Below are 54,790 nucleotides of genomic sequence, written 5' to 3' on the forward strand. Positions count from 1 at the left end.
CCTCGAAGTGCAGGTGGCAGCCAGAGGATGCGCCGGTGGTTCCGACCTGGGCGATGTTCTGTCCGGCCTGCACGGTCTGGCCGACGTTGACCAGGACGCCGCCCTCTCGAATGTGGGCGTATCCGGTCATCACATCGGATCCGTGGTCGAGGAGAACCCAGTTTCCGTACGTTCCCAGCCAGCCTGCGTAGACGACACGGCCCGCGGTGGCGGCGTAGATCGGGGTGCCGCAGCCGGCTGCGAGGTCGGTGCCATAGTGGAATGCACCTGAGCTAGCCGTCGGTCTGTTCGGGCGCGGTCCGAACCGGTCGCTGATCCAGCCGGTGACAGGTTTTGTCCACCCTTGTCCGCTGAGTTGTCCACCGTCGGCAGATGATCCTGCCCCGCCTGCTGCTGCTGCCGCTGCCGCTGCTGCGGCGGCGGCGGCGGCGGCGGCGGCCTGCTGCTGCCGCCGTATTGCTTCGCCCTTGCTGAAGTCGGCTTCGGTCGCTTTCCGGTTTTCAACCAGCACCGAGAGTTGGGCTTGGAGGGTTCCTTGCACCTGTTGCTGTTCAACCAACTGGGTTTGGGCGGCGGTCGCATCCGCGACTGCGTTCTGGAGCGCCTTCTCGGCTTCCCGGTTGAGGTCGGCAAGCGCTGCTTGGGCGACGGTCGCCTGGTCGGTCAGTGCCTTGGCCGTGTTCGCGTCGGTGCTGGCGGCGGCGAAAGCCTTGTTGGAGTTCTGGCTGAGTTTGCTCATTGTGCCGAGCTGGAAGAGCAACGCGTCTGCCCGTTCCCCGTTTACAAGCAGCTGGGTGGTGGGGTCTGCGTTGCCGAACCGTGCCAGTTGGGCAACCAGCCTGCCGACCCGCGCACGTGACACATCGGCTCGGCCTCGGGCTTCCCCCGCCTGACCGCGCAATGTGTTCGCCCGGTAGGTTGCGAAATCGAGTTTCGATTGCGCTTTCTCGTACTCCACTCCGCGTTGGACGGCGGCCTCCCGCGACCTGCGCACGCTCGTATCGAGAGTGCTCAGCAGTCCGTTGATCCGGTCGATTTCTGCCTTCTTCGACGCTTCACTCGAGCGTGCCGCTTCAACGTCTGGCCAGGAAGGATAGCTGACCGCCTGCGCCGGGCCGGCGGTGATGAGCGCACTGGTGACGACCGACGCCACCAGCAGCCCCAGCAGCGGACGCCGCCACAGCCGTCCTCGCCGAGCTGAGCCGTTCACAAGTGATCCCGCGTTCTAGTCAAGGGGTGCCTCCGACGAGTACCGTCCAAGTGATGCCGTCATCCGGTGTTGCCACGATCCCGCGGCTATCGGTGCCGAGAATCCACAGCTTGGAGGAGCCCTTCACCGTTGCCAGTGACCCGGGAAGTGACTGGAAGGTCCCCTTCGGGGTCCACGTCGCAGCGTCGTCGACGGAGGTCCAGATCTTCTTGTCCGTGTCGACGCCGACGAAGCTTCCCGCCGTGGAGTCGATCGGCGAAAGCAGAAAGAGCGCAGGGGTGCCAGGTAGGGGCGCGAACGTTGCACCGGCGTCGCGACTGATCTGCACGCCTGTCTGCGTGGTGGCAAGGACGGTGTCCGGCGCATTCTGGTTGACCGAAAGCTTGCGGAGGGCGACGGTGGCACCGTCGTGCCAGTTCCGGCCGCTGTCATCGCTAATCCGGACAATTTGGCGGGCCGCATCGTATCCGTAGACACGCACCTGGGCATCACCGGTGGTGGCGGTGGTGATGTCGTGGAAGTCGGTTTGACCGGCGAGCGAAACGGTCGACCAAGTTCGAGCGGCGTCGGTGCTTTCGATCAGTCCGAGATTGGCTGGGTCCTGGTGCGCGTTATTGGCAGGGTCCGGATGCCCCGAGGCGAACATGACCCCGGAACGGGCAACAGTGAATCCCATTGTGTCCTGGGTTCCGTCTCCGACCCGGGCGGTCTTTTCCGATGCGAAGCCATCATTGAGTTGCGCAGCATCGAGCGCCCACACACCCTGGTGGGTGGCGGCGAAGATGCGGCCTCCGGTGGAGTCCAGCCCGTGTACGTGGCCGAGGTCGTTCATCGTTGCGGTGGCCGCGCCGGCTGCGGTGCACCCACTGAGCGCCACGGCGGCGAGGGCGGCGGTGGCAGCGACGGTCCATGAGCGTGTTATCCGGTGTGTTCGCATGGTTACTTCACTCTCTGCGTGAGCCACGCGTATGGATCGACAGGGGTTCCGTTGACGGAGATGCCGAGGTGGAGGTGGGCGCCGGTGCTTGCGCCGGTGCTTCCGACGAGGCCGACTAGTTGGCGGACTTTGACCGTTTCTCCGACGCTGAGGTTCAGGGAGCCGTAGGCCATGTGCGCGTAGAGGCTGCTGACGGTCTGCCCATCGATTTGATGGTCAATGATCGCGTAGACGCCGAGGCTGCCCGCTGGGTTCCCGACCTCCCTGACGACCCCGTCTGCGATCGCCTGGATCGGCGTTGCGGCCCCGGGGTTCATGTCAATTCCCTCGTGGTAGGAGGAGCAGCCTGAGCACGGAGAGACTCGATATCCGAACCCGTCACTGATCGGTACGCCGACATCGAACGGCCATTGAATTGGCGACGCCGGATTGTTCGTGAAGGTGTTGGCGGTCGACGTGAACCCGGCGGCTTTCAGTTTCGTGACAGGCACCGGCTTTGGTGGGGGCGCGCTAACCGACACGACATCGCGCGTGACAACAGCCGACTGCGCGGACACCGTGGTCATCGTCTGCAGGTCACCGGGCCGGGCGGTCGCCACTTGCTGTGTCTCGCCGGGCACGATCGCGTAGGCCGGAAGCGCGTACGTTCCGAACAGGGTCCCCGCTAGCGATAGGGCCGCCAATGGCGCCCACCTCTTGCGAGGTGTCACTTGCCGGCGAGAGGTCGCTGAAGTTGCGGTGGGCGGTCGTCGCTCGGCATTGTGTCGGGCGCGACGGGATCCGTACTGGGCTGCCGACGAAACATTAGCGCTCGAAGTCAGAGAGGAAGTATGTGTGTGCATCGTGAATGGGGCTCCGACGGGTCAACACGCGAGGACGAGAGACGGGTCGGCTCGGTGTTTAGGACGGTCTGGAATACAGGTGAAAAGCTGCGCTTATGAGACCAGATAAGGGATCGGTTCGGTGACGGATGCGGTAGGCATCGGTCGATGGGCGGTCATCACAGGCGGCCAGAAACCAAGAGGGCGCAGATGTCTGCGAATGGTCGCTGTTCGCTGCGCGAGGCGCTGCGCGATTAGCGCCGAGGCGCTGTTGCGCTGTTGGGAGCCGGTTTAGGTACGGCTGATCGAAAGCGCGAGCAGGGAGGGGGCCTGAACCAAGGTACGGGCGGCTGAGAACAGCACAACAGGCGCGCCCCGTTGGGCTACGTCGAGCAACGCCAGCCCTCGATGGATCGCCAATAGCGAGACCGCCACCGCAATCACCACAAGGACACAGGCAGCGCCGGCAAGTGCGCAGCCGAGTTCGCAAACGCTGTCGCACTGCTGTGCCGGTGTGCTCGACAAGGCGGCCTGCTCAGACCCCACGCCCGCAAGCGGCCCCGCCACAGGGTGGACTTCAAACTGGTGGCCGCCCGAATGCGTGCCTGCCGAAGAAGCTGCCACGGAATCGTGTGCGTGGGCCGTGCTCATCGATGTCATCACGAACATACCGAGCGCCAATGCCAGCAACGACAACATTGTCACGACAACCCGGCGCGCACGCGCACGAGCCGCCCGGCTCGGGTCGTGATCGTACGTGGTCGTCATGTCGGCAGTGTCCTAGAGGTGGCGGGTATTAGCACCGCATCTTAGCGAATGGGGTTGAGGGCGAGGCAGGCAAATAGGCCTCGCCTCGCCTCGTACGGTCGGGTCTAAATCGTGAGAGTGGTTCCTTGCGCTTGGCGGAAGTCAATGTGCAGGTGATCGCACGTATCGTCGAACGGGAGGAAGTTGGTCACGCTAATGGCGCTGCGGCATCCCACCTGACCGAGGTTCGTGGTTGGTGGCATTACGGGGTCGAGCGCGCGGATGAGCTTCAACGATTCCGGGTCGCCACCGGTAAGTGGGTGACCGTTCAGGAGATAGAAGTCAACCGCGTGGCCTCCCCCGTTGGCATAGTGTGATGACGCACTACCGGCACCCTCGATTTGGCCGGTGCACTGCCTGTTGATGTCACTGACGCCAACCGTGGCGAAGTTCGCCAACGCCACCTCGATCGTTTGCAGTACCCGGTAGTCGACGCCGCAACCGGGAACGGCGCGACCCTCCGCAAGGTTTCGGATCTCCGGAATGTGGTCCGGGGCGTAGCCGGTCAAGCGGCCCTGGCCGACAGCAACCATAAGAGATTGCGCCAACCGCTGCACCGTTGGCGACACTGTCGACTCGACCGTTGAATCGAGTTTCGCGCTGTTCTCGGTAATCGAGAAGCCCTCTCGGCTCGCCGTTGACACCGCTTCCCCGCTACCAGTGAGGGTCTGTACTGCAACGCTGGCGCGGGACGGTCCGGACGAGCCATCCGCCATCGAGGCATACGCCGGCAGCGCAGTGGTACCAACAAGGCCACTCGCGGCCAGGATCACGATGGCCTTCGCCGACCATCCCCTCCGGGTTCTGCTAGCGCTGGACCGGTCGGCTTCCGATCTATGATCGGCCGCTTTGGTCTGTAGGAGTGGTGGCCTTCTCAGTTCCCGGAAGTGTTGGGCGGAAAGGGCATCAAGGGCAGCCAGCGCCTTCTCTCGGTCAGGCGGGTCTCCCCCGAATGTGTCGTTCGTTGGCGCGGGCCTCTGGAGCCCGTCAGACCTATCCCCACCCGTGAGAGCTGTCTGCGAAATGGAAGCGACACGGGCTCCAGGCCCGGATGAGCGCTCGAAAGTATGCCTCTCGCGGCGGGACGAGAACGCCTGCCCTGGACTTCCCCGGTCGGCTCCGCGCTCTCGCCGATGCGGTGGACCGCCATTGTGTGCCGGCGCGAGGTGGGGGGTCGATGATGAACCAGCAAGTGTGCTCGAGCGTGTCACACAGTGCCTTTCGCCGGGGGAGCAGATCGGAATACCCCGTAATGGTATGTGTTCGTTACCGAATTGTCACATTCCGGCGTCCGAGCTGGTGCTGGTCGTCCTGGCAGCGGGTTGCGCGGAGCTACATCGGATCGTTGATGTGGAGGTGGTTGCAGGTGTCGTCGAAGTCTTGGAAGTTGTGCAGGGAGGGCTCGTTTCCTGCGTTTCGTCGGCAGGTGCTCTGACCTAGGCCCGAACCGTATGGCATCCTCGGGTCGAGGACCCGGATCAGGGCCAAGGAGTTGCCGTCGGCGCCGGTCGCGGAGCGGCCACCCAGGCTGTAGAAGTCCACCGCATGGCCGCCACCTCCGGCGTAGTGCTGTGAATTGATTCCGGCGCCTTCGATTTGGCCTGTACAGCGACGGTTGATGTCGCTGACGCCGACGCTTGAAAAGGTGTGCAGAGCAATCACCATTACTTGGAGAATCTGGGTGTCGATCCCGCAGTTTGGCACCGAGCGGCCGTCCGCGATCCACTGGATCTCCATAATGTGGTCGGGGTAGGAACCGGATAGCTGTCCGGCAGAGACGTATCCCATTAGCTCTTGGGCGAGCGCGCGCGCATCGGTGGCTACTGGCGCGCTGGGACCCGCGGCACGAGCGGCTGCGGCGGCGGCGGCTGCTGCTGCGGCTGCGGCAGCCGCGCGCGCCGCAACTCCGGCTTGATACTGCTGTTCCGTCACCGCTGTCGCGCTCGTGAGCGACGCCAGCTGGGCCTGGAGTTCATTCTCGTGGGCAGTCTGTGCCGACAGGGCGGCGATCATCTCTCTTTGCGCCTGCACGGCCTTTGCAAGCGCTGCCTTCGCCGCGGTAGCAAGGGCAGCAAGGGCATCCTTTGCCGCGGCAGCCTGGTCGCTGGCTGCTTTGGCATTGTTGCTGTCCTGAGCCGCTTGCGAGTACAGGCCGTTGATCGTTGAAGTGAGTTTTCCCAGGCTGCTCAGTCGATATAGCAGTCCGGCTGCGTCGGTCGACTTGCTGAGCAGCAGGGTCCCGGTGAGGTTCTGGTTTCCCGTGCGGGCCAACTTTGCCATCACCGCTGCCGACTGCCGGTGTGAGGTCTCGGACTTCTCTTTCAGTCGCGCAGCCTCGGCGGCTAGCAAGTCCGACTTGTTCTGGCCGGCGGTCAGGGCGAACTGGGCCGCCTCGTTGTCCTTTTCCCGGGCGGCGGCGGCATCCTCGGCCGCTTTCGCTTGTGTTTTGAGCCCTGCAATCAGCGCGGAGATCGCAGTGACCTGGGCCTGCTTGGCAGCCTCACCGGACCGAGCGGCCTGTACGTCGCCCCACGATGGATAGTTGTCAGCGAACGCTTGAGGGACTGCGACCCCATTCCAGGCGGTGAGAACCGCCACGACCACAAGGATCACCCCCACCCGTGACCAAGAGGGCCTGCGGGTAGGCGTTGAGCCGAGAGGAGGTCGCATTTCGCTTCCGAACAGTTGGAATCTGATTTTGGGCGTCGAACGTGCTCGATCGCTGGCTCCCGACGCTAACCCCCGGCTGGCGGCAGTGGTCCAACAACACGCCGTTGGTGAGCTCGGCCGTCGAGGAGGGTCCTGCGGCAGGGAGCGTGCCCCGGAATGTGAGTTGTTACATCTTCCATTTGCTGATCTCGCGACGCGGTTGCGCGACATCCTCGGTGTGCGCCTCGTGGCGTATATCGGTGGGGTGAAGTCCGCCCGCCCGCTCGGTGACCGCCTGGGCCGATGCCTTGGGTGAGCCCTGGGAAGCCGATCGTGATCGGCTGCGGCACCCCTACCATGCGGCTGCGCTGTTGCGTGAGCGGTACGACGCGACCACCGTGCAGTCCTGGTTTAAGGGAATGAACCCCTCGCTGGGTGATCAGGCGCCGGCGCGACCGCTTCGCGAACGTGAGCCGCTGGCTGTTGCTGGCGATGTTTATCGCTGCTGCGAAGTCATTCGCATACGTCGGATGAGCGTGCCGGATCTTGAAATCACGGGCCACCCCCGGGCTGGTGTGGCGGGTTGGGTTCGAGCCAGACATGTGGGCGTGGACGCTGTGGTATACGCCACGGACTCCGGCCTTTTCGACGGGCGCTAGGATGACCTGCTCGGCCAATTCCGCACCCTCTACGCGCCCTAGGCTTTCTGTTGGCGCAGGACGAATGCAGCCATACCCGGCACTGTGAACGCGACCACGCCGTGCTCGGGAGCGTATACAAGGCCCTTGTTGATCAGGTTCGCGCGGACAGGGCCGAGACTGGCTCCAGAACGGCCCAGTCGCGCTGCGACTTCTCCCGACTGGCTGCCTTCGTCTCCGTCCTCAGCCATCGCCCGGAGATAGTCTTGCTCGCCGCGAGTAGCACGATCCCAGCGCACGCGGAAGAACCCGGTATCGAGCTGCAAATTGCCTCGGGCGACGCCCAGGAGCGCGTCCTGAGCGGAGATAACAGGTCCGGATGCCGCATTCCATGAGTCCTGGCCGAACTGCTGAAGGAAATACGGATATCGGCCAGACGCTTCAATCACAACATCGATAGCATCGTCATCCCATCGGGCGTGCTCGGAAGCCGCCGGAATCGTCAAAGCCTCCGCGGCTGAACCCTCAGTGAGCTCGCGCACGTTTACGTACCGAAATCGTTCGGCGTATGAGCGCGCCTCGGCCAGAATCCGCGGAAGGCTAGGAAGCCCTGCGAATGCGAAAGCAACAGGCCAATCGTCCTGAGCGGCCGCGTGCGCTATCACGCAGAGTGTGGTGAGTTCCTGCTGGTCGAGGTCCTGAGCCTCGTCAATCAGGATCGCCAGACCAACATTCTCTTCCTGAGCTGCGCCGGCAAGGTCAGAAATTAGCTTGCGTAGGTCCGTCTCGAGAACGCCCGTGTTGGCACCACCACCGCTGACCTCCGTGAGATCCAACCCGAACGTCCAAACTCCGTTCGTGTCATACGAAGCCTTGAAGCTGATTGCCGTCTTGAGCGCTTTTAGGAGTCGTCGACCGGCGCTCGGACGGGCAAGGTCCGCCAGCGGCGCGTAGAGCGCTTCGCCGATGAGTTCACGCACGCCTTTGTCTCCGCCTCCCTCAACCTGCGCGACGATCCATTCGCGTCGGCTCGCGTTGCGTCGGAGTTCTGAGAGCAGCACGGTCTTTCCAACGCCCCGAAGTCCATACAGAACTGTGGGCTGGATGGAACGGCCGCCTTCAGCGCGCTGTAGGTCGTTGTGCCAGTCCTGCAAAGTATCGTCGCGACCGACAAGCGCTGCAGGCTTACGTCCTGCGCCGGGTTGGTAGGGATTTCGAACTGGATCCATGACTCCAAGCCTAGCGAAGTATGTTGAAGTATAGGAAAGGCCTATACTTTGCTAGACATACCTACATTCACCTTCCGATAATGTACGTTATGTCAGATTGCGCGTCTCCTGCACGTTGGCTGCGCGGTTTTCGCGCTCCCGTACCCCTGCTTCCATACGTCCTCTTGATGCCCTGACCAGCGGGGCTGGGTCTGGCTACGTCTTATCTCGACGCCATCGCAGTGCGACCCAGAGTCCGCAGCGTCGACAGATGTATGCGGCGCCACCGTCGAGCATGTGCACGTTGCGTCGTAATCGCTCGCGGCCACAGCAGGAACAGACCACCGTCTCCTCAGCGCTCATGGTGGCCGATCGCCTGGCTCAGCTGTTCGACGGTGGGTAGGCCGGCAACGCCGTCCGGGGTGAAGTAGATCCGGCAGGCGAGATCCGGGGTGCCTCCGTCGCTGGGGAAGAGATCTTCGCCGTCAGCAGTGATGGTCGGCGATCCAGCAAACGGAACTCGGGCAGCCTCTTCGGGCGTGCTGAGCAGTCGGAACTCGACTGTCGCGGTCTTCCCGAGTTGGGCGAGCGCCTCCTTGACCCGGTCGCCCGCCGCTTCCCAGTTCGGACATTCATCGATGTGGAGAACCTCGATCTGCATACACATCTTCTCTTTCTGCCCCTGCCGGGCAACGCGACGTGTCTACTCTTCACCCATGTCTGAGAGGACGTCGAAGGGCGATTCGATATCGCCCCGCCATGCTTCGATCCCTTCCCGGATCGCCAGAACCGCCACAACCAGTGCCGCCACCGAATCGGCCCACCACCAGCTGAACAGGCTGTTGAGGACCAGACCGATGAACACAGTCCCAGAAAGGTAAATGCACAGGATGAGCTGCTTCGCGTCGGCCTGCACGCTCTTGGAGTCGAGCTCTCGTCCGGTGCGAACCTCGAACCAGGCAAGCACCGGCATAATGATCAGGCTCAGCGCGGTCAGCGCGATGCCAACGGGGCTGTGATCAACCTCCTGAACGCCCGTCAAGCTCAGTACTGAATCGATCAGGACGTACGCAGCGAGAGCGAAGAACGCGATCCCGATCGCCCGCACGGTCGCCTTCTCCCACCGCTCGGGGTCTTTCCTTGTGAACTGCCAGGTGATCGCGAGGGCCGAAAGGACCTCGATCACCGAGTCCAGCCCGAACCCGATCAAGGCGGCCGACCCGGCCACGGTGCCAGCCCACACGGCGACGATGGCCTCGATGACGTTGTAGCTGATCGTGAAGGCGACGATGAACCGCACCCGACGATGCAGACGTTCCCGCCGTTCCTGACTGAGGGTGCCGGCCGCGGTCATCGAACCGCTCCCCCACAGCAGCCGGGGACGGTGCAGGTCTCGTCCATGCATAGGGCGTTTTCGTCCACCGCCAGCGTTACATCCACCAAAGCGGTCAATGCTTTCGCCAGGTGCGGGTCTGCGAGTTCGTATCGGGTTTGACGGCCTTCGGGCTCGGCCACAATGATGCCGCAGTCGCGGAGGCAGGTGAGGTGATTCGACACGTTCGAGCGGGTCAGTTCCAGTTGCCGGGCGAGGAGGGCGGGGTAGTTTGGGCCATCCAGCAACGTCATCAGGATCCGCGATCGTGTCGGATCTGCCATTGCACGGCCTAGCCGGTTCATTACGTCGAGTCGGGAAGCAATAGTCAGCATCCGATGACTATACAGTGGGCACTGACCTAATGCATGTGTGGAGGAGCTTGCCTATGTTGCGCAGGTCCAAACCTTGAAAGACCTGCGCTGTCCGCAACAGTGACCTGCAGGGCCGGCTGGCTGCCTGGCCGCGTATCGTTGCGATTAGAGCTGAGGCGAGGGCAGCATGGTCGAGTTTGAACCGTTCTTAGGTTTAGATGTTGCCTCGACGACTGCGGTCTTCTTGACCTTCCTGAGTGTGCATGTGGCGGCGGCGCTGGTCGCGATCGTTACTGGGATTGTTGCGATGCTCGCCCATAAGGGTCCAGGACGGCATCCCCGTGTTGGGCGCTGGTATCTCGGGGCACTTCTGGTGGTCTTTGCTACTGCCTGCGTTCTCGCCGGGTTCCGCTGGCCGGCCGATCTGCCGCTCGTCCTTGCTGGCGGCATCAGCGTGGTGGGAGGGCTCTATGGGTTCATCTTCCGCCGCCTTCACCGGCCAGGCGATGTCCCGCACATTCTGGCGATGGGTGTCTCGTACATCGCCATGCTGACCGCCTTCTACGTAGACAACGGTCCGCATTTGCCGGTCTGGCAGCTGCTACCAGTCTGGACGTTCTGGGTGCTTCCCAGTGTGGTCGGCGTGCCCCTGATGGTTCGCGCGGTTCTCAGACGAAAGCGGCTGACGACCGCCGCCACCTAGGCAGACACCGCGACGGAAGTACCCGCCCCGGTGTGCGTTCCTAGGCCTTGTGCCGCCAGATAGTGCTCGGCGTCCAGGGCGGCGGAGCAGCCGGTGCCGGCGGCAGTGATGGCTTGCCGGTAGCGGCGGTCCACGAGGTCGCCGCAGGCGAACACGCCGGGCAGGTTGGTCTCGGTGGTGGGGTGCTGGACCTTCACGTAGCCGTCCGGGTCGAGATCAACCTGTCCCGCTACGAGAGCGCTGCGCGGGTCATGGCCGATAGCGATGAACAGCCCGGTCGCGTCGAGGACGCCGTCCTCGCCGGTGATGGTGTCGCGGAGGCTGAGCCGGCTGAGCTTGTCCTCTCCGTGGGCTTCGACGATCTGAGTGTTCCACCGCATCGTGATCTTCGGGTTCGCGAGTGCGCGGTCCTGCATGATCTTGGAGGCCCGAAGCTGGTCGCGGCGGTGGATGAGGGTGACCGAGTCCGCGAACCGGGTCAGGAACATCGCCTCTTCAACGGCGGAGTCTCCGCCGCCAGCGACGGCGATGTTCTGGTTGCGGAAGAACGCCCCGTCGCACACAGCGCACCAAGACACTCCGTAGCCGGAAAGTCGCTCTTCGCCGTCGACGCCGAGTTTGCGGTAGGCGGAGCCCATTGCGAGGACGACCGCGTGTGCCTGGTAGACGGTGCCACTGCCGGTGGTGATGGTCTTGACGTCACCGGTGAGGTCGAGGGCGGTGGCGTCGTCGTAGACGAGGCGGGCCCCGAACTTCTCGGCCTGCTGGCGCAGCTTGTCCATCAGGTCAGGGCCCTGGATGCCGTCGACGAAGCCGGGGAAGTTCTCGACCTCGGTGGTGTTGACCAGGGCGCCGCCGATCTCGACGGAGCTGGTCAGCACGATCGGTGCGAGACCCGCGCGGGCGAGGTAGTTGGCGGCGGTGTATCCGGCGGGGCCGGAGCCGATGACGACGACGTTCTCGATGCTCATGCGGGGGCTGCTTCCAGGCTGGTCAGGAGCGCGCGGACGTGCTCGGTGATGGTGTCGCGGATCTGCCGTACCTGGTCGATGGGCAGGTCGGCGGGGTCGGTGAGTTCCCAGTCCTGGTAGCGCTTGCCCGGGTAGATCGGGCAGGCGTCGCCGCAGCCCATCGTCACCACGACGTCGGCGGCTTGCACCACGTCGTCGGTGAGGGGCTTGGGGAACTCGCGGCTGAGGTCCAACCCGATCTCGCTCATGGCCTCGACCACGGCGGGGTTCAGTTGGTCCGCGGGGGCGGAGCCGGCGGATCGGACGTGGACGCGGCCGCCGGAGAGGTGTTCGGTGAGCACGGCGGCCATCTGGGAGCGGCCGGCGTTCTGCTCGCACACGAACAGCACCTCCGGCACGCCGACGTTGAGCGCTCCCTTGGCCTGGGCGAGCGCGGTGAGGCGTTCGGTGGCGAAGTGGATGGTGCGGGTGGCCAGGTGCGCTTTCACGCTGGCGGTACGCAGGAGTGCCGTGTAGGACTCGAGCACGTAGCGCTCCACCGTCTCGCGGTTGAAGATGCCGGTGAACTTCTCGGTTAGCTCATCTGCCAGACGCCGCAGGTACTCCTCCGGGTAGCTGAGCCCGGGGAGGCCGCGGCGATCGTCCACGTCGAGGGTCATGGTTCAGACCTTGGCGGGAAGGATCTCAGCGAGCAGGTTCTGCACTCGCTGCTTGATCTCGTCGCGGATCGGGCGAACTTCGTCGACGGGACGGCCGGCCGGGTCGGTGAGCTCCCAGTCCTCGTAGCGCTTGCCGGGGAAGATCGGGCAGGTGTCGCCGCAGCCCATCGTGATCACCACATCCGATTCCTTCACGGCGTCGGTGGTGAGGATCTTCGGGACTTCGTTGGCGATGTCGATGCCCTCTTCGGCCATGACTTGGATGGCGATGGGGTTGATCTGGTCCTTCGGCTCGGAGCCGGCGGAGAGCACGTCGACCGCTCCCCCGGACAGCTCCTTCATGAAGCCGGCGGCCATCTGGGAACGGCCGGCGTTGTGGACGCAGACGAACAGGACGGTGGGTTTCTCGGACATGGTGTTCCTCGCTTTCGTGGGTCTACGAAAAGCATAGACGCGCATCTATGGTTAAGGGAACGGGTAGGCGGGAAAGTTCAGCCTGCGTTCACATCAGAGCGTGTCGAGGAGGTCCCGAACACGGGCTTCGATGTCGTCGCGGATCTCGCGCACGCGGGCGAGCGGGAGGCCGGCCGGGTCATCGAGTTCCCAGTCGAGGTAGCGACGGCCCGGGTAGATGGGGCAGGCATCACCGCAGCCCATCGTGATCACCACATCCGCAGCACGCACCACCTCATCGGTCAGCGGCTTCGGATACTCCCCCGCCAGAGAGACACCGATCTCGTCCAGCGCCGTGACAACCGTGGGCCGCACCGCATCCGCCGGCTCTGAGCCGGCAGTGCGCACCCGCACACGATCGCCCGCCAGATGCTTAAGGATCGCAGCCGCGATTTGCGACCGACCGGCGTTCTGCACACAGACGAACAAGACTTCCGGCGTCCGCGTGGAGACGCCTTGCTCGCGCGCGAGCGCGTCAAGCCGGTCGGCCGCGAACCGGGACGTCAGCGAGGTCAGCTGCCTGGTGATGTGCGCATCGTTCGCGAGCAGCTGGTGGCTCTCCCGGACGTAGCGGTCAACTGTCTCGGGCGCGAAGACGCCGGCGAAGCGGGCGCTGAGGTCGCTGCTGATCCGGTCCAGCACGTCGTCAGCCTGCGCGGGCGCGGGCTCTCCGATGAGTTCGGAGACGCGGTCGATTTTGTCGGGCTCGATCGAGTACCAGACCTGTCGACCCTCCGGCGACCGCCGCACCAGACCGTCCTCGTGCAGCACTTTCAAGTGATGCGACACGGTTGGCTGGCGCAGCCCCAGAGCGTCTGCCAACCGGGTGACCGATGCACGGCCGTCGGCGCTGTCCAGGATGAGGGACAAGATGCGGGCGCGCGTGGGATCGCTGATTCGCTTCAGGCTCCGCAGCGTCTCGCCGCCCGATGGCACAGCACCCATAGACGCGAGTCTATGCGGCGCCGTGTCCGGTTCGGCTAAGAGCAGCACGATCCGCCGGCAGCCGCCGGACCGCTCGAGCAGACGCCAGTAGCCGGTAGCACCAGCTCGACGTTGGTTGCAGCGGCGACATCGCCCGCGATCCAGGCGGTGATCGAGCGCACCTGCTCATAGCCGGTGGCGAGCAGGAAGGTCGGGGCACGGCCGTAGGACTTCATGCCCGCAAGGAAGAAGTTCGGCTCCGGCTGCTGCAGCTCGGCGAACCCGTGCGGGGCGACCGTTCCGCAGCTGTGCAGGTTCGGGTCGATCAGCGGCGCCAGACGCTTGGGCGCCTCCACGATCTCGTCCACTTCCAGCCGGACCTCGCGCAGCATGTCCAGGTTCGGGCGGAAACCGGTCGCATTCACCACGACGTCGGTCTCGTGCTCGACCAGCTCACCGGCGCGGTGGCCGATCAGACGCACGCCGTCGCCGGCAGGCGCGAGGCGGACGATCTCGAATCGGTCGAGTTGCTCGACAATGCCAGCGGCGAGCAGCCGCTCGACTCGAGAGCCGATCGCGGCGCGGGCGGCCAGCTCATCGTCCTCGGACGTCGTAACGCGCACGGCGCTGGCGTTACGGATCAGCCACGTGATCCGCGTCCCGGGTTCCTCGCGGGCCAGTGCGGCGAGGTTCAAAAGCGTGTTCGCGGCGGAGTGCCCGGCTCCCACGACGGTGGTGTGCTTGCCGGCGAACCGGGCGCGCTCACGCCCCAGCACGTCCGGCAGCGCGTGCGTCACCCGGTCAGCGACCTCGCACAAGCCGAGCGGTTCGAGACCCGTGGAGGCCAGGCTGTTAGGGCTCAGATAGGTGCCCGAGGCATCGATCACCGCGCGAGCGGTGACTTCCTCGACCACACCTGACGCATCCCTCAGGCGAAGCAGGAACGGGGTATCGGCACGGTTGGCCGTGCGTGTGCGGTCCATGCCCTCCCGGCTCACCGCCGAGACCGTCACCCCAGTACGAATACGCGAGGCAATCGCCGGCAACTGGGACAGCGGGCGCAGGTAGCTCTCGATCAGGTCAGCGCCGGTCGGCAGCACCTTCGGATCAGGAGCCGTCCATCCGGTTGCCTCGAGCAGTCGGCGCGAGGCCGGGTCGATGGCGTGACGCCACGGGGAGAAGAACCGGATGTGCGCCCATTGGTCGACGCTGCCAGCGACGTTCTCGCCGGCTTCGTAGATGACGAAGTCGATCCCGCGCTCCACAAGATTCGCAGCGGCGGCCAGGCCGATCGGTCCGGCGCCGATGATCGCCACCGGCAGGTTGTCGAGACGGCTGCTGCGCACCACGGGGGCGGTCAGGTCGATGAGAGTCATGCTTCCTCCGGTACATCGAAGTTTGTCGATACGCAGAGCTTGATGCATCTATCGAAGTTTGTCAATATTCAGTTAGAGTGACGTTCATGACGAACGTCGAACTGCTGCCCATCAGCGTGGCAGGCTCCTGCTGCACTCCCCTGACCAAGGAGACGCTGAGCCTGCAAGACGCCGAGTCGATGGCCGTCGCCTTCAAGGCACTGTCCGACCCGACCCGGCTGCGGCTCATCTCGATCGTCGCGGCGTCCGAGGGCGAGGAAGCCTGCGTCTGCGACCTCACCGACCCGATCGGCCTCAGCCAGCCCACCGTGTCGCACCATCTGAAGATCCTGATGGACGCCGGCTACCTCACCCGGTCCAAGCGGGGCACGTGGGCGTACTACAAGCTGGTTCCCGGAGCGCTCGACCGCGTGTCGCAGCTGCTGACCACCGCGTGAGCGCCCTCCGTCGCGTCGCCGGCGAGTTCGTCGGCAGCGCCATGCTCACCGCACTGGTCGTCGGCTCCGGTATCGCTGCCCAGCAGCTCTCCCCCACGGACACCGGTCTGCAGCTGCTGGAGAACGCGATCGCCACAGCGTTTGGCCTCACCGTCCTGATCCTCGTTTTCGCTACCGTCAGCGGCGCACACTTCAACCCGATCGTCTCCGCAGTGGATGCCGCTCTGGGCTACCGGCGCTGGGATGACGTCGCCCGGTACGTCCCCGCACAAGTCGTCGGCTGCATCGCTGGGGCGATCCTCGCCAACCTGATGTTCGCGAAGGCCGCCGTCCAATGGAGCACCACCGACCGCCTCACCCCGGCCCACTTCCTGGCCGAGATTGTCGCCACAGCGGGCCTGGTGCTGGTGATCTTCGCTCTGGCCCGGACGGGACGCGCGCAGCTGGCCGCGCCCGCGGTCGGCGCCTACATCGGTGCCGCCTACTTCTTCACCAGCTCGGCTAGCTTTGCAAATCCAGCGATCACGGTGGGACGCATGTTCACAGACACCTTCGCCGGCATCGCACCGAGCTCATCGCTCGGCTACATCGCGGCCCAGCTCCTCGGCGGGGTCGTCGGGCTCGTCGCGGTCAAGGCGTTCTTCCCTGCCATCCGGGTCGCCAGCGCGGAAGGTCGGCTCACCGTCTCCCAGGACGCCTGATGACAAGTTCCGGCCCTCAGACCGATGCTGCCAGCATCGTGCGATCGGGTTGGAGCCTCGCGGCGCTCTCGATCGGACAAGTCGTCAGCTGGGGCATCCTCTACTACGCCCCCATCGTGGCCGCACCTGTCATCGCGCACGACACCGGGTGGAGCCTGCCGGCGGTGACCGGCGCTATTTCGGCGGGGCTCGTCATCTCTGCCGTATCCGGAATCGTCGTCGGTCGACTGATCGATGGGTCGAATCCGCGACTGGTCATGTCGCTTGGCGCCGTCGTGGGAACCGGCGGCCTCGTCGCTGCAGCGTTCGCACCGGGTCTGCTGTGGTTCTTTACCGCGTGGCTGGTCGTCGGAGTTGCCCAGTCGGCGGTGCTATATCAAGCTGCGTTCGCCGTCATCACTCGGCGTTACAGCGATACACGGCAACGCGCACTCACCGTCCTGACCCTCGCCGGCGGACTGGCCTCGACCGTGTTCGCCCCGATCACCGCGGCTCTGCTGGCAGTCTGGAACTGGCAGACGACGTTGCTGATCCTCGCGGGGGTGCTGCTGGTCGTCACACTGCCGTTGCACTGGTTCACCGTCGAACGCTCCTGGCCGCTGCAGCCCATCAATGAGAAGGCCGCGGAGCGCACCGTCTCCACTGTGATCCGCACCCGCCGATTCTGGTTTCTGGTAGTCGCGATGGGGCTGCTCACCGCCAGCCTCTACACCGTCACGCTCTCCCTGATCCCCCTCCTCACCGAAAAAGGAATCAGCTATGGGGCGGCCGCCATCACGCTCGGACTCGTCGGGGCCGGGCAAGTCATCGGCCGACTCCTGTTCTTCGTCACGCCACACGGTCACAGCCCGTGGGTTCCGATCGCAGTCATCGCCGCCAGCTCGGCGCTCCTCCTGGCCGCACTCGCGCTCGTTCCCGGTCCGCTGTGGTTGCTGATTGTCGTGGCGATCGCCACCGGTGCAGTACGTGGCGCACATACCCTCGTTCAGGCATCCGCGGTGGCAGACCGGTGGGGCACCCGCAATTACGGCTCGATCAACGGCGTATTTGCAGCGCCCATCACCATCCTGACGGCCCTCTCACCTGCACTGGGGCCCACCATCGCCGCCGGCCTCGGCTCGTATTCGATGATGGTGTTGGCAACGGCCGGCGTCGCACTCATCCCGCTCCTCATCGCCCGCGCAACCTAGGACCTGGACACCATGACCCTGATCACGATCCGGCCCCTTGCTCACGCTGATTGGCCAGCAGTCGAGACCATCTACCGTGAAGGCATCGCCACCGGCAACGCCACGTTCGAGGCCCAGCCTCCGAGCTGGGAGAACTTCGACGCCAGCAAGCTCGCCGTCGCTCGCCTCGTCGCCGTCGACAACAGCCCCACCGTTCTGGGGTGGGCTGCCGTCTCTCCCACATCCGCACGGCCGGTCTATCGCGGCGTCGTCGAGCACTCCGTCTATGTCGCTGGTGCGGCGCAGGGAAAAGGCGTAGGCCGCGCACTCCTCGCCTCGCTCATCGACGCGTGCGACGCTGCTGATATCTGGACAATCCAGTCGAGCATCTTTCCGGAGAACGCTGCAAGTCTCGCTCTCCATGACCGGGCGGGGTTTCGGCGCATCGGCACCCGGGAACGCATCGCCCTTATGCCCTATGGACCTTGGGCCGGCAAGTGGAGAGACACAGTGCTGATCGAACGTCGTCGCTCCTGATCAAAGTCGCTCTGCGAGGTTCGGACGATTCGAACCCTGCCCCACGCGCAGTCGTCGGGCGCGCCGCTATACCGGTGAAACAGCAAGCTGACAGGGATGCGATACACCCCGTTATCCAGTCAGGTACCGTGTGTTCCGTCAGATGCGAGTAGGCCGGGTGTTGGGCGGTACTAGTGGATGACCGCCTTAAGCACGATCATGACGACACCGAACGCTGCGGTCCCCAAGCAGCCGAAAATGCGGATCGGCCAGCTGCTGCGTCGCAAAGCGAACGCTGAGTAGCCGAGCACTCCGAGGATGACCACCCCGAGCCAGAGCGCAGCCCAGAGGGCGGCCTGGTCGGGCACGATACGAAGCGCCCCTAAGAGCAGTACGATCAACGGCGGCACGGCAGAAATGAGGAACCCGACCGAGCGGCGCAGTGACTGCCGCAACGCGGTTCCCAGTGTCGTTTTGTCCCCCTCGGCGACCCCGTGACCCGCAACGGTGCCGGCGTAGACGTGAGCCCCCCAAAAGATCACGACGGTTGCGGCGACAGTTGAGAACGTAGTCCAGGCGCTTGCCTGTTGGGTTCCCGAGGCGACGACGAGACCGCTGACGAGGACGGTGCCATAGACCGATTCCTCAGTGATGATTTCGGTACGCGAACCCATGATGCTCACCCTACGACCGTCTCAGCGCCCTGCCTGGGGGTTTCGGATCGGGAATGCGCAACAGCCGAGAGGACTAGAGCAGTCTGATGACTGCGGCGAGGATATGAATCAGTAGCTAGATCTGACGAGCAATCGGCCGCGAATCATCAATGTTTAACATGCGGAGCAGCTGCTGGAGGGTGATCGGTATCCGGGACGACCGAAGCCGGGAGCGGCCACTCCGATCGATAGCGAGCCCGAGCTCTCGAAGCTCACTGGCCAAACCCAACGATGGTGACCACGACAACGGTAGCCGCGAAAATCGAGTCGACCCCCATTGCGGCCTCCCGCTTCGAAAATAGGTCATCATTCACTGTATAGTCATCGCATGCTGACTATTGCCTCGCGCCTCGACGTGATGAACCGGTTGGGCCGGGCCATGGCGGATCCGACGCGATCCCGGATTCTGATGTCTCTGCTCAATGGCCCGAGCTACCCGGCCGTGCTTTCGCGCGAGCTGGGGCTGACCCGTTCCAATGTCTCGAACCATTTGAGCTGCTTGCGCGATTGCGGGATCGTAGTCGCCGAACCCGAAGGCAGGCAGACCCGGTACGAGATCGCAGACCCGCATTTGGCTGCGGCGCTCACGACCCTTGTGGATGTGACGCTGGCGGTGGACGAGAACGCACCGTGCATGGACGTTTTGTGTACGGTGTCGGGTTGCTGCGGAACTGGGGAGAGCGCGTGAGCGCCGTGTCGGGGTCTCAGGTGGATGCGGTCGACATCGACGATGACGAGGACCAAGGCCGGGCGTGGTGGAAGGATCGCGAGATCCTGGCCCCGGTCTTCTCCGGTATCGCATTCATCGCCGGGCTGATCTGCGAGTGGTCCGGCGCGGAACTCACAGCTCTGGTGTTGTTCTGGGCAGGCCTACTGCTCGGCGCGTCGACATTCACCCCTGGGGCGATCCGGAAGCTGTTCAAGGGCAAGCTCGGCATTGGTCTGCTGATGACGATCAGCGCGGTCGGCGCAGTGATCCTCGGTTACGTCGAGGAAGCGGCTGCGCTAGCGTTCCTGTACTCGATCGCCGAAGCACTCGAAGACAAGGCGATGGACCGCGCCCGCGGCGGCCTGCGCGCACTGTTGAAGCTCGTCCCGGAGACGGCGACGGTGCGACGCGACGGGGCCTCGGTCGAGATCGCGGCGAAGGACCTCACCGTCGGCCAGATTATGCTTGTCCGCCCCGGGGAGCGGATCGCGACCGACGGGATCGTCCGCTCGGGCCGTTCCAGCCTGGACACCTCCGCGATCACCGGCGAGTCGATCCCGGTCGAGGTCGAACCCGGAGACGCGGTCTCCGCCGGTGCGATCAACACCGCCGGGGCGCTCGAAGTTCAGGTCTCTGCGGCGGGGACAGACAACTCGCTGACCACGATCGTGGAGCTGGTCGAGCAGGCCCAGGCCGAGAAGGGCGACCGCGCGCGTCTCGCGGACCGGATCGCCCGCCCCCTGGTCCCCGGCGTGCTGATCCTCGCGGCCCTGGTCGCGCTGATCGGCTCCCTGCTCGGTCACCCGGAGCTATGGATCACCCGGGCTCTGGTCGTGCTCGTCGCCGCGTCGCCGTGTGCCCTGGCGATCTCAGTACCGCTCACGGTCGTCGCCGCGATCGGCGCGGCCAGCAAATTTGGCGTGATCATCAAATCCGGCGCAGCCTTCGAACGTTTCGGGACGATCCGGTACGTCGCCGTCGACAAGACCGGCACCCTCACCCGCAACCAGCCGGCCGTTACGGCGGTCCTCACGGCCGACGGCGTCACCGAACGCCAGGCGTTGGAGTGGGCGGCTGCGCTGGAGCAGCACAGCACCCATCCGCTCGCCGCTGCGATCACCGCAGCCGCCCCCGGTGTCCCTGCGGCCCTCGATGTGACCGAGCAGGCCGGGCACGGCATCGAAGGCACCGTCGACGGCGCACGGATCACCGTTGGCAGCCCCCGCTGGATCAACGCCGAGAGCCTCGGGAGCCAGGTCACGAGCCTAGAGGAGCAGGGTATGACCGTCGTGATCGTGCACTGTGACGGGACATCGGTCGCCGCGATCGGCGTCCGAGACGAGCTGCGCCCCGAGATACCGGAGGTCGTGCGCACCCTCGCGGCCCAGGGTGCCGGCGTGACCATGCTGACCGGCGACAACGCCCGCACCGCGCGCGCTCTCGCCGCGCAAGCCGGTATCGGCGACGTGCGCGCAGAGCTCCGCCCCGAGGACAAGGCCGCGGCGATCGGCGAGCTGTCCCAGGCAGGATCGGTCGCGATGATCGGCGACGGCATCAACGACGCCCCCGCTCTCGCCGCCGCCGATATCGGCATCGCGATGGGAGCGACCGGCTCCGACGCCGCGATCGAGTCAGCCGATGTCGCCTTCACCGGGCATGATCTGCGGCTCATCCCGCGCGCGTTCGACCACGCCCGCCGCGGACGCCGCATCATCAACCAAAACATCATCCTGTCCTTGCTGATCATCACCGCCCTGCTCCCGCTGGCGCTGTTCGGCGTCCTCGGGCTCGCCGCCGTCGTCCTGGTCCACGAGATGGCGGAGGTCATCGTGATCCTCAACGGCCTCCGTGCGGCGCGCACCCGGAAGGCAACCTCGTGACCGCTGGGCATCGGGCAGCGCACCGTGGAAGCTGTGTACGCGCTCGATGAGTTGTCTCCCGTCCGGAGGAGCAGGACGCGTCCGCATGCCTTTGGCATCGCCGTTGCCGTCGCTAGGCTGTGCCCTGATCTTCGACCAGGGGCACACGGGTACTCGTGACGGCCCAGCTGCAGCCCGGCGGCCGCGTCTCGCTGATCGGGGGCTTGCTGTCTCTGTCGTTTGTCAACAACCCCGGAGCCGCGTTCTCCATCGGCTCTGGACTATCTGGATGTTCACGATCGTCGGCGTCCTCGCCGCCGCCCGACGTCGGTCGGCAGCCTTCCCGTGGGTCACGGACCCGCGAACCGACAGGTGAACTAACAGGCGACCATTGTGCCCAGCGCTAGGAAGGTTAAATGGCGGCGAGAATGTAGATCGTCAGGAAGCCGAGGAAGAACATTGCGGCCAGTCCGACCGTCTCAGCCTGCTCGTGCGCTTCGGTGAGGAGCTCCTCGACGACAAGGTAGAGGAGCGCTGAGGCTCCGAACGCGAGGACGAACGCTAGGACTGCCCGGGTTGCCCCGCCTAGGATCGCAGCCCCTCCAATCGCACCGACCGCAGTTGTCAGTCCGAGGCCGGCCGTTATCACGACGGCCCGTATCTTGCTGAGGCCGGTTTGGGTGAGCGCAATCGTGACCGAGAGGCCGATAAAGAGGATTTCAATCGTGAGCGCGATGGTGAGGATGAGTCCTTGCCTAGCACCGAGGCTGGACCCCAGCCCGACCAGCAGTCCGTCCAGAAGCAGATCGATTCCGATCACGATCAGGAACGCCACCGGCAGAGTGGGTCCGGCGGATTGCTTGCGTTCGATTGTGCGGCTAAGGGATCCGAGGGCGAGCATAACCGCTGTTCCGACCACAAACCCGGCGATCGCCCACGGTAGGTTTCCCTCGGTCCGCAGGTCTGGCAACACTTCACCAGCTAGCGCTGAAAGAACGACACCGGCGGCGAAATGCTGGATGGCGCTAGTCAGCTTAGGACCGGGCGGCCGCACGACTGCAACGATCGAACCAACGATCGCGGCAGCGACCGGGATCGCCACTAACATGGCCGCTTGTCCGACCGCACCCACAGTGTTGACCATTGAACCTCCCCCCATTCCTACTGACCGGCTGCGGGCTTCAACCATGACAGAACCCACGGTCTTTGACACGCAGCACCGTGCCGAAATTCGTCAGGTTAGACCGGCAGCTGAACGCCCCCGATGAGGAACTGCAACTGGTAGATGATGGCCGTCCACATTCCGGTGACCATCAGCCCCCCAATGCCGATCATTGCCACACCGCCGGCCACGTTGATCGCGCGAACGTGTCGACGCAGAAACCCGACCCCGGTTGAGATCCACCCCAAACCGAGCGCCACCAATACGAAGGGAATCCCGAGCCCGAGCGCGTAGAACCCGGTCAGGACGGCCCCCCGCAGCGCCGACTCGCTGGACAAACTGAGCGAGAGCACTGCAGCGAGAGTTGGACCCATACAGGGAGTCCAACCCAAACCAAACACGACACCGAGGACCGGTGCCCCGCCAAGACCGGTGAGGGGACGAATCGGAAGTTTCCACGTTTGTTGGAAGCGACGGAACACGCCGGTGAAAATGAAGCCCATCAGGATGACCACGACACCCAGGACCCGGATGAGGAGATCCTGCCATCGGGTCAGCCAGGCCCCCAACGCGCCGAACAGGGCACCATAGGCGACGAACACGGCCGCGAATCCCAGCACGAAGAGGCTGACGCCGAGCACGGTGCGTCGGCTCCGATGGGTGCGGTCGGCGGTGGAGACGCCACCAACGTAGGCGAGGTACCCGGGAACAAGGGGCAGCACGCACGGTGATGCAAAGGAGATCAACCCGGCGAGCACGGCGACCGGAATGGCCAGAAGTAACTGACCGCTGAAAACAATCTCGGGGAAAATCACGCCCATCGGTGGGTGACTGTCTGACGGGTGTGCCGCGCCCAGCAGGTGAAGGTGGCGCTCTTATCCATGGGTCGCGATGGCGCGGTCGGCAGGCCGCTCGAGAAGAGTGGTCAGGATCCAGACGCCGATCCCGCCGACTGCAAGTACGTCGGCGAGATTGAACACCGCGAACCAGTCGACGGCGATGAAATCCACAACATGGCCGGAGAGCAAGCCGTTCTGGGCGCGGAAGATCCGGTCGATCATGTTACCCCAGCCGCCAGCCGCTACCACAGAAAGCAGAATCACTCCGAGCAGCCGGTCGTGGCGGCGGATCTTCCAGGTGACCCATCCGGTGAGTGCGACCAGGAGGACGAAGATTCCCGCGGCGAGCAGGGGTCCGGACGAGGCGCCCAAGCTGAACGCAACCCCGGGATTCAACGCTAAACGCAAGGAAAGGGTCGGCAGGAACAGCGGCACGGTTGCGCCGTAGGCCAGGGTGTCCAGCGCCCACAATTTCGACGCCTGATCGATCGAGATGGCCGCTATGAACACGATCATCGCCCATCGTGCCATCCGCCACCGGCTCGTCATCGGCGGCGAATCGTGCTTGGGCAGAGGGATCGAGGATTGCATGCTGGTCTGTGTGTTCACGGGTCAGCACACCTTCGTCAGTGTGGTGATCTCGGCGGTGAGCTGCTTCTGCAACTTCGCGATTGCGGCAGTATCCGCAGAGCCTGTAGCCGCGGACTCGACCAGCGGAATGAGTTTGTCCAGCGTGCTTACGGCGGCCTGCACGTCGCCTAGCTGGGCACCTTCGGTGACCTGGGTACTGATGCCCTGCAACACAGTCCGCGCTGCTTTCAGCTTCGCCACAGCTTGTGCCGGGTCGACGCCGCTGGTGCCCACCGCGTCCTGCACGTCGGTAGTGACCTGGTCGATGACTGGGGTGATAAGCGAGCAAGCAGCCGTGGCCGCCTGTTGCCTGACAACGTTGCCGACCGAGCACCCAGAGAGGGCGATCCCAGCGGCGAGGGACAAGGCGAGGGCTGACGTCAGACGGTGGTGTCGTGGTCTCAAAGTCATGTGAGTTTCTCCATCAGGGTTTGAAGTGAGTGCGGGGCGGTCGGGGGTCGCTATCACGGAGGACTTCGTCCACCGCTTCAATCAGAAGGTCAGTGTCGTGCCGGAGTTCTGCCACTACCGCGCCCATCCCGTCGGCACGCTCGAGCAGTTGGAGCCGCGTGTTGAGCCCGGTCAGTGGAGTACGCAACTGGTGTCTTGCGCGGCGGATGAACGCACGTTCATCCGCCCGGGTCTGGCGCGCCAGACGAATCAGCAACCGGGCGGTAATAAAACCCAATACCGCGGAAAGGTACAGCGCGATCGTTCCTGCTAGGAGGGCAGGAACGAGTACGGCAGTTGTGGCGACAAAGACCTTAGTGAAACTGTCGGACTGTGTTAGCACTACGAGCAAGCTCGCGCAGGTCGTTGCCGCAAGGACCCCGATACACCCCAGGGTGATTTGAGTGGCGACGACCGTGGCCGCAACCCAGCTGGGCGAGGACTGCGGTTTGTGGTCGCGGTGAGGACGGTTGGCCGCACGAGCAAACACCGGGCGACTCATCGGGGTGCCACGCCCGCCCGGAGGATGACGATCAATACGGATACCGCCGCGAGCAGCAGTGTTCCGATGGCCACCCACGCTCGTTGCCTCCGCCATCGAAACGTCAGATCCAGGATTGTCGCCGCTGCCAGGCAGCCGGCGGCGATGGGCACCAGCGCCTCCCCGGTCTCGAACAGCACCGGGAAGATCAGCGCGATCGCACCGACCAATTCCGCACCGCCGAGCAGGCGTGCAGGCAACGGGGTTCGTTCGCCATCCCGCAGTCGTTCGTTTGGGGCGAACAGTCTGCTGAGGCCGAGGTAGCCGTAGCAGACCGCCAGTACGAACTGGGCGCCCCACAGTGTGAATTGGGTGAGCTCGGCCCAGACGGTCCCGTTCATCGCGATCGACCCGTAACCTGTTGTTCCAGCTCGCTGATGGTGGGCCCAGCTTGTGCCGCCTCGATCAGGGCTTCTAACGTGGTCTGGCTCTCGATCCTGCCCAGGATTCGGGCGGCCACTCGACCTTGGGGGTCGAGTACGAGGGTGGTGGGGACCGAACGGGGCGAGAAATTGCCAGCAAAGTCGAGCATTACTCCCCCATCTGTGTCCATGAGTGACGGGTAGGTGACGCCGTATTTCGTGTTGAACGAGTTGATCGTCGCCGCTGTGTCGTAGAGGTTCACGCCCAGGAAGGAGACACCTTTTCCGAAGTAGGTCTGACGGACTGCTTCGAGGTCGCGGGCTTCGGCGCGACACGGCGGGCAGCCGGCGTACCAGAAGTTGAGGACGAGCACTTGCCCTCGGTACGTGTCGGCGCGGATTGCCTCACCAGTGGTCGTCTTCTCCGCCACGAAGGTGGCAGGTTTTCCGCGCGCGGTGGGCGGCCATTCGGTGATGGTGCCGTTGCCGGAAATGTAGCCGGCACCGGACTTTGCCGCTTCATCGGTTCCGCTTCCTACGGCACACCCGGCCAGGAGCGACACCATCACGCCGAGCGCCAGGCCAGCCACGACTGTACTGGCGAACCGTGCTGTACGAGTTTTCATTTTCGCAGCGCCGAGTCGATTGCGTTGATGAAGTCCTGTCCTGAGGTAAGGGCAAGTTTCTTGCCGTTGAGGAAGAACGTCGGGGTGCCAGCGACCCCAAGGTCGGTGCCGTCCTTCTGGTCCTTTTCGACCCGTTGCCGAACGGCTGGGTCAGTGATGTCGCGGTCGTACTTGGCCATGTCGAGCCCGATCCGTTTGGCGAGGGTTCGCAAATACGGGGCCTGGGAGTCCTGCTTCTCTGCCCAGGTCTTCTGACTTTGGAACAGCTCGTTGTACATCTGCTCGAATCTTCCCTGACGTGCAGCGGCTTCGGCGGTCAGCGCGGCGTTCATCGCGTTGGTGTGGCTGGGGATTGGGAAGTACCGGGTGATAAAGGTGACGCGGCCGTTGTACTGCTTGCGCAGTTGTTCCACGAATGGGTACGCCGCCCCGCAGGCTTCGCACTCGAAGTCAAGGAATTCGACGATGGTGACTTTCGCGTTTGGCGCCTCTTGCAGACGATGGCTGTCAGATCTGACCATTTGCGGTTCGCGGGCTTGTTCGGCAGCGCTTTGGGCGCGTGCGACGAAGACGACGATCAACCCGATGACGATGACCAGACCGATCACGATCAGGTTGATCCAAACACGGCGACGTTCACCGGGAATCTTCTCGGACGTCTGGCGAGTAGGCACGTCGGTTCTCCAGGTCATTTGACTCGGGCACGGAGCCACGAGAAGGGATCGAATGGTTCGTCGTTGGGCCCCCAAATTTCCAAGTGGAGATGGTTGCCGGTACTCGCCCCCGTGGTGCCGACCCGCCCAATCAGCTGTCCGACCTTGATGGGCTGCCCTGCCGTTACCGCGAGCGAACCGAACTGCATGTGCGCGTACAGGCTGGTAAATCGTTCCCCGTTCACCCGGTGGTCGACGACAACGTTCACTCCGAATCCGACATCCGACTCCTCGGCGGAGCGCACTATCCCGTCCGCGATCGCGCCGATCGGGGTCCCGCCGCCCGGTGTCATATCGAGCCCCTTGTGGTTGCTCGAACACCCCGAACACGGTGCCGATCGGGCGCCGAAGTCATCGCTAATCGGGGTGTCGCCGGGGAATGGCCATTGGATGGGCCCGGTGGAATTGGAAACACGCACGCCGGCAGGGTCAAGCTGAGCCTGTTTCCGAAGCTCGTCTTCGCTTGTGGCGGTCGCCGTGTCCCGAGCGACGGTGACTACTCCAGCGCCGGCGGACGTCAGTTCTTGTGATCCGGGTGCTCTTGTCGAGGTGAACGTCATCTGCGCCACGTCAGTGCCGAAAGCGTTTGCCGGGAACGTGGTCGCGACGAACAAGGACAGAGCGAATGCAGCCGCCGTCAGCACGCGGCCGAAGTTGGTCGCAGCGTGGCGCCGTCGGGGTGTCCGCCAAGTTCGGTTCCGCTCCGCGAGGATCGCGGTGCGGCGTGCGCCGCCGGGACGCGCGGTCTGACGGGTTCCGGCGGTGGGGGTAGAGGGAACGTAGGATGCGCGCCGGGTCAGCGCGCGCCGAGAGTGTTTGCGCATGTGAGAAAAGGGGGGGGGTCAGTCGAATCGGCTGCGCCGGAGGGCGTCCAGGTCGATCGGGAGGGTTGAGGGGAAGCGGTGTGTCTGGCAACCCGTGTCTCGCGGGTCTCCGAAGACCGGCCCCCTACGTCCGGCTGACCGACAAAGAAATCAACGATGGCCCATCCGTCGGGCGGGCCGCGAGAGCGCGCAGGAATGCAAATACTCGGGGCCCGGGTGCTGCAAAGGTGCGCAAGAGAACCGGGCCACCGATTGCCATCGCGACCGCCGCCACGAGCACAGCCAGGATGCAGCCCACGTCGAGGAGGCTGACGCCCGGCGTGCCGTCCTCGGCAGGTGTCATCAGGTCCTGTTGGGCAGTCGCGGGGGCTTGCGGATCAGCTGTGGCAGGTGTCGCGCTCACGGTGGACCCGACTCCGCTGTGCTGCGATTCGTAGGTGTGCGCGAGAAGCAGGGATACGGCGGCGGTCAACACGGTCACGAGGACGATCAGCCAGCGACGAAGGTCACGACGCGAAGCAACCGCTGTCGTGTTCACCTTCACCTCCTGGCACCGAGTAAGCGCCCCATATGACGCAGTTTCCACTGCAGGTTAGCAGGCGGTTCTGTGGTCGGCTGAGAAAGTTCTCACGATCAGCAGTCTCCCAGACACCCTCCTTACGCTCGCTCGCCAACCGAAGGAGACAGCATCATGAAATGCCCCGTTGACGGCGCAACACTGGTACTTGCCGATCGTTCCGGCATCGAAATCGACTATTGCCCCGACTGCCGCGGAGTCTGGCTCGACCGCGGCGAACTCGACAAAATCATCGACCGATCACTCGGTCAGGCGCCCGAAGCGTACGGCCCTGTTCCACTCCCACAACAGCCTTATCCCCAAGGCGGATACGACAAGCACGGGGCCGGGCACGACTCATCCGGGCACGGCTCGCGCGGTGGCCACGGTTCCCAACAGCAGTACGGCAACAGCAAGCGTCGCGGCGGCTGGCTGGGCGAACTCTTCGGCGACTAACCAATCACGGATGCGTGTGGCTGAGGTGGCTGATCGCCTGATCAATGAAAGACGCCACGTGGTCGTCGTACAGCGAATAGATCACCGACCGACCATCACGGTTGCCGTCGACCAGCTTTGCGTGACGCAAAACCCGGAGATGGTTGGACACCGTTGCCTGGCTGAGCCCGAGATCCTGAGCGAGCGCAGTCACCCCGATTGGTCCGCGCCGTAGCCGTGCGACGATCAGTAATCGGGTCGGTGAGGCGAGCCCTTGCAGAACTTCCGCGAGGGCGGCGGCGGCCGCAGCATCCAGGGCAATCTCGGTCGTCATGCTCCAATTCAACCAGACGAGCCGAGAATGCTTCTCATAACGCTTATCGATTGCCGTAAATATTCAAACATGTAAATGTGATGATGTATTGTGAGTGCGAAGCGCGCACCGGCGCGACCAGCGAACGAGGTGAAGATGAGCGGACACGACCACACGTCGTCCATTGAGGCCTTCGGGGAATCCGCGAAACGGCACCGAGTGCGCATCAGCATCGCGTTCGGAATCACCTTCACGATTCTGTTGGCAGAAGTGTTCGGCACCATCCTGACCGGTTCGCTCGCCCTGCTTGTGGACGCGGGTCACATGCTCACCGACGCTGGAGGCTTAGCGATGGCGTTGGTGGCTTCGTTCCTGAGCACGCGCCCGGCGACAGCCAAACGCACCTGGGGATACCGCCGCGCGGAAGTCCTCGCGGCCACGGCCCAGTCGGCTGTGCTGCTGGCCGTCGGCATCTTTGTCATCGTCGAGGGCGTCCGGCGGCTGCTAGAGCCGCCAGAAATTCCCTCCACCGCGTTGCTCATCTTCGGCGTCATCGGCCTTGTCGGAAACATCGCGTCCCTAATCGTGTTGTCCTCCAGCCGTGCCGAGAACTTCAACCTCCGTGCTGCCTTCCTTGAGGTCATGAACGACGCACTGGGCTCGGTTGCGGTGATCGTGGCCGCGATCCTGATCGCGACAACCGGGTGGGGTGGCGCCGATGCGGTAGCCGCCATGCTGATCGGTGTTCTCATCCTCCCCCGCGCATTCAAGCTGCTGAAGGAGACCACCAGTGTCCTGCTCGAGTCCACCCCTCCGGGGCTTGACCTGGACAAGGTGCGACAGCACATTCTCGACGTGCCCGAGGTTCAAGAAGTTCATGACCTTCACGCGTCGCAGATCGCGACGGGCCTGCCGGTCTTGACCGCTCACGTCATCGTCGACCCAGAAACGTTCGAGAACGGTCGTCTGCCGGAGCTGCTCGATAAGCTGCAGAACTGTGTAGCCGAACACTTCGACGTGAGCATCGAGCACTCAACGTTCCAGTTCGAGCCGCCGAGCCACGTCCGACACGAACACACCGCCCACAACTGATCGACCACCCGGAGTGCGCAACAACATGACTTCCCCCGCCATCCAGTCCACGCGACCCGGTACGGTAGCCCTCTGGTTCGCGGCGATGGGGTTAGCTGCCATAACCGCCACCGGGATTGTGTTGGCAACACCGAGCGCTGCTTTAGCGCATGACGCTCTCGCTTCGGCCGACCCAGCTGCGGACTCGACCAGCAGCAGCGAACTGACATCGATTGCCCTCACCTTCAACGAAGCGCCGCTCGGTGGGCTCCAATCCGGGGTGATCATCCAGGTCATCGACCCCTCAGGCACGGACGTCTCCATGGGTGACGTCCAGGTCAATGACCGAGTCCTATCCAAAGCTGTCACCCCCTCCACCAAGGGGCAATACCAGGTGGCATGGCGCACCGTCTCCGCCGACGGCCATCCCATCTCGGGACAATACGAATTCGCCTACGCCGGCCCACTCGCAGCAACGCCCACGCTCACTGCAACCCCCCTCGCGAAACTGACGGCAGAGCCCGCCCCGACACCTTCCACGGCCGCGGCAACCGGGAACAACTCCGTATCGCCGGGACCGGACTGGCCTATTGTCAGCGTTGTTGCCACGATCGCGACCGCTCTAGTTCTGACAGCGATCTTCGCGGTCCGTGTCCGCAAGAGGGCCAACCGGAACTAGTCGCCTACCCGGGCCAGCGCTGCACGTCGGCTTCATAGATCAACTGCAGACGCGAAATGTATGCCTTCGATTCGGCGTCGCGAAACTGGGATGGAGTAGCAGCCATGCCGTTCGGGGCTGCGGGATGAGACCGATCGGTTCTTCCGCATTCGCGGCAGGCTCGGCAACAGAACAACCTGCTCACCGCTGGGTCGTCGATGAGGGCACCGAGTCAATGGACACATCCTTGCTCGCCCGGACGAGCTCCACGCTCACAAGCGCGATCTGCGCAATGGCCGCGAGAATAGCGGTGACCCAGATCGTGACAGCACCCGACAACTGATCCACGATCGGATCAAGCCCCCACGCCGAGACTGTCACCCCATACCAGCCGGGCAGTACTCCCCCAGGCTGGAAGGCAACAAACACTCCCACGCAGGCCGCGGCCAGGACAAAGCCGAGGATGAGAGCAATAACTCCTGGGGCAGCATTTCGCCCCCCTCGCGAAACACTTTCGCGCAGCGACGTCGAGAACCCGAGTCCCAGCACGAGAAACACGGCGACGGTAACGCCACGACCGAGCGGATCCTCAACAGCCCACGCCAACCACGGTGTGAGATAGAGCAGAGTCAGCGCGGCGAGAAGCGCACCACCGCTGATCGCGGGGATCCGCCACCAAGCAGCGACACGAGAGCCACGGGCTGCGAGTAGCCACTCACGCAACCCACGGCTGCCGTCCGACCGATACTCCACCGTCAGTTCGACAAGACGGACCGGCCGACCCAACACGAACAGGACCGGAAGAAGAACCGTGACGGTCATCTGCATGATGGCGAACCCGGTGAAACTGAACGTCGAATACACGCCTGCCGCCCCGCACATTACGTAGACCAGGCCAAACCAGCCAGCGAGCCAGAACACCGAGCGGCGGGCCGGCCACCACTTCAATTCCCGACGTGCACGCACCACACCAAGTGCGTAAAACGCGATCCCCAAGCAGGCGGCCACGACAGCGGCCGGGTCCAGCGTCCACGTGTCAAGCAACCGGGATCCCGCCGGCACCGCCGGCAGCACGTTGCCCGTGAGCTGCTGAACGGCCGAATCGGCGATGGCCGGTGGGAGGGGAGTCGGTGTCCGGGCAAGCACAGATCCAGCCCCGGCTGCGATGCCCATCAACGCGAACTCGGAAACCAGAAGCACGAGCAGCAGAGCACGCCATGACCCTGCATTCGCCGTCGGAAGCCGACCCAGAATCCATCGCCGCTGCGCAAAGCCCGCTAAGCCCAACGCGACAATCGCGAACAGCTTCACGAGAACAAGAGCGCCGTACATGGTGCTGAAGACCTGGTCTACCCGTTCGAACCGGAGAGCCGCACTGATCACCCCCGACAGACCGACCACGACAAATGCGATCAGCGCAATCACCGAAAACCGTCCCAAGGCCCGAAGCGTGTCTTCGCGATCAGCTCTACAAAAGACGACGACCAGTACCGCCAGGCCGCCGACCCAGACACTTGCCGCACTCAGGTGCAGCCATAGAGCGCTGGTGGCTGCCGCATGGCTGCCGGATCCTGCGGCGTGGCCTTGAAGCGCCAATGGCACGAGGGTGGCAAACCCGATAACAGCTACCGCGGCGACCCCACCAGGAGAGCGTGTCGCGAAGCACAACACGGCCAGGACCCCTGCGCCAAGAATCGTTGCGAGCCATGCCTGACCATTACTGATTTCCGTGAAAAATTGAAACAAGCTCGGACCGAGCATGTGGACCGGAACCGGTCCCGTCAAAGTCAGTGAGGCCAACGTCGCGGTCCCGAAACTCGCAACGGTCCAGCCCATCGCACACCAAGACGCGACGTCCAGGCTGCGTTCCCAAGCCGCAGATCCCACCGGTAGAGCCACCAACGTAAGGACCAACCCGCCGACTGCTCCGGCGGCAGTCAAATTGACGACGGTCTTTGCCACGGGAAGCCCGTAGGTGACAAGAGGTCCCGGGTCGAACACTGTGGTGTCTTCGCCGACCGCAAGGAGCCCAAACCCAAGTGCCGCGCCGATCGCAAAGACGGCAAGCGAAGCCAATGCGGGGAACATCCGTGAGTAGGAAAGTCGTTTCACCGTCATTCTTCGGACCTGCTCTCATCGGGTACTGCGAGTTGTTGCGCCCGCCGTGCGCGTTCTTCACGCTCGGCGCGAGCGTAGGCGTCACGCTCCTTCTGGTCGGCTCGGAGGATCGCGCGCAACACCAGCCAAAAGATCAGTCCGACGAGAACCGTCGGGGTCATCGACCACAGGGCATTCACCCAGTAGTTGTCCATTCAGAAAGTCCCAACATCCGATCAGATGCGCGAAGCTCGTGTTGACTTCGTCGCGGAAACAATGGAGCAGTGCCGCTCGGGCGGCAAAGCTGGCTCGATCAGATTCGAGCTATGCCAAGTTCCGGAGCGGAGAAGGGTTCACGACGACGTAGAATGGCGCGCTGAACGGAGGGGAGCAGGTTCAAACGAACGAGCGAATGCACCCTTGTTGAGGCTTGGGCACCGACCGATGCAAGCAAGCCGACCACCGCGGACGCCCCGCCAACACACAACGCGTCGCATGCGATCGTGTGGCTGCCTGTGCCCTCGTCAGAGGCTGCAACCGCGACGCTCGAAGAGGCAGCCGCGAGGGCGGGACTATAGGACAGAGTCGGCTGATGTTGTAGGTCAAGATTGTGGCCAAAAACCAGCGCGCAGAATGCTGTCACGATGAGCACAATCGCCCGCAGCCGTGGCGCAAAGGAGGCGTTGATCATACCCGCGATCCTTCCTGCGCCGACAACGTAGACAGACTACCAATCCCGCGGGAACGCCGAGCTACGGCATATTAGGCAGGCAAGTGCGTCGGCCGCGGATCCGGACCGATACTACCTGCGGTACTACCGCATGTCGGGAAACAGGTCTTCCGGCGGAGCTGTGTAGGGCAGCGGCTCACCGCGTTTGTTCTGATCGTCGGAGGCAGCGAAGGGGCCGTTTGGGCTGAGGAGTGCAGGCATGTGGTGGTCGGCGTGGTCGCGCCACCAGACGCTCATCCCAGTTGCCGGGTCGAGGCGCAGGTGTTCCCAGGCGCGCCAGAGCGCGTCCAGACGGCTCAACGCTTCGGGATACTCCCACCACCGCGCCGCCCATTTCATTCCACCCTGAGCGCCAACAGGGCGCCGGTAAACCTTGATCAGATACTCACGCACGAACTCGTCGACCGAGCCGTAGAACAAGATCGCTTCCGGCGTTTCAGTGATCTCGTCGGCCGCCGTGCCCTGCTCGTCGAATTCGTCGTCGCGCATCTCGTCCTCGTAGCTCACGTCTAGTCCTCTCGCGACGCAGTCGCGTCGAGCCACGCCTGTGCACCAGCCGTGGCGTGGTTCGAGTTGGCGGGGTCGTGGGCTGCGATCGACGCGCGCACCGCGTTGGCTTGGTCGCCGCGCATCCAAGGAACCGTCGCGACCAGCGTCGCCGGAGCGCCGGAGGCGAACACGACGGCGCGGCCGCGCGGGAGCGCGGCTAGGTCGGCAATGTCCATCGTGCGCTCGCGACGCACCTGGGTCGACGTCGACCGGCCCCCGCGTCCCACACTTACTGAGGCGGTGCGTTTGTCGTGGTCACCGATCAGCTGCGACATTTCGCTCAGGAACTCGGTCTCGGCGACGCCGCCGCCGTAGACCTTGACGTTCGAGGCGGACCAGAGCTTGCGCATGCCGTTGCGGCCCCAGACTTCGACGCCCTGGGACCAGGACTGCAGGATGGTCATCAGGACGATGCCGCGGGAGCCGTAGTGCGAGTACAGGTCGGGCAACGCCTCCCATCGGCAGACGTTGGCCGCTTCGTCGAGCACCCCGAGCATCGGTGTGGCGAGGCGGCCGCCGGCTTGCGTGGTGGCCAGCTGCTCGGCGGCCTCGATCGTCGCGGCGGTGAGCGCTGTGACGAGAGGGCCGGCGGTGCCTTTGCCCTCCTTGGAGAGGCTGTAGAGAGTGTCGGAGCTGCGCACGAACACGTGCGGTTCGAAGTGCGGTCGCCGGTCGCCGGCGATGTTGCCGCCAGTGGGGGTGACCCAGGCGGCGATCTTCCGACTCTTCAAGCAGGAGGCCATCTGCTGCGCGGTGCCGAATACGCCGGAGCGCTGATCGGGAGCGGCGAATACGTAGCCGGCGACGGCATCGGCCACCTGGTCGTAGCCGTGGTCGCGCAGGATATCGATCGCTTTCTCGTCGCTGGGTCGGGTGGTCCAGGTGAACACCTGAGTGATCGGCAGATTGTCGAGAGCGGCCGCTAGGAGTAGCCCGGCAAGGAGATCCTGCCCGGCAGGGTCGAAGTACGCATCCGCGCGGGCATCGCCCGCGCGCGAGCCGGAAGCGAAGTGATTGGCGAGCTTCGCCGCCTGCTCCTCGTCGGTGACGTAGGAGAGCGGATTCCACCACCATGACGGCGCTTCCAAGGCGATCCCCTGAGGATCGAACGCCCACACCGTGCCCTTCTGCGCCCGCACGTCGCGGGTCGCGTCGAGCACGTCACGCTTGTTGGAGGTGACGATGACAGCGCCCGGGGCGCTGAGGATCGCAGGGATCGCGCGGGAGGTCGTCTTACCGGTCCGCGGGCCCCACACGTCGACGTGCATGTCCTCCGGGGAGCCGTAGAGCCACCTACGGCCGGCGACGGTGATGCCGATCGGCACACCGAGCCAGCCAGCGACTCCGAGCCGCTGCGCCGTGCTCTTCGCGCCCTTGGTCGAGAGCGCGGCCAGGTCGCGGCCGCGGCCCATGTGTCCGGCCGCGTGGTCCACGCGCGAACGGCGCCGCGCCCGCTTGGCGATCGCGACCATGATCAGGATCGCAAGGGCAACGACGATCGCCGCGGCAACGACGATGATCCACGTGGCAGATGGCGGCCACACGTAGGTGCCTTTCAGCGTGCCGAAGAACACCGTGAACGGGTTACGAGGCAGGCCGGGGTTTACCCCGTCGAGCTTGGAGCCGAGGGTAACGGCGACCCACAGACCGCCGACGAGGACGACGACGATGCCGACGAACACCCAGACCAGGGCACCGTCGCCGCCGGAGGCGGGCTCCTTGATGCGGTTCGTGGGGCTCATGCCGGAACCTCGGCGCGGCCGACCGTTCCGGTCCGGGAGACGGCATGCCACAGCTTGTTCGTGTCATTGATGTGCAGCTCGGCGTCCGTGAGCTCCACGGTGAGCGGGATCCCCGGGCGACCGCCGACCTTGATCAGGAACTTGCCGCGGCCGGGAGGGTCGGCCTCCTGGCCGGTGATCGGGTCCCACGCGGGTGGGTCCTGCCAGCCCTGGAGCATTTCTTGCTCGGCGCGGGACATGCTGATGGCGCTGTTCAACAGCGGCATCTCCTTGGACGGGAGGCCGCCGCAGATGACCATGCCAGAGCGCTCGACGAAGCCGGCCGCTTTCATCCGGTCCTCTTCGGTGGGAAGCGACATGAGGTCGCTCATCGTGTGGGAGATCATCGCCATGCCGACGCCGCGCTGCCGGTTCAGCCGAGTGAGCGCGTCCACCCGGTCGACCATCCCGCGGCCTGCGCGGAGCGCCCGCCACAGCTCGTCGAGGATCACGAAGTAGTGGCGGCGAGGCTCCAAGCCAGCATCCGCAAGAGCGTTCGACACGTTGACCGTGCCGAACCCAGCCGACCAGCACGCCAGCAGCACGGCGGCCTGTAGGTCCGTCTCGGAGTCGTCGATGGTGGAGACGTCGTAGACGACGGGTCGGTCGCGACGCATCGGCGTGGAGGTCTGCTTGGAGAACAGCTCGCCCAACCGGCCTCCGGTGGTGAGGCCGATGAGGGATGCTTCCAGATTCTCGGTGATCGCGTCGTACCGGGCGCGGTCGCCGCGATCCAACGCGACGGCGCGCAGCTCCGGCGGCGCCTCACGGATCAGATCGAGGAGATCCTTCAGTACCGGCACGCCCTCATGCTGCTCGTCGAGCAGCTTCAACGCCCGATCGACGATCGTCTCTTCCCGATCGGTCGGAGGCGATTTCCGCATGATCGTCAGCAGCGCTGACACCATCGTGAGGCGGCGGCCGTGCGCATCCTGCAGCACTTCCGCGGCCAGTTCGTCGTCGCGCTTAGCCCGCTCGGCCCGGGTCGTGACGGAGCCGACAAGCGCGGCGATCCGCTCACGGATCAGCTGCGCCCGGTCGGGATCCTCCGGCACCTCGAGCGAACGCAACTGCGCCAGCTCGGCTTCTTCCGCCGCGGCTGCCTCCCGTTCGGCCTGGCCGGCGTCGCGGAGCAGTTGCGCCGCCTCCTTCGCCTCGCCCGGGTCGAGGATGTTCAAGAAGCCGCGGCCGCGGCCGAGGCGGATTACCTGGCCGCCGAGGGCTTCGATCAGATCTACGTAGTCCGGCTTCAAGTCGCCCAGTACAAGCGGCTGGACGCCGTATCCGGCGAGGCCGGTCGCCATCCGGCGAACGATGGTCGACTTCCCCAAGCCCGGCTTGCCGAGCACGAACGCGGACGGGTTGGAGATCAGGTTTGCGCGCTGGAACCACGAAATCGGGTCGCAGCAAACCGTCCCCCGATTGACCAGGTGCCGGCCAAGCGGCACACCGATCATCGGCGCACCGGTACCGACACCGAACGGCCAGAGCCCGCACACCTGAACGGTGGTGCCGCGCCACTCGGGAGCGGCGGAGAGCACCATCATCTCGCCGCGGCCGCGTCCCGGGTAGCCACGCGCCGGAACGCGCCGCGGCGTTGCCGGAGACGGTGCTGCAGCTTGGGCAGCGGCCTGCTCGATGCGGTTGCTCGAGCGGGAGAGCTTCTTGAACCAGCTGGTCATCAGAGTGCCCCTCTCAGCTCGGCCGGCAGTTTCAAGTGTTTGGGAACAACGATCCCCAGCGGGAGGGCCGCAGCAAACGCGGAGTCCTGAGCGCCTGTCACAACCCGCAGACGAAGACGGGCCGTTGCTGACAGGTTCTCAATCGCCGCTTTCGCGTCAGCGGCTCGGGTCGGGTCGGTCACGGTGGCGGTGACGACCATGCCGAAGTTCACCAGGCCAGCGCCGTTCGCTTCCTCTTCCGCGGTGGCCATCGCGGCGCGGGTTCCCACCACGTCGCGGGCGGTGGGCCGGTCGCTGGAGGTCATGTTGAAGCTGGCCGCTCGAAGGTCTGACTGGACGATCGCCGCAGCCCTGGCGACGTCGATCGGCCGGTACAGCCAGGTCACGCGCTTGCGCGCGATATCCCGGTGCGGGGCCAGGAATCGGGTAAGGATGTTGGCCTGGACAATCCCGCGGGGAGCCTCCGTCATCTGCCAGGTCACCGACAGCGCCGAGTCGTGCCGGTAGCTGTCCCAGTTCGCCTGAGCTCCGGAAGGGCCGACGTCGGACCAGCGCAGCTCGAACGGTTCGCCCGACTGATGCGCATCGTCGATCAGCTCGGCAATCTCCGGGTCGTAGGCGATCCGGATGACCTCACACAACTGCTGCGCGCCCAGAGGGCGGGCCGCACCAGCACCGGTCGCTGAGAGCGCCTGAGTCAGGCCGGGAAGGCGTGCCGCGAGTTCACGGCCCATCTCGTCGGCGTCACGCCGTCGACCATTCGTGCGGGTGGCCGCAGCGAACGTGATCGACACGTACGCCCGAACCGTGGCAGATCCGGACGGGTAGCTGGCGACGACCTCGCGGAGCATCGCCTGAGCGAACGCGGGTGCCTCCGGGTCGATGTTCAGATTGACCTCACCACGCAGACGCCGCCCGGTGTCGGGGGCGGTCTCGATGGTGACGGCGGCCGCGACGATGCCGGCCTCATCGCCCAGGTTCGCCAGCCAGTGCCCCCAGTCGGCTACCCAGCTGTCGATCTGTTCCTGATCGACCAGCGCGGCACCATCGGGTTCCGTGCCGATCACGACGGTGTAGTCACCGGCAGAGGGCACATAGATCATCGCGAACGGTCGCCCGTAGGAGTCGGTGTACTCGCTGAGCCGGGACTGCGCCGCCAGGCCCGGCAGCTGAGCGGTGCCCCAGTCGGTCCGCCCGAGAGGGCCCGAACGGTACAGGTTGGAGCCGGACGAGCGGGCGCGCGTCCAGTTCAGGCGGTTCGTGGTGCGCGTGAGCGCGCTCTGACCGTGCTTGTCCTTCACCGCGACGGTGAGCAGGAAGCCGGCCATGATCGCGAACACGATCACACCGTTGATGAGGCCGCCGAACATGACGGTTATGACTGTCGCGACCAGACCCGCCAGGAGCACGATCGTTCCCACCATCCCCAGTCCCAGGAGGCCGGGTGTCGTCGGACGACGCCAGTTCCCGTATGTACGGACCTGCGATTGCGTGTTCGCCATGCTCGCTCCTAGTTACTTCCTGACGCGCCGTCACCGGCCGCGTCTGCTGCAGCGGTGCGCATAGCACCGACCGCCTTCTGTCCGCCTTCGAGGCCCTTCTGAGCGGCCATCACGCCGATGCCCACGGGACCGGCCGCTGCAGCGCCGGAACCGGCACCGGCGCCCGCAGCTTTACCCGCGGTAGCGGCCGTGCCGGTCGAGGCTGTGCCTGTCGGTGCGGGCGCAGGCTTGGTAGCAGGCGTGTTGGACGCACCCGTGGCTTTCGGATTCGGGGTGCCGCCACCGCCACCGCCGGAGCCGCCGCCGGTGTTCGCTTTGCGGATCGCGCCGGTAGCCAGCTCGGCGGCTCCCGCTCCCGCTCCTGCGGCGAGGGCCATGCCCGCGCCGCCTCCGCCGCCGACCTGTGACACCATCGGGGCGACGAAACGCATCAACGCAGGCAGTGCCACCAGTGCCATCGCCATCAGCGCGAGGCCAGTGAGGATCTTGATCAGGCCGGTGCCGTCATCCTTGAACAGGTCAGCCCCGGTTAGCTTGAACGCGGCCGCGTACACGATCGCCGCAGCGGGCTTATAGAGAATGAACGCGATCAGCCAGCCGGTGCACTTCTTGAACCACGACCGGCCCGTCTCCGTGTTCGTGAACGCGGCGGATATGGGGAAGATCCCGGCTAGGAGCACCAGCATGCCCCCGCGAATCACCATCAAGATTACCTGGATATAGGTAAAGAACGTCGCGACGATTCCGACGATGAGGAGAGCGATGAGGCCGATTCCGCTTGTCGAGCTGATGCCGATCATGGCAGTGATGTTCTGACCAAAATCCTTGCCCGTCGCCCCGTCAAGGATCCAGGTCGAGAAGCCGTCAGCCGCCGCCACCGCGAGACCGATGCCTGTCAGACCGACCGCTGAGACCACCACCAGAGTGAAGAGCGACTGCAGCAGGTCCTTGCCCGCCTGAGCCCGCTGCGTCCACGCCATCCGAGCACCAGCGATGATGACGGAGAGCACTGCGAGGCCGCCTGTGTACCACCAAAGCGAGTCCTGGATGTAGCCGACCGCATCAGAGGCGTTCGAGGACCCCATGCCAGGCAGAAGTGCCGCGACAATCGCGGACGCTCCGGAAATGAGTATCACCGCGCCGAGGATCACACCCAGACGCCCGAGATGCCGCTCACCGTCGCCCCGACGGCGGTTCACCGCCAGGAGTGCGCCTCCAGCGATCAGTGAAAGAACGCAGATCGCGAGCGAGATCCACACCGACCACTGCAGAATCGTCAGGAATCCCGACGCCCCTGCGGCGCCCTCCGCAGAGTGATTGGCTGCGGTAGATCCGCCCCCCGTGAGGTTCGGGGTCGGGACCAGTACCCAGACCGAGCCAAGTGCGGCGAAGGCCTTGCCGACGCCCTCCAGCACGTTGTTGACGAGCTGCTGCAGGCTGTCGTTCGTGGCCTTAGAAACAACCCCGCCGAGTTGGCACCCGACGTCAAGCCAGTCGCAGCCAGCCATTTAGGCCCCCGACCACGGGATGTAGCCGCCGAGGCTCTGCAGCGGAGACGGTGGGATCGGCATGTTGCCGGTCTTGTCGAGGGCGACCTTCCAGTCGCCGTCGTTCCATTCGAGGCTTTCGACGAAACTGACGAGTTGTCCCGTCGCTGCGTTGACGGCGATATCCACTTTCGCGTGAGAACCGTCATACGACAGAAGGCGGAAGCCGGCGATCTGGTAACGGACGGTGGTGTCGCTCGTGCTGCCGGCCGAGGCCAGGGCCGCGTCACGACCGGGCCCGGGGACAACCAGTTTGTCGCTTACTTCATGGCGAAGGCTTGAATCGGAGCCCATCGCGATGATGTTGGCCGCGGCGTAGACAGCGCCGGTCGTGGTGTGTGCAAAGCAGCTACGGAATCCCGAGGACTCCACGTTGCCGGGGCCCGCCCCCTTGGGGTCCGTGGGGGCGGCGACGGTTCCCACCAGCTGCCACTTGCTGTTCGGTGCTTGAGTGAGGGTCCCCGACTTCTCGAAGCCGGGGAGCCCGCAGGTGCTCCGATCGGTCGCGCTCACGCTCGTCTGCGTGGGGGTGCTAGTGGGAGCGCCTGATGAGTTCGCACTCGGCTTGGCCTGCCCGCCGATCACTGAACTAACGACGAGGACGACCGCGCACAGCAAGACGACCCCGACGATGACCGCGGCGACGATGAATCGCCGAGTGGTGAAGGGGTTCGGCTCGGATGGCTGGTTGTCGGACATGCGTGTGTTCCCTTCGGTCAGCTGACGAGGAAGCCGACGAGGCTGGCAGCGCCGGCGATGACGATCACGCCGGCCATCGCCATTCCGAGTGAGCCGAGGTGGGCTCCGCCCTCGCCGCGGCGGCTCTCGATCGCGAGCTTCGCGCCGATGATCATGAGGCCGATGATCACGACGCCGAGGGCGAGCCACTTCACCCAGCCCATGACGGCGATGAACTTCTCCGATCCAGGAGGGGCTGAGCCGTTCCCGGGGTCGGGAACGTCCAGCGGGACGAAGGAGTTCACGGTGTCGAGAACGGTGTGGAGGGTGTGCATTGTGCTTCCTTTCGTTCAGGCCGGTTAGGCGCTGGTCGCGTTGGTCAGTGCGCTCACCGTGGAGATGAGCGTCCGAACGTCTTTGGGTGCGTGCTCGAGGTCGGGCGTCTCTCCGAGCCGCCATGCCTCTACCCACGGGATGTGCCAGGTGTGCGGTACTCCCCCGGAGACCAGGTGTGCGAGCTCCCTCAGGGGCTTGGGCAGCTTGCCGGGCGCGTCAGCGACGATCACGAGGCCGAGGAGGTTCACCGAGGGCAGCACACCGGATGCCCACTCGATCGCGGCGCGCTGCGCGGCCGCGAGGCCCGATGCATTCGACCGGGCTACAAGGACGACGTTCGTCGTCGCACCGTCGTAGCCGATCGGCCAGGCATGGCCGGCGGTGCGAGATCCCGCGACCAGGTTGGCCAGGGTGGACTCCCCCGCGCCGCCATGGACGCCGAGCCACCACAGCGGTGCGGGACGGTTGACGTCTCGCCGCGGAAGCCGGTCAGCGTGATCAGGCGCGGGAACGCCCGGCTGAGGAGCGGCCGGGCGTGGGAGTTCGCGGCGAGCCCGGACGGGGGGCGGTGCCTGTTGAGACACGGCCGGTCCGGCAAGCCACGGATGTTGAGAGTCCGTCACCGAAGATCCCCCTTCTCGGAGTCGACTATCTTGTCTACCGCCAAGTATCACCCGAACGGGGGACGACTATCGACATACTGTCAACATGGTTACTTCAACCCCCGGAAGGAAGCTTACCCCGAATGAATGCAAATAGACCCGAACAATGGCAAATAATGCCATTTCACTTAAATAGTGGCATTCTTACACAACATGCAATGGTTTTCGGTTGACATGGGGGCGCTCGACGATCTCTTCGAGGGTCTCCCGACGACTCTCAGCGTGAGCGAAGCCGCGAAAGTGTTCAACGTGAGCGAGCACATCATCCGTGCCGCAATCGGCTCAGCCGACCCCGAAGAAAAGCTCCCAGCCCTGAACTTGGGCCGCGGATACACAATCCTCACCGCGGACTTCAAGAAGTGGGCGCTACGGCGCTACACCGGCCACAGCGACGACTAGGAAGGCGGCCACATGGCTCAGCAGGAATCCTCCCACCCCACCATTCGGGCGATCGTGAACCCGGACGCGACCGGGCTACTGGTGATCGAGGGGACTCACCACGAGGTCGCCGGCAACAACGACACCCACGTCCGCGAACAGATCCTCACCCAAGTCACCGGCCGCGCCCGCATGTACGGCCGACCGGTGATGCTCATCACGCAGGACGTGATGGGGCAAGGGCAGCTGATCGTGTCCCCGGACGGCAGTGTGGAGGCGGCCGGAGAATTCATCCCTGCTGAGCTACCGGTGACCGCAGAAGACATCGTGCAGCGGGTGGAGGTGCCGCCGGCCTACGACGTCGAGCGCGTACCTCCGCCCCCTGCCGCGGTCGCTGCGCCGCGAGCTGCATCTGGGCAGACCTCCGTGCCGCAGCAGGCGACGATCAGCGAGCGGCGCGCGGCCCGCGCATCCTTCCTCGAGAAGGAGGAACCCGAGCAGCCCGCCACGCAGGGATGGCGCGGTGTGCTCGCCCGCGTCGGCGTCCAGATCGCACCCTCCGAGTCGGAACTGGCCGAACGCCGCGACGTGCACGCCGTGAGCCAGCATTGGCCCGGCCCGCGCACGATCGCGATCGTCAACGGCAAGGGCGGGGCGAACAAGACCCCGACAACGGCGCTCCTGTCCGCGGTGTTCGCCCGCTACGGCGGCTCGGGCGTGCTCGCCTGGGACAACAACGAGACACGCGGCACGCTGGGCTGGCGCACCGAGCAAGGCCCGCACGAGGCCACCGTGCACAACCTCCTCCCGCAAACCGAGCGGCTGCTCTCCCCCGCAGCACAGTCATCGGACCTGGCACATTTCGTGCACCACCAGACCGGCGACAAGTACGACGTACTGCGCTCCAACCCGCAGGCGCTCTCCGCTGACCAGCGGATCAGCCGCGTCGAGTTCGACGCGCTCCACCAGGTCGCCAGCAAATACTTCCGGCTGATCTTCATCGACTCCGGCAACGACGAATCCGCCGAGCGGTGGCAGCAGATGATCGACCGCAGCGACCAGCTCGTCATCGCCACCACGGCGCTCGGAGAGCACGCGGAAGCCGGCGCGCTCCTGCTCGACGGTCTGGCACAGCGGGACGAACGCTCCGCAGCCCTGGCCGACAACGCCGTTGTCATCGTCTCCCAGTCGGAGAAGAGCGCCGACAAGGGCGACGCGCAGCAGATCGCGAACGGCTTCGCGGCGATCGCGCGCCGAGTGGTCACCATCCCGTTCGATGAGGCCCTACACAGCGGCAAGATCCGTTACGACGCCCTCAACCCGATCACGCGCCGCGCGTGGCTCGCCGCTGCGGCCGCAGTAGCGGAGGGCCTGTGAGGCGCGCCGCCGGCGTTGTCGGCGTCGCCCTCGCGGCTCTCGTGCTGACCGGGTGTGCACCGCAACTGTCACCGGTCTCAACGCCGGTCGCGACCTTTCCCGATGGGACGACCAAGACCCCGCGCTCGACGCCCACCGATGGGCTCGATGACGGGCTGAACGCCCCAACTCCCGCTGCAGCCGACTCCAGCAGCCAGGCGGCGGCCGTGAAGCTTGCAGAGAAGTTCATGACGGCCTTCGCGCGGCCGCAGCTGGACGCGACGACATGGATTAACGCCCTGTACCCGATGCTGACCCAGCAGGGCGCAGCCGCGTACGAGGGCACCGACCCATCGAACGTCCCGGTCCACCGCGTCACGGGCAGCGGGACGGCCGTCGACGGAGCCACCCTCTATGCGCTGGTCGTGACCGTCCCGACCGATATCGGTACCTACGCGGTCTCGCTCACCCGGAAGGCACCGACCGACCCCTGGCTCGTCGACAGAATCACGCCACCGGGGAGGTAGGCACATGCAGCAAGGCGGCAAGGGGGTGCTCGCGTTACTGCTCGTCCCCGTTCTCTTCGTCGGACTCCTGTTCGGCTTCATCCTGCTCCTCGGCGGCAGCAACGCCGCCGCAGCCGCGTGCGGGCCCACCGGTGCCGGCGTCAAGGTCGACGAGAACACGGTCCCGTCCGCCGCAGTCGCCGGCTACGGCCACGATCAGCTCGTGAACGCCGCCTACATCATGAACGCCGCCGAAGCCCTCGGGCTCAGCGCCCAAGCCCAGCAGATCGGCGTCATGACCGCGATGGGCGAATCCGGCCTCCGGGTGCTCAACTACGGCGACCAGGCCGGACCCGACTCGCGCGGTCTGTTTCAGCAGCGCGACAGCTGGGGCAGCCTCGCAGACCGGATGGACCCCTTCAAATCCGCGACGCTCTTCTTCGAGCGCTTGAAGAACGTCCCCAACTGGGAGACGCTCGAGCCCACCATCGCCGCGCACAAGGTGCAGGTCAACGCCGACCCGTACTACTACGCCAAATACTGGGACGCCGCCGGACAGGTCGCCGCCGCACTCAGCGGCGTCACCGCCGCCCCGGCCACCGGATGCGGCAGCGGCGCCCTCGGAATGCCGCTGGATATGCCGTTCAACATGACCGACAAGTTCGGCCCGCGCAACTCGCCCACCGAAGGGGCAAGCAGCTACCACCCAGCCGATGACCTGCAGAACTGGCCGAACCCGTGCGGCAAACCCATCTACGCAATCCAGCCCGGCACCGTCGTTCTCTCCGACCGCCTCTACCTTTCGATCAAGAGCCCGGACGGCTACACAATCTCCTACCTGCACAGCCACCAGTCCGACCGACTCGTGAAAGTCGGAGACACCGTGCAAACCGGCCAGGAGATCTCCCTCGTGGGCGATGAAGCACCGGCCACCGGATGCCACCTCGACCTCCGCATCAACGTCGTAGGCAACATCAACCCGCAAGTCGCCACACTCCCCCTCGACCCGGCCGTGCCCGGCTGGGTCGACCCCGAGAAGTTCTACGAACTCTTCGGCATGTCCCTCTGCAACGACACCTGCCACAGGAACTACTGATGCCGACCTTCATCCCCGCCCAACCCCGTCTGAGCGCGATCGTGCGCGCCGACGCATCCGGTGAACTCACGATCAGCGGAACCTCGCGCCCTGATCGCAGCCGACACCGCCCGCATGCGGGCCGGCATCATCGCCCGCTGCGCGGCGATCGGCCGGCAGGTGGGCCGCCCCGTGAGGCTGACCGTCGCCGACGTCGACGGCACCTACCAACTCGGCATCCACCCCGACGCCTTCGTGCAGATCCTCAACCCGGACGGCACCGTCGACGACGCTCCCGAGAGCGCACAGCGCATCATCGGAGACTCTCCCTGCCGGCACTGCAGCAAGCCGCAGTCCCTCCGCAACAACTACTGCACCTTCTGCGGCGTCAAGTCTCCACACGACGTCGAAGCAGGCCCTGCATCGCTGCGGGAGCGCAACTACCAATGACCCGACATGTCAACTTCGGATCGCGCCATACCGGCGCGCCTCACTGTTTCAGTTACAGAAACTGGATTGAATCGGCACATGAACAAGCGCACTGCTACCGGCGGTCGTCCAAGCAAGGGACAGCGCAAGGCTCTTATGTCCCGAGTTGCAGTCCCCGTCGGCGAAAAGATCGAAGAGCAGGCCGCCGCGGCCGGCTATCAGTACGTCGGAGATTACATCGCGTCGATCCTTGCCCGCGAAGCGGGCATGCCGGAGCTGGCGCCTGTTCAAGCCGATCGAACGCGACTGGAGCTGCCTATCCCAGCCGCTTAAATCAAATGGCCCGCCACCTAGGTGACGGGCCGAAGCTTGATGCCGCTCATCTGACTAGTTTGGCGACCGGGACGATGAGGGGCTGTTTGAAAGATCCGGGACAAGCCCGGGGCTTTGTTTTACCTAGAACCGGGAAGAACTAGGAGTGACGACATGGTAACCCCTCATGCCTCGACGGCGACACATTGTGGTGTCACTTCGGCGTGTCGGCACCTGTCGCTCGCGCCCCTTTCCGGGCTCTCCTCCACGGTCGCCCCCAGACTCCCTCTGTCATCCCGCAGAGGTTCACGGCCGCGCAACCAGCGCGCCTATCTCCTCAGGAGCCGCCCCATAGCAACCGGTTAAACAAAGGTGGCCCGCCATCGAGATGGCGGGCCAAAGCCGATGCCTTTGCGTCTGAGAACTTTGGCCAGGGACCAGACGCAAGGTGATGTTCAGAAGACCCGGAAGGACCGGGGGATTTGTTACGCCCAGATCCAGGACCTGGAGGTGAGACCATGATAGGCACAAATAGTCCCAAATACGACGATTTGGCCGGCTTCAACGTGCGCCAGTCTGCTGGCGATGTTGATGCAGCTTGGGAGCTGACCCGCCGAATCAGCCCGCGCGATCGCGTGCGCGTGATGAAGCGAGACGCCTACGGCCGCCTCGACGAGAACAGCTATCCCAGCTTCTACCGCGTCGGACCGAGCGCACCCGCAACGCCGTGGTGCATCCGCCTGGCCGACGATGCTGGCCTGTTCCGGCTGCTCTGTTTCGACTTCGACGGCAAGGACAAGCACGGCGTCGACGCCGAGCTCATGGAGCGCGCCGTGGACGAAGCCGACGCCCTCGCTGTTATCCTCGACGAACTCTCCATCGCCTATGTGCTGTGTCAGTCCTCCGGCACCGGGGGCCGCCACATCTGGATCGCCGTACCGGGCGGCGCTCCGGCCGGCGTCGTGGCGTCACTCGCCCGCGCCGCCCGCGCGAACTATCGCACCCTCGACCACGGCATGCTCCTGAACGTGCGCGAGGGCGCCGCCCGGCCGCCGCTTTCACCCCACCGCGACGGCTCCTCGTCGACCATCATCCGAGGCAGCCTCGACGCGCTTACGGCCAGCAGGATCGTTCCTGACGAACTTCTCGCCCTCGCAGCGGTCCTCGACGAGCGGAAACCCGCTCTTAGAGCCGCTGAGAGCGCACCATCCGGCCCCGTCGACCGCTCACACCGCGCGCACCGGCAGCTCACCGCCGCCGGCGCCGCCCACATGGCCACGATCGACGGCGGCAGCAACCCGTCCTGGACCGGGTTCATGTGCCTCCTGGCAGCCGCTAACGCCGGGTGGTCCGAGGCCGACGTCGAGCACGCCGCCAAGACCGCCCCCGGGATGGAGCACTATCGCACCAAGAACACCGGCCGCGGCACGCGCCGGCGCCGTTCGCCCGCCGAGGCGCGCGAACGGCTCGAACGGCAATGGGCCAAGGCCCAGCAGTACGCGGCTGTACAACGGCCGCTCCCGGCCGCACGCGAGCCCCGCGACCTAACAGAGCTCGACGCCATCGTGCGAGACGTCGACGACCTCCTGACGCGATTCCGCGTCGCCCCCGGCCGCTGGGGACGGACAGAAGCCGCGCTCTCCGAGCGCTCCATCCTGACCGCCCTGGCCTACCTCACCCTGCAGACCGGAAAACGGGTCGTAGCGGCCTCCATCCGTGACCTCGCCCTGATGGTCGGGCTCGGCCGCACCACGGCCGCAGACGCCCTCCAGCGGCTCGCACGCGACGGATACGTGCAGAAGGTCACCACCACCGACGGCGGCAACGCCGCCGAATGGCGCTTGACCCTCACACTTTCCACAACCTCCGGCACAGTCCGGTCACAACCTCTAGATAACCCCCGCCCCCCGGCTGATCTCTTCAACGCTCGCGCTGTGCAAGTAGCCCAGCTCGAGGACGAACTAACAGACAGCCGACACGACCTCTTCACCCGCGCCGGCCTCGGTCATCTCGCCGGAAAGCTCTACGCCGCCCTCCGTCAACACCCGGCACTCACCATTGAGACCGCATCACGCATCCTCGGTACTGGCACCCGCCACACCACGAGGATCCTCAGCCGTCTCCGCCGTCATCGCCTCATCGTCAAACACCGGGAAGGATGGGCGAGAGCCAAGCGAGATCTCCGAGACCAGGCAGCTCGCATGCTTGGTCTCGACGGAACGCTTCTCGATCGAGCCGAACGATATCGAGCCGAACGCGAAGTATGGGCATGGTGGCAAGCCGAGCTGACCACCATGAATGCCTCCCCCAGGATGCGTCCAAAACGCCGAAATGCATCGAGCCGGCCACTGTTCGAGGCCGACGCGCCAGGCGAGAGGATCTGGCCTCGCTACCCGCGATCCGCTGACCGTCGAGCTGACCACCGAAGCGCCCGAGAACTCGTCACAGTCGGCGCCCTCAGCCCCGAAAGCCGCTGGCAATACCTCGGAGACGCCGCCTAGCGCCGATCGCGAATTGCCCGAGCCGGCGTGGCTATGGTGGACGCGTGGATACAAAGGCTTTCGGTGCTCTCGGGGCGTGTGTTGCCGTTCTCGCTGTCGTCCTCTGCAGCTTGGCGGTCGCCATGAAATTGCCGACGCCCGTCGAGGTCGGCATGATCGCAGGAGCCTTACTGCTGTTGGTGTCTGCCGGTGGGCTGATCGGTGCCGGTATCGCCGCGCAGAAGAAGTCTGCGCGCTAGATCCATTCGTCCGGCATGCCCGGCCGGCGGGAGCGTGACGAGCTCAATTCGAGCCGCTGCGCGGCACTGTTCTTGCTGCGCTTTTTCGTCTGTCTGGCCGTTCATCGTAGTTCGCTCCGCGCCTAAGGGCCGGGCTTTCGCGGCATATCCTCGCTGCGCTCCGGTATTCCACGACCCGGTACTGCGGCGCTCCCGCTCTCTATCGATTTCTCTCGCCAGACAGGCAAAAAAATCAGTTGATCGGGAGAGAGAACCGTGAACACCACTACCGCAAGCCAGGGAACCATCGAGCACATCGACCCCAACGCGATCATCATCGAAGCCAACGTGCGCCCCAGCGCCCCGCTGACCAAGGAGTTCGTGGCCAGCATCCGCGAGAACGGCGTTCTGACGCCCGTTCTTGCCAGGCGCGACGCCCAGGGCAACGTTCTGGTCCGGGCAGGCCAGCGACGCACCCTCGCAGCCCGCGAGGCCGGAGTGACCAGCATCCCCGCCTACATCGTCGAGGCGGACGAGGCCACCGTGGAGCGCATTGTGCAGCAGATGGTCGAGAACGACCAGCGCGAAGCCCTCACTGACGGCGACCGGGCTGCAGCGTTCCAGCAGCTCGCCTTCGAAGGACTCAGCGCGACGGCGATCGCCAAGCGCACCGGGACCAAGCAGGCCGTGGTCAAGAACGGGCTGGCCGTCGCGGAGAATGCCGTCGCCGCCTCTGCGATCCAGGAGCACCAGCTGACCCTAGACCAGGCCGCAACGCTGATCGAGTTTGAGGACGACGAGGCCACTCGCGCCGAGCTGATCAAGATCGCAATCGACGACCCCGGCCAGTTCGCCCACGCGGCCCAGCGTGCTCGCGACGACCGCGCCCGGGGACAGGTCAAGGCGCAGGCCGAGGACGAGCTGCGCGGCCGCGGCTACGAAATTCTCGACCGTGACCGTGGCTACTACGACACCGACTACATCAGCATCCGCGAGCTGACCACCGCCGAAGGCGAGCGGGTCACCCCGGATCACATCGAGAACGCCGAAGGCCGTGCTGTCTTCGTCCGCGTCTACTTCGATGGCGAACCGAACGTCAGCTACTTCCTCAGCGACCCGAAGGCCGCAGGCTTCAATAGGGCCAGCAGCCAGGGATCCACCAGCGGCCCAATGTCCGACGAGCAGAAAGCCGAACGGCGCACGCTGATCGCCAACAACAAGGCGTGGGCATCCGTGGAAACTGTGCGCCGCGAATGGCTCACGGAGCTCCTGACCCGCAAGTCGCTGCCGAAGGACGCCGCGAAGGTGATCGCCCAGGGCCTCACAACCCACCGCCGCGACGTGGGGGCCGCTGCCGCATCGGGAAACGAGCTGGCCCACCTGCTGCTCGGCATCGAGCGCGGAGGCTACTACGACGACAAGCTCGCCGCTCACGTCGAGCAGTCCCCCACCAAGGCGCAGCATGTCAGCCTCGCCGTGGTGCTCGGCGGCATCGAATCCGCAACCAGCAAGAACACATGGCGATACCCCGAAGCGACCAAAGCCGCGTACCTTTCCCAGCTCGCCGCCTGGGGATACGCTCTCTCAGAAGTCGAGCAGATCGTCATCGACCACGCAGGGACGAATAACGCGCCCCTCGCTGACAGCGAGGACGACCCTGACCTCGACGGCTAGTGAGTGAACGAGCGGCGGGTGTCCCCCACACCCGCCGCTCACACGGCCCGGGTCGCTCCCCCGGCTGCTGCCCGGGGCCGCTCCCTCCCGGCCCGGCACGGAGGCCGGCCCTGCACCTGAAGTGATATCACTCTGGTATCGGACTGAAAGTGATGTGGGGCAGCGCCCGAGGGGCACAAAATTGCGCGGCGACGCAGCCGCCGCCCTGACTGGTCGCAGCGGAGCCGCTACGCGGCACTCCTCTATTTGGACGTCTTTTGTGACCTTTCCGGCTGGTCATCGTAGTTCGCTCCGCGCCTGCGCCCCGGGCTTTCGCGGCATATCCTCGCTCGCTGCGCTCGCCTGCGGTATTCCACGACCCGGGGCTCCGGCACTCCCGCTCTCTATCGATTTCTCTCGCCGGAAGGCACAAAGAACAGTTGTCCACGCAGGGAGAGAATCGTGACCAAGACCCGTCGACCCGGCAAGACCAGTGAAGAGAAGAAGGCTCAGGCAGAAGCCCTACACAACTCGATCAGCGACCAGGTGAAGCAGCTGCGCGACTCCGACCAGTGGCGGGCGTTCCTCGACTTCGCGAAAGCGTTCCATGCCTATTCGCTGAACAACCTCCTGCTGATCCTCTCCCAGATGCCCGAGGCATCCCAGGTCGCAGGCTTCCGGAAATGGCAGTCGCTCGGCCGCCAGGTGCGCAAGGGCGAGAAGGCTATCCGGATCTTCGGCTACAGCACGAAGAAGATCACCGCGGAGGACGAGAACGGCGACGAGGTAGAAATGCGGGTCGCCCGCTTCCCCATCCTCTCCGTGTTCGATATCGGACAGACCGACCTGGTGGACGGCGCCCAGGACGCGGGAACCCTCACGGCACAGCTCACCGGAGGGGATGATTTCGGCATCGTCGACGCCCTTTCCGCCTACCTCGTCGAGGAAGGTTGGACCGTCGAGCTCCGACCGATCCAGGGCCCCAGGAACGGCTACACCGACCCTGAGGAAATGGTCGTCGTTGTCCACGCCGACCTCAGCCCCGAGCACATGGCTAAGACCCTGATTCACGAGACCGCGCACGTCATCCTGGGCCACACCGAGGACTTGGCCGAGTACGTCGAGCACCGCGGACTGATGGAGACCGAGGCCGAGAGCGTCGCCTACGTCGTCGCCGGCCTGATCGGATTCGACACCAGCGCCTACAGCGTCGGTTACATCGCCGGATGGTCGGGCGCGGATACCGACCTGATCAAGTCCACCGCTGCCCGCGTCCTCCGCGCCGCTCACCAAATCGCCGGAATCCTCGACCCCGCCGATGAGGGCGACGACACCGAAGACGCCGCCTGACACCTGGGAGGGCCGCTCTCGAGCGGCCCTCCCCCACCAACCCAGAAGGAAACCCCATGATCATCACGTACGAGCGGCCCGCCGCTCTCAACTCACAGCAGCTCGACCCCGCCGCGCCCGACGCGGGCCTCAGCCCCACCGGCCAGCAATGCGGAAACACCACCTACGACGTCGGCGGCCTCGAATGGCACTGCACGCGCGCTCCGCACCCGGGAGACGACGAGCACCGCGCCGCATTCGAGCGCAACGGTGAGGGCCCCGAGGGTGCAGTCGGATTCGCGTGGACCTACCAATACGCCGACGACGAGCCGAGCGACGGAATCGACCACGCCGCGCCGACACATTCCCTCACCGTCACACTGCGCTATCCCGAGCGAGCGGGACGGGGCATCGATACCGAAAGTGTCGCGGCCAGCATGATCCGCGCCGCCCTGGATCACTTCTGGGAAGGCGACCACGACGACGTGACAGCCACCACAACCTCCAGCCGAATGGTGCGCCGCCGGTCGTGAGGGAGCCGGCGCCCCTCACACTCCCCCGCACCCGCACCCGCACCCGCAGTCGGCGCGGAGGCTAACCCGACAGGATCCTCTTCGCCGGTCTTTTCGAGCGAGCCGCCGGCTGAACTTCGTCGCTGCCTGAAGGTGCTACGCCAACGGCCGGCCGGCAGGCAGGTTTTTGCCTGAATCCTCGAAACGCTCACCCGCGTTGTACTCCGACTCACGGCGATTCACTTCAGACTCCAGCGCTCGCACGAGGAATGCTGACCATGTGCGATCGCCTGCCTGGAATGCGGTCGCGCGGAAGGCGGCTTTAGCTCGTCGACTCAACTCATCAGGAACATAGAACGAGATCCGGGCCGTATCCTTCGAGCTCGCCTGAGCAGCCGCCTCTAAGGATGTTGACGTGCGGCCTTGAGCGCTATGACGGGTGGCACGAGGACGGGATTTCGAGCTGCTCACTCCCGAATCCGAGCTCCCCTCCTGCCCTTTGGTCGTTTGCTTCGACACCTCGACCGCGGGCTCGTCCACCGCGGGCTGTTCGCGATTCTTCCGCTGGAGCAGGCTGAGATCCAACTGACGTCGAGGAGTAAGGCCCTCAATTCGGCGTGGGCTGTCAACGTCGCTCATGCGGACTGCGCCTCCTCCTGTTCGGCCGCGGTGATCCGCGAAACGATCTCTTGGCTCAAGTTGAAGTAGTCGTCAGCGACTGAGCCTGCTGTGCGCGGTGCGAGCTGCGACGCTGTCGCTTCGCCGCGAAGCACCTGGTACCACTTCGGTGCCCGCTTGACACTCTCATCGAGTTCATAGACCAGAAGTCCGCGCTCGCGCGTTGCCTGGGCGACGGCCTCAGAATGACGAATCGTGCTGCTGAAAAGAACGTCAGGATCGCTGTTGAAGAGGTTGCTCACATGGGTGCGGGCCTCAGCCTGAATCGCTGTGGCGCCCTTACCCGTGGCAACAAGCACAACCCCAAGGAGATCAATGCTGGGGTTCAACGTCAGAACGCCCTCAAGGCGAGCGGCGACACCAGCCATACCCTTCCGGCTAGACGCATCCGACTTGATCGGCACCAGCGCGTACCGCGCGGCCGCAACGGCAGCGGACTGGAGCGTCTCATCCCCTGGCGGACAGTCCAACAAGATGATGTCGTAGTTCGGCGCGATAGGAGCCAAGAGGCGAGCCAGTGAGAGCTTTGCACCATCGGGGTCTTTGCTCGCTTTTACCCCGAGAACCGCGACTGCCTCGTCCAGGCGAGGTCCCCCGACAAGCACATCAAGGTTCTGCCTGACGGCGGTCACGGGACCAACCTGCTCGCCAAGCATGAGCGCTCGAGCGAACGACTCCCCCTCATCGTCGGTTTCCTGGCCCGTGTATCCCAGGTCTTCGGCCAAGTTCCCCTGAGGGTCAAGATCGACAAGAAGCACACGGAAGCCGCTGGAAGCCAGATAGCCGGCGACGTTCGCAGAGATCGACGTTTTCAATACGCCACCTTTGCTGTTGATTACTGCGATGGTGCGGTTAAGCGCAGCGCGCTCGTTGGCGCTTAGAGGTCCTGCAGGCATCTTCACTCTCCCGTTCACATGACAAGTCTCGGGCAAAATAGCTCCATTGGCGGCAATGACACGCCTGGAGCCAATAGAACGATTGGCTCCAATAGCACTAATAGAGCGGATGGCCCTAATGGTGCGATTGCCACTATTAGAAGCATTGGCGCTAATGGCGGCAATAGTGCTATTTATGCACTGTATGCGATCCGTGCCTTGGCGGGGCGGCCCCATGCCGAAGACGTCACCCGGGCACTGCGGTGTAGGCCGCGTCGCGGATCCGTTTTGCATATAGTGACCGTTCGGGGGACTGTATGCACGGGGGAGCGGTCTACAGCGGGGCGCGACGGCACGGAGGCCGCCCGCCGACGGAGCCGCTGCGCGGCGCTGAAAGTGCTCTGTTTTCTTTGACCTTTCCGGCCGATCATCGTAGCTCGCTCCGCGCCTGCCGTTCCGGGCTTTCGCGGCATATCCTCACTCGCTGCGCTCCCTCCGGTATTCCACGACCCGGCACTCTCGGTGCTCCCGCTCACTATCGATTTCTCTCGCCGGAAGGCAAAGAAAAACGGTTGGTTGAGAGAGAGAAGAGGACGATGAGCACACTCATCACGGACACCGATGACGTCACCCGGTTCTGTGGGGTCTTTTCCGACGTGACCCTCGCACACGACGTCGCCACGATGCTGGGATGCCGAGAGGCCGAAGCGCTGGCCGGGATCCTCCGGGCGTTGGGAGAGCCTGCAGCAGCCGATATGTGGCTGGACGCACACGCACACGGTGACGAGCCGGGGGACCAGCACTACCAGGCTGCACCCGAGCCCTGCATCGTCCCGATCGACCCGATGGAGGACCTTCAATGCGACTCCTGCCAGTGACGGCAGACAAGACGCAGGGACGCACGCGTTGCGTGCGCCCCCTTCGATGTGCCTGAGCGGGGCATCCCCATGACCGCGTTCACGCCGGCAGAAATCATCGCCGGAGGTATCCAGGACACACGCGAGAGCTTCGCGAACCTGTACGTCGAGCTGCACGAGCTCCGCCAAGAAGCGGCGTACTACTACCACCGCGCCTTCGT

The 54,790-nt window shown here is 65.0% G+C and carries 63 protein-coding genes (2 of these 63 only partly in view); 23 read left to right on the forward strand and 40 right to left on the reverse strand.

Going from position 1 to position 54,790, the window contains the following annotated elements; translation table 11 throughout:
- The 10 genes from AC1ROC_RS19255 to cmtR (AC1ROC_RS19300) form a co-directional block, all read right to left on the reverse strand.
- Window positions 1–1,210, reverse strand: the 5' portion of a protein-coding gene (locus AC1ROC_RS19255) for a M23 family metallopeptidase (RefSeq protein WP_143465913.1). It extends 68 nt beyond the left edge of the window; 1,210 of the gene's 1,278 nt are visible here — the first part of the coding sequence; its start codon is at window positions 1,208–1,210; the stop codon falls past the left edge of the window.
- A gap of 19 nt (window positions 1,211–1,229) precedes the next feature.
- On the reverse strand, window positions 1,230–2,042 hold the full coding sequence (locus AC1ROC_RS19260; protein WP_143465911.1) for a F510_1955 family glycosylhydrolase: 813 nt from the start codon (window positions 2,040–2,042) through the stop codon (window positions 1,230–1,232).
- A gap of 107 nt (window positions 2,043–2,149) precedes the next feature.
- Window positions 2,150–2,746 (reverse strand): M23 family metallopeptidase, encoded by a 597-nt coding sequence (locus AC1ROC_RS19265; protein WP_256922025.1) that lies wholly within the window; start codon window positions 2,744–2,746, stop codon window positions 2,150–2,152.
- 513 nt (window positions 2,747–3,259) lie between these two features.
- Entirely contained in the window at window positions 3,260–3,736 is a 477-nt protein-coding gene (locus AC1ROC_RS19270; RefSeq protein WP_085370073.1) for a hypothetical protein, read from the reverse strand.
- A gap of 104 nt (window positions 3,737–3,840) precedes the next feature.
- Window positions 3,841–4,548: a hypothetical protein gene (locus AC1ROC_RS19275; protein ID WP_147440238.1), complete on the reverse strand. Its 708-nt coding sequence runs from the start codon at window positions 4,546–4,548 to the stop codon at window positions 3,841–3,843.
- A gap of 559 nt (window positions 4,549–5,107) precedes the next feature.
- Window positions 5,108–6,373, reverse strand: coding sequence for a coiled-coil domain-containing protein (locus AC1ROC_RS19280; protein WP_179150818.1), 1,266 nt, complete (start codon window positions 6,371–6,373; stop codon window positions 5,108–5,110).
- Window positions 6,374–7,121: 748 nt separating this feature from the next.
- Entirely contained in the window at window positions 7,122–8,291 is a 1,170-nt protein-coding gene (locus AC1ROC_RS19285; protein ID WP_085370070.1) for an ATP-binding protein, read from the reverse strand.
- A 331-nt stretch (window positions 8,292–8,622) separates the two neighbouring features.
- Window positions 8,623–8,931 (reverse strand): thioredoxin family protein, encoded by a 309-nt coding sequence (locus tag AC1ROC_RS19290; protein WP_121264539.1) that lies wholly within the window; start codon window positions 8,929–8,931, stop codon window positions 8,623–8,625.
- 42 nt (window positions 8,932–8,973) lie between these two features.
- Window positions 8,974–9,624 carry a cation efflux transmembrane domain-containing protein gene (locus AC1ROC_RS19295; protein ID WP_121264541.1) on the reverse strand — a complete coding sequence of 217 codons (651 nt, stop codon included), beginning with the start codon at window positions 9,622–9,624 and terminating at the stop codon, window positions 8,974–8,976.
- Window positions 9,621–9,977 (reverse strand): Cd(II)/Pb(II)-sensing metalloregulatory transcriptional regulator CmtR, encoded by a 357-nt coding sequence (cmtR, locus tag AC1ROC_RS19300; RefSeq protein WP_121264543.1) that lies wholly within the window; start codon window positions 9,975–9,977, stop codon window positions 9,621–9,623. Before cmtR (AC1ROC_RS19300) ends, AC1ROC_RS19295 begins: the two co-directional genes overlap by 4 nt.
- 166 nt (window positions 9,978–10,143) lie before the next feature.
- Here cmtR (AC1ROC_RS19300) and AC1ROC_RS19305 point away from each other — a divergent pair, with 166 nt between their 5' ends.
- On the forward strand, window positions 10,144–10,659 hold the full coding sequence (locus AC1ROC_RS19305) for a hypothetical protein (protein WP_220700281.1): 516 nt from the start codon (window positions 10,144–10,146) through the stop codon (window positions 10,657–10,659).
- On the opposite strand, the gene trxB is transcribed toward AC1ROC_RS19305, so the two are convergent.
- The 5 genes from trxB to AC1ROC_RS19330 form a co-directional block, all read right to left on the reverse strand.
- Window positions 10,656–11,630, reverse strand: coding sequence for a thioredoxin-disulfide reductase (trxB, locus tag AC1ROC_RS19310; RefSeq protein WP_121264545.1), 975 nt, complete (start codon window positions 11,628–11,630; stop codon window positions 10,656–10,658). The two genes, AC1ROC_RS19305 and trxB, sit on opposite strands and share 4 nt — an antisense overlap.
- A complete protein-coding gene (locus AC1ROC_RS19315; RefSeq protein WP_121264548.1) occupies window positions 11,627–12,289 on the reverse strand; it encodes an arsenate reductase ArsC in 663 nt (220 codons plus the stop codon). Before AC1ROC_RS19315 ends, trxB begins: the two co-directional genes overlap by 4 nt.
- 3 nt (window positions 12,290–12,292) lie before the next feature.
- A complete protein-coding gene (locus tag AC1ROC_RS19320; RefSeq protein ID WP_121264551.1) occupies window positions 12,293–12,703 on the reverse strand; it encodes an arsenate reductase ArsC in 411 nt (136 codons plus the stop codon).
- A 93-nt stretch (window positions 12,704–12,796) separates the two neighbouring features.
- On the reverse strand, window positions 12,797–13,687 hold the full coding sequence (locus AC1ROC_RS19325; RefSeq protein WP_121264554.1) for a metalloregulator ArsR/SmtB family transcription factor: 891 nt from the start codon (window positions 13,685–13,687) through the stop codon (window positions 12,797–12,799).
- Window positions 13,688–13,722: 35 nt separating this feature from the next.
- Complete coding sequence (locus AC1ROC_RS19330) at window positions 13,723–15,042, reverse strand: NAD(P)-binding domain-containing protein (protein WP_121264557.1); 1,320 nt, start codon at window positions 15,040–15,042, stop codon at window positions 13,723–13,725.
- An 86-nt stretch (window positions 15,043–15,128) separates the two neighbouring features.
- Here AC1ROC_RS19330 and AC1ROC_RS19335 point away from each other — a divergent pair, with 86 nt between their 5' ends.
- From AC1ROC_RS19335 to AC1ROC_RS19350, 4 genes are read left to right on the forward strand one after another with little or no spacing between them, the layout of a single operon-like run.
- A complete protein-coding gene (locus AC1ROC_RS19335; protein ID WP_121264618.1) occupies window positions 15,129–15,479 on the forward strand; it encodes an ArsR/SmtB family transcription factor in 351 nt (116 codons plus the stop codon).
- A complete protein-coding gene (locus tag AC1ROC_RS19340; RefSeq protein WP_121264561.1) occupies window positions 15,476–16,180 on the forward strand; it encodes an aquaporin in 705 nt (234 codons plus the stop codon). The genes AC1ROC_RS19335 and AC1ROC_RS19340 overlap by 4 nt, the downstream gene beginning before the upstream one ends.
- Window positions 16,180–17,370: an MFS transporter gene (locus AC1ROC_RS19345; protein WP_121264564.1), complete on the forward strand. Its 1,191-nt coding sequence runs from the start codon at window positions 16,180–16,182 to the stop codon at window positions 17,368–17,370. The genes AC1ROC_RS19340 and AC1ROC_RS19345 overlap by 1 nt, the downstream gene beginning before the upstream one ends.
- Window positions 17,371–17,382: 12 nt before the next feature.
- On the forward strand, window positions 17,383–17,886 hold the full coding sequence (locus AC1ROC_RS19350) for a GNAT family N-acetyltransferase (protein WP_121264567.1): 504 nt from the start codon (window positions 17,383–17,385) through the stop codon (window positions 17,884–17,886).
- 170 nt (window positions 17,887–18,056) lie between these two features.
- Here the strand turns inward: AC1ROC_RS19350 and AC1ROC_RS19355 are convergent, their stop codons facing one another.
- The gene (locus tag AC1ROC_RS19355) at window positions 18,057–18,548 is read right to left on the reverse strand and encodes a hypothetical protein (protein WP_121264570.1); all 492 of its coding nucleotides are present in this window, start codon (window positions 18,546–18,548) and stop codon (window positions 18,057–18,059) included.
- Between the two features lie 358 nt (window positions 18,549–18,906).
- Here AC1ROC_RS19355 and cmtR (AC1ROC_RS19360) point away from each other — a divergent pair, with 358 nt between their 5' ends.
- Window positions 18,907–19,266 (forward strand): Cd(II)/Pb(II)-sensing metalloregulatory transcriptional regulator CmtR, encoded by a 360-nt coding sequence (gene cmtR, locus AC1ROC_RS19360; RefSeq protein WP_121264573.1) that lies wholly within the window; start codon window positions 18,907–18,909, stop codon window positions 19,264–19,266.
- A complete protein-coding gene (locus AC1ROC_RS19365) occupies window positions 19,263–21,167 on the forward strand; it encodes a heavy metal translocating P-type ATPase (protein ID WP_391508831.1) in 1,905 nt (634 codons plus the stop codon). Before cmtR (AC1ROC_RS19360) ends, AC1ROC_RS19365 begins: the two co-directional genes overlap by 4 nt.
- Before the next feature lie 391 nt (window positions 21,168–21,558).
- On the opposite strand, the gene AC1ROC_RS19370 is transcribed toward AC1ROC_RS19365, so the two are convergent.
- From AC1ROC_RS19370 to AC1ROC_RS19415, 10 genes are all read right to left on the reverse strand, one after another.
- Window positions 21,559–22,290 (reverse strand): ZIP family metal transporter, encoded by a 732-nt coding sequence (locus AC1ROC_RS19370; protein WP_121264579.1) that lies wholly within the window; start codon window positions 22,288–22,290, stop codon window positions 21,559–21,561.
- A gap of 95 nt (window positions 22,291–22,385) precedes the next feature.
- Window positions 22,386–23,129: a cytochrome c biogenesis CcdA family protein gene (locus AC1ROC_RS19375; protein ID WP_121264582.1), complete on the reverse strand. Its 744-nt coding sequence runs from the start codon at window positions 23,127–23,129 to the stop codon at window positions 22,386–22,388.
- A 54-nt stretch (window positions 23,130–23,183) separates the two neighbouring features.
- A complete protein-coding gene (lspA, locus tag AC1ROC_RS19380) occupies window positions 23,184–23,756 on the reverse strand; it encodes a signal peptidase II (RefSeq protein WP_147440239.1) in 573 nt (190 codons plus the stop codon).
- 3 nt (window positions 23,757–23,759) lie between these two features.
- On the reverse strand, window positions 23,760–24,188 hold the full coding sequence (locus AC1ROC_RS19385) for a hypothetical protein (protein ID WP_121264588.1): 429 nt from the start codon (window positions 24,186–24,188) through the stop codon (window positions 23,760–23,762).
- 13 nt (window positions 24,189–24,201) lie between these two features.
- Complete coding sequence (locus AC1ROC_RS19390; RefSeq protein ID WP_147440241.1) at window positions 24,202–24,570, reverse strand: histidine kinase dimerization/phospho-acceptor domain-containing protein; 369 nt, start codon at window positions 24,568–24,570, stop codon at window positions 24,202–24,204.
- A 155-nt stretch (window positions 24,571–24,725) separates the two neighbouring features.
- On the reverse strand, window positions 24,726–25,109 hold the full coding sequence (locus AC1ROC_RS19395) for a DoxX family protein (RefSeq protein ID WP_121264592.1): 384 nt from the start codon (window positions 25,107–25,109) through the stop codon (window positions 24,726–24,728).
- Complete coding sequence (locus tag AC1ROC_RS19400; RefSeq protein WP_391508830.1) at window positions 25,106–25,720, reverse strand: TlpA family protein disulfide reductase; 615 nt, start codon at window positions 25,718–25,720, stop codon at window positions 25,106–25,108. The genes AC1ROC_RS19395 and AC1ROC_RS19400 overlap by 4 nt, the downstream gene beginning before the upstream one ends.
- A 32-nt stretch (window positions 25,721–25,752) precedes the next feature.
- Complete coding sequence (locus AC1ROC_RS19405) at window positions 25,753–26,430, reverse strand: DsbA family protein (protein WP_493001891.1); 678 nt, start codon at window positions 26,428–26,430, stop codon at window positions 25,753–25,755.
- Between the two features lie 14 nt (window positions 26,431–26,444).
- Window positions 26,445–27,083 (reverse strand): M23 family metallopeptidase, encoded by a 639-nt coding sequence (locus AC1ROC_RS19410; RefSeq protein ID WP_183080105.1) that lies wholly within the window; start codon window positions 27,081–27,083, stop codon window positions 26,445–26,447.
- 334 nt (window positions 27,084–27,417) lie between these two features.
- Window positions 27,418–27,831: a hypothetical protein gene (locus tag AC1ROC_RS19415; RefSeq protein ID WP_121264400.1), complete on the reverse strand. Its 414-nt coding sequence runs from the start codon at window positions 27,829–27,831 to the stop codon at window positions 27,418–27,420.
- 153 nt (window positions 27,832–27,984) lie between these two features.
- Here AC1ROC_RS19415 and AC1ROC_RS19420 point away from each other — a divergent pair, with 153 nt between their 5' ends.
- Window positions 27,985–28,305, forward strand: a complete 321-nt coding sequence (locus AC1ROC_RS19420; protein ID WP_121264404.1) for a TFIIB-type zinc ribbon-containing protein — start codon at window positions 27,985–27,987, stop codon at window positions 28,303–28,305.
- Window positions 28,306–28,309: 4 nt separating this feature from the next.
- Here AC1ROC_RS19420 and AC1ROC_RS19425 read toward each other — a convergent pair whose 3' ends face one another.
- The gene (locus tag AC1ROC_RS19425; protein ID WP_121264407.1) at window positions 28,310–28,618 is read right to left on the reverse strand and encodes an ArsR/SmtB family transcription factor; all 309 of its coding nucleotides are present in this window, start codon (window positions 28,616–28,618) and stop codon (window positions 28,310–28,312) included.
- Between the two features lie 135 nt (window positions 28,619–28,753).
- On the opposite strand from AC1ROC_RS19425, the gene AC1ROC_RS19430 reads away from it, so the two are divergent.
- Window positions 28,754–29,689 carry a cation diffusion facilitator family transporter gene (locus tag AC1ROC_RS19430; RefSeq protein WP_121264412.1) on the forward strand — a complete coding sequence of 312 codons (936 nt, stop codon included), beginning with the start codon at window positions 28,754–28,756 and terminating at the stop codon, window positions 29,687–29,689.
- Between the two features lie 25 nt (window positions 29,690–29,714).
- Window positions 29,715–30,347 (forward strand): copper resistance CopC family protein, encoded by a 633-nt coding sequence (locus AC1ROC_RS19435; protein WP_121264414.1) that lies wholly within the window; start codon window positions 29,715–29,717, stop codon window positions 30,345–30,347.
- Between the two features lie 180 nt (window positions 30,348–30,527).
- On the opposite strand, the gene AC1ROC_RS19440 is transcribed toward AC1ROC_RS19435, so the two are convergent.
- From AC1ROC_RS19440 to AC1ROC_RS19490, 11 genes are all read right to left on the reverse strand, one after another.
- Window positions 30,528–32,444, reverse strand: a complete 1,917-nt coding sequence (locus tag AC1ROC_RS19440) for a bifunctional copper resistance protein CopD/cytochrome c oxidase assembly protein (RefSeq protein WP_121264417.1) — start codon at window positions 32,442–32,444, stop codon at window positions 30,528–30,530.
- Window positions 32,441–32,638 (reverse strand): hypothetical protein, encoded by a 198-nt coding sequence (locus AC1ROC_RS19445; RefSeq protein ID WP_121264421.1) that lies wholly within the window; start codon window positions 32,636–32,638, stop codon window positions 32,441–32,443. Before AC1ROC_RS19445 ends, AC1ROC_RS19440 begins: the two co-directional genes overlap by 4 nt.
- Window positions 32,639–32,736: 98 nt before the next feature.
- Window positions 32,737–33,114 (reverse strand): hypothetical protein, encoded by a 378-nt coding sequence (locus tag AC1ROC_RS19450; protein ID WP_147440231.1) that lies wholly within the window; start codon window positions 33,112–33,114, stop codon window positions 32,737–32,739.
- A gap of 123 nt (window positions 33,115–33,237) precedes the next feature.
- Window positions 33,238–33,660, reverse strand: coding sequence for a DUF4913 domain-containing protein (locus AC1ROC_RS19455; protein WP_391508827.1), 423 nt, complete (start codon window positions 33,658–33,660; stop codon window positions 33,238–33,240).
- A gap of 2 nt (window positions 33,661–33,662) precedes the next feature.
- On the reverse strand, window positions 33,663–35,444 hold the full coding sequence (locus tag AC1ROC_RS19460; RefSeq protein ID WP_121264424.1) for a type IV secretory system conjugative DNA transfer family protein: 1,782 nt from the start codon (window positions 35,442–35,444) through the stop codon (window positions 33,663–33,665).
- Window positions 35,441–37,165, reverse strand: a complete 1,725-nt coding sequence (locus AC1ROC_RS19465; protein ID WP_220700280.1) for a putative type IV secretion/conjugal transfer ATPase — start codon at window positions 37,163–37,165, stop codon at window positions 35,441–35,443. The genes AC1ROC_RS19460 and AC1ROC_RS19465 overlap by 4 nt, the downstream gene beginning before the upstream one ends.
- Window positions 37,165–38,667 carry an SCO6880 family protein gene (locus tag AC1ROC_RS19470; RefSeq protein WP_183080107.1) on the reverse strand — a complete coding sequence of 501 codons (1,503 nt, stop codon included), beginning with the start codon at window positions 38,665–38,667 and terminating at the stop codon, window positions 37,165–37,167. The genes AC1ROC_RS19465 and AC1ROC_RS19470 overlap by 1 nt, the downstream gene beginning before the upstream one ends.
- Window positions 38,668–38,675: 8 nt before the next feature.
- Window positions 38,676–40,175: a TrbL/VirB6 family protein gene (locus AC1ROC_RS19475; protein WP_121264426.1), complete on the reverse strand. Its 1,500-nt coding sequence runs from the start codon at window positions 40,173–40,175 to the stop codon at window positions 38,676–38,678.
- Complete coding sequence (locus tag AC1ROC_RS19480; RefSeq protein WP_121264429.1) at window positions 40,176–40,913, reverse strand: DUF8175 domain-containg protein; 738 nt, start codon at window positions 40,911–40,913, stop codon at window positions 40,176–40,178.
- 17 nt (window positions 40,914–40,930) lie between these two features.
- A complete protein-coding gene (locus AC1ROC_RS19485) occupies window positions 40,931–41,227 on the reverse strand; it encodes a hypothetical protein (RefSeq protein ID WP_121264432.1) in 297 nt (98 codons plus the stop codon).
- Window positions 41,228–41,251: 24 nt separating this feature from the next.
- Window positions 41,252–41,812: a DUF6668 family protein gene (locus AC1ROC_RS19490; RefSeq protein WP_391508826.1), complete on the reverse strand. Its 561-nt coding sequence runs from the start codon at window positions 41,810–41,812 to the stop codon at window positions 41,252–41,254.
- 252 nt (window positions 41,813–42,064) lie between these two features.
- Here AC1ROC_RS19490 and AC1ROC_RS19495 point away from each other — a divergent pair, with 252 nt between their 5' ends.
- The 11 genes from AC1ROC_RS19495 to AC1ROC_RS19545 all read left to right on the forward strand — a co-directional run bounded on the left by AC1ROC_RS19495 (window position 42,065) and on the right by AC1ROC_RS19545 (window position 52,180).
- A complete protein-coding gene (locus AC1ROC_RS19495) occupies window positions 42,065–42,289 on the forward strand; it encodes a helix-turn-helix domain-containing protein (RefSeq protein ID WP_147440233.1) in 225 nt (74 codons plus the stop codon).
- Between the two features lie 12 nt (window positions 42,290–42,301).
- Window positions 42,302–43,645: a MinD/ParA family ATP-binding protein gene (locus AC1ROC_RS19500; protein ID WP_121264442.1), complete on the forward strand. Its 1,344-nt coding sequence runs from the start codon at window positions 42,302–42,304 to the stop codon at window positions 43,643–43,645.
- On the forward strand, window positions 43,642–44,151 hold the full coding sequence (locus AC1ROC_RS19505) for a hypothetical protein (RefSeq protein ID WP_121264445.1): 510 nt from the start codon (window positions 43,642–43,644) through the stop codon (window positions 44,149–44,151). Before AC1ROC_RS19500 ends, AC1ROC_RS19505 begins: the two co-directional genes overlap by 4 nt.
- 25 nt (window positions 44,152–44,176) lie before the next feature.
- On the forward strand, window positions 44,177–45,226 hold the full coding sequence (locus AC1ROC_RS19510; RefSeq protein WP_391508825.1) for a M23 family metallopeptidase: 1,050 nt from the start codon (window positions 44,177–44,179) through the stop codon (window positions 45,224–45,226).
- Between the two features lie 114 nt (window positions 45,227–45,340).
- Entirely contained in the window at window positions 45,341–45,655 is a 315-nt protein-coding gene (locus AC1ROC_RS19515) for a hypothetical protein (RefSeq protein WP_121264451.1), read from the forward strand.
- Window positions 45,656–45,733: 78 nt separating this feature from the next.
- A complete protein-coding gene (locus AC1ROC_RS19520; protein ID WP_143465936.1) occupies window positions 45,734–45,967 on the forward strand; it encodes a hypothetical protein in 234 nt (77 codons plus the stop codon).
- A gap of 497 nt (window positions 45,968–46,464) precedes the next feature.
- Window positions 46,465–48,447, forward strand: coding sequence for a helix-turn-helix domain-containing protein (locus AC1ROC_RS19525; protein ID WP_493001892.1), 1,983 nt, complete (start codon window positions 46,465–46,467; stop codon window positions 48,445–48,447).
- Between the two features lie 44 nt (window positions 48,448–48,491).
- Entirely contained in the window at window positions 48,492–48,686 is a 195-nt protein-coding gene (locus tag AC1ROC_RS19530) for a hypothetical protein (protein WP_085370148.1), read from the forward strand.
- Window positions 48,687–48,941: 255 nt separating this feature from the next.
- Window positions 48,942–50,339 carry a ParB/RepB/Spo0J family partition protein gene (locus tag AC1ROC_RS19535; RefSeq protein ID WP_121264457.1) on the forward strand — a complete coding sequence of 466 codons (1,398 nt, stop codon included), beginning with the start codon at window positions 48,942–48,944 and terminating at the stop codon, window positions 50,337–50,339.
- A gap of 441 nt (window positions 50,340–50,780) precedes the next feature.
- Complete coding sequence (locus AC1ROC_RS19540) at window positions 50,781–51,668, forward strand: ArdC-like ssDNA-binding domain-containing protein (RefSeq protein WP_306293900.1); 888 nt, start codon at window positions 50,781–50,783, stop codon at window positions 51,666–51,668.
- A 56-nt stretch (window positions 51,669–51,724) separates the two neighbouring features.
- Complete coding sequence (locus AC1ROC_RS19545) at window positions 51,725–52,180, forward strand: hypothetical protein (protein ID WP_085370145.1); 456 nt, start codon at window positions 51,725–51,727, stop codon at window positions 52,178–52,180.
- A 135-nt stretch (window positions 52,181–52,315) separates the two neighbouring features.
- Here the strand turns inward: AC1ROC_RS19545 and AC1ROC_RS19550 are convergent, their stop codons facing one another.
- Both AC1ROC_RS19550 and AC1ROC_RS19555 read right to left on the reverse strand, forming a co-directional pair.
- Window positions 52,316–52,798 (reverse strand): ParB family protein, encoded by a 483-nt coding sequence (locus AC1ROC_RS19550; RefSeq protein WP_143465934.1) that lies wholly within the window; start codon window positions 52,796–52,798, stop codon window positions 52,316–52,318.
- Window positions 52,795–53,751, reverse strand: coding sequence for a ParA family protein (locus AC1ROC_RS19555; protein ID WP_218775167.1), 957 nt, complete (start codon window positions 53,749–53,751; stop codon window positions 52,795–52,797). Before AC1ROC_RS19555 ends, AC1ROC_RS19550 begins: the two co-directional genes overlap by 4 nt.
- A 557-nt stretch (window positions 53,752–54,308) precedes the next feature.
- Between AC1ROC_RS19555 and AC1ROC_RS19560 the strand changes: the two genes are divergently transcribed.
- Both AC1ROC_RS19560 and AC1ROC_RS19565 read left to right on the forward strand, forming a co-directional pair.
- Window positions 54,309–54,590: a hypothetical protein gene (locus AC1ROC_RS19560; RefSeq protein ID WP_143465932.1), complete on the forward strand. Its 282-nt coding sequence runs from the start codon at window positions 54,309–54,311 to the stop codon at window positions 54,588–54,590.
- Between the two features lie 69 nt (window positions 54,591–54,659).
- On the forward strand, window positions 54,660–54,790 hold the start of the coding sequence (locus tag AC1ROC_RS19565) for a hypothetical protein (protein WP_085370143.1). The gene runs 400 nt beyond the window's last position; only the first 131 of its 531 coding nucleotides appear in the window; it begins with the start codon at window positions 54,660–54,662; its stop codon lies off the right edge, out of view.

Source organism: Leifsonia sp. GW821-FHT13C05 (assembly GCF_058806515.1).

What these genes read in the sequence shown, in the direction of transcription:
- AC1ROC_RS19260 (WP_143465911.1), bottom strand. Translation starts at nt 2,042, where the DNA reads ATGAACGACCTCGGCCACGTACACGGGCTGGACTCCACCGGAGGCCGC.
- AC1ROC_RS19270 (WP_085370073.1), bottom strand. Translation starts at nt 3,736, where the DNA reads ATGACGACCACGTACGATCACGACCCGAGCCGGGCGGCTCGTGCGCGT.
- AC1ROC_RS19285 (WP_085370070.1), bottom strand. Translation starts at nt 8,291, where the DNA reads ATGGATCCAGTTCGAAATCCCTACCAACCCGGCGCAGGACGTAAGCCT.
- AC1ROC_RS19290 (WP_121264539.1), bottom strand. Translation starts at nt 8,931, where the DNA reads ATGCAGATCGAGGTTCTCCACATCGATGAATGTCCGAACTGGGAAGCG.
- AC1ROC_RS19295 (WP_121264541.1), bottom strand. Translation starts at nt 9,624, where the DNA reads ATGACCGCGGCCGGCACCCTCAGTCAGGAACGGCGGGAACGTCTGCAT.
- cmtR (WP_121264543.1), bottom strand. Translation starts at nt 9,977, where the DNA reads ATGCTGACTATTGCTTCCCGACTCGACGTAATGAACCGGCTAGGCCGT.
- AC1ROC_RS19305 (WP_220700281.1), top strand. Translation starts at nt 10,144, where the DNA reads ATGGTCGAGTTTGAACCGTTCTTAGGTTTAGATGTTGCCTCGACGACT.
- trxB (WP_121264545.1), bottom strand. Translation starts at nt 11,630, where the DNA reads ATGAGCATCGAGAACGTCGTCGTCATCGGCTCCGGCCCCGCCGGATAC.
- AC1ROC_RS19315 (WP_121264548.1), bottom strand. Translation starts at nt 12,289, where the DNA reads ATGACCCTCGACGTGGACGATCGCCGCGGCCTCCCCGGGCTCAGCTAC.
- AC1ROC_RS19320 (WP_121264551.1), bottom strand. Translation starts at nt 12,703, where the DNA reads ATGTCCGAGAAACCCACCGTCCTGTTCGTCTGCGTCCACAACGCCGGC.
- AC1ROC_RS19325 (WP_121264554.1), bottom strand. Translation starts at nt 13,687, where the DNA reads ATGGGTGCTGTGCCATCGGGCGGCGAGACGCTGCGGAGCCTGAAGCGA.
- AC1ROC_RS19330 (WP_121264557.1), bottom strand. Translation starts at nt 15,042, where the DNA reads ATGACTCTCATCGACCTGACCGCCCCCGTGGTGCGCAGCAGCCGTCTC.
- AC1ROC_RS19335 (WP_121264618.1), top strand. Translation starts at nt 15,129, where the DNA reads ATGACGAACGTCGAACTGCTGCCCATCAGCGTGGCAGGCTCCTGCTGC.
- AC1ROC_RS19345 (WP_121264564.1), top strand. Translation starts at nt 16,180, where the DNA reads ATGACAAGTTCCGGCCCTCAGACCGATGCTGCCAGCATCGTGCGATCG.
- AC1ROC_RS19350 (WP_121264567.1), top strand. Translation starts at nt 17,383, where the DNA reads ATGACCCTGATCACGATCCGGCCCCTTGCTCACGCTGATTGGCCAGCA.
- cmtR (WP_121264573.1), top strand. Translation starts at nt 18,907, where the DNA reads ATGCTGACTATTGCCTCGCGCCTCGACGTGATGAACCGGTTGGGCCGG.
- AC1ROC_RS19370 (WP_121264579.1), bottom strand. Translation starts at nt 22,290, where the DNA reads ATGGTCAACACTGTGGGTGCGGTCGGACAAGCGGCCATGTTAGTGGCG.
- AC1ROC_RS19375 (WP_121264582.1), bottom strand. Translation starts at nt 23,129, where the DNA reads ATGGGCGTGATTTTCCCCGAGATTGTTTTCAGCGGTCAGTTACTTCTG.
- AC1ROC_RS19385 (WP_121264588.1), bottom strand. Translation starts at nt 24,188, where the DNA reads ATGACTTTGAGACCACGACACCACCGTCTGACGTCAGCCCTCGCCTTG.
- AC1ROC_RS19395 (WP_121264592.1), bottom strand. Translation starts at nt 25,109, where the DNA reads ATGAACGGGACCGTCTGGGCCGAGCTCACCCAATTCACACTGTGGGGC.
- AC1ROC_RS19420 (WP_121264404.1), top strand. Translation starts at nt 27,985, where the DNA reads ATGAAATGCCCCGTTGACGGCGCAACACTGGTACTTGCCGATCGTTCC.
- AC1ROC_RS19425 (WP_121264407.1), bottom strand. Translation starts at nt 28,618, where the DNA reads ATGACGACCGAGATTGCCCTGGATGCTGCGGCCGCCGCCGCCCTCGCG.
- AC1ROC_RS19430 (WP_121264412.1), top strand. Translation starts at nt 28,754, where the DNA reads ATGAGCGGACACGACCACACGTCGTCCATTGAGGCCTTCGGGGAATCC.
- AC1ROC_RS19435 (WP_121264414.1), top strand. Translation starts at nt 29,715, where the DNA reads ATGACTTCCCCCGCCATCCAGTCCACGCGACCCGGTACGGTAGCCCTC.
- AC1ROC_RS19440 (WP_121264417.1), bottom strand. Translation starts at nt 32,444, where the DNA reads ATGACGGTGAAACGACTTTCCTACTCACGGATGTTCCCCGCATTGGCT.
- AC1ROC_RS19445 (WP_121264421.1), bottom strand. Translation starts at nt 32,638, where the DNA reads ATGGACAACTACTGGGTGAATGCCCTGTGGTCGATGACCCCGACGGTT.
- AC1ROC_RS19450 (WP_147440231.1), bottom strand. Translation starts at nt 33,114, where the DNA reads ATGATCAACGCCTCCTTTGCGCCACGGCTGCGGGCGATTGTGCTCATC.
- AC1ROC_RS19460 (WP_121264424.1), bottom strand. Translation starts at nt 35,444, where the DNA reads ATGAGCCCCACGAACCGCATCAAGGAGCCCGCCTCCGGCGGCGACGGT.
- AC1ROC_RS19465 (WP_220700280.1), bottom strand. Translation starts at nt 37,165, where the DNA reads ATGACCAGCTGGTTCAAGAAGCTCTCCCGCTCGAGCAACCGCATCGAG.
- AC1ROC_RS19470 (WP_183080107.1), bottom strand. Translation starts at nt 38,667, where the DNA reads ATGGCGAACACGCAATCGCAGGTCCGTACATACGGGAACTGGCGTCGT.
- AC1ROC_RS19475 (WP_121264426.1), bottom strand. Translation starts at nt 40,175, where the DNA reads ATGGCTGGCTGCGACTGGCTTGACGTCGGGTGCCAACTCGGCGGGGTT.
- AC1ROC_RS19480 (WP_121264429.1), bottom strand. Translation starts at nt 40,913, where the DNA reads ATGTCCGACAACCAGCCATCCGAGCCGAACCCCTTCACCACTCGGCGA.
- AC1ROC_RS19485 (WP_121264432.1), bottom strand. Translation starts at nt 41,227, where the DNA reads ATGCACACCCTCCACACCGTTCTCGACACCGTGAACTCCTTCGTCCCG.
- AC1ROC_RS19495 (WP_147440233.1), top strand. Translation starts at nt 42,065, where the DNA reads ATGGGGGCGCTCGACGATCTCTTCGAGGGTCTCCCGACGACTCTCAGC.
- AC1ROC_RS19500 (WP_121264442.1), top strand. Translation starts at nt 42,302, where the DNA reads ATGGCTCAGCAGGAATCCTCCCACCCCACCATTCGGGCGATCGTGAAC.
- AC1ROC_RS19515 (WP_121264451.1), top strand. Translation starts at nt 45,341, where the DNA reads ATGCGGGCCGGCATCATCGCCCGCTGCGCGGCGATCGGCCGGCAGGTG.
- AC1ROC_RS19520 (WP_143465936.1), top strand. Translation starts at nt 45,734, where the DNA reads ATGAACAAGCGCACTGCTACCGGCGGTCGTCCAAGCAAGGGACAGCGC.
- AC1ROC_RS19525 (WP_493001892.1), top strand. Translation starts at nt 46,465, where the DNA reads ATGATAGGCACAAATAGTCCCAAATACGACGATTTGGCCGGCTTCAAC.
- AC1ROC_RS19545 (WP_085370145.1), top strand. Translation starts at nt 51,725, where the DNA reads ATGATCATCACGTACGAGCGGCCCGCCGCTCTCAACTCACAGCAGCTC.
- AC1ROC_RS19550 (WP_143465934.1), bottom strand. Translation starts at nt 52,798, where the DNA reads ATGAGCGACGTTGACAGCCCACGCCGAATTGAGGGCCTTACTCCTCGA.
- AC1ROC_RS19560 (WP_143465932.1), top strand. Translation starts at nt 54,309, where the DNA reads ATGAGCACACTCATCACGGACACCGATGACGTCACCCGGTTCTGTGGG.